Origin of the sequence: Mesorhizobium sp. M0184, from assembly GCF_040322215.1 — a bacterium.
GTDB lineage: Bacteria > Pseudomonadota > Alphaproteobacteria > Rhizobiales > Rhizobiaceae > Mesorhizobium.
Genome location: NZ_JAMYSZ010000001.1, coordinates 445998 through 503314 on the forward strand (window position 1 = coordinate 445998; position 57317 = coordinate 503314).

50 protein-coding genes and 1 riboswitch (2 of these 51 cut by a window edge) are annotated in these 57317 nt (G+C 63.3%); of the genes, 15 read left to right on the plus strand and 35 right to left on the minus strand.

Going from position 1 to position 57317, the window contains the following annotated elements:
• The 5 genes from NKJ23_RS02325 to NKJ23_RS02345 all read right to left on the minus strand — a co-directional run.
• On the minus strand, positions 1–2743 hold the 5' portion of the coding sequence (locus tag NKJ23_RS02325) for an efflux RND transporter permease subunit (RefSeq protein WP_352677902.1). 434 nt of this gene lie to the left of the window's left edge; only the first 2743 of its 3177 coding nucleotides appear in the window; its start codon is at positions 2741–2743; its stop codon lies off the left edge, out of view.
• A 2-nt stretch (positions 2744–2745) separates the two neighbouring features.
• A complete protein-coding gene (locus NKJ23_RS02330) occupies positions 2746–3957 on the minus strand; it encodes an efflux RND transporter periplasmic adaptor subunit (protein WP_352677904.1) in 1212 nt (403 codons plus the stop codon).
• Positions 3958–4336: 379 nt separating this feature from the next.
• Positions 4337–5467: a patatin-like phospholipase family protein gene (locus NKJ23_RS02335; protein WP_352572011.1), complete on the minus strand. Its 1131-nt coding sequence runs from the start codon at positions 5465–5467 to the stop codon at positions 4337–4339.
• Positions 5468–5493: 26 nt separating this feature from the next.
• On the minus strand, positions 5494–6276 hold the full coding sequence (locus tag NKJ23_RS02340; RefSeq protein ID WP_352677905.1) for a 3-hydroxybutyrate dehydrogenase: 783 nt from the start codon (positions 6274–6276) through the stop codon (positions 5494–5496).
• Between the two features lie 184 nt (positions 6277–6460).
• A complete protein-coding gene (locus NKJ23_RS02345) occupies positions 6461–7549 on the minus strand; it encodes a citrate synthase/methylcitrate synthase (RefSeq protein WP_352677907.1) in 1089 nt (362 codons plus the stop codon).
• 92 nt (positions 7550–7641) lie between these two features.
• Here NKJ23_RS02345 and NKJ23_RS02350 point away from each other — a divergent pair, with 92 nt between their 5' ends.
• The gene (locus NKJ23_RS02350) at positions 7642–8790 is read left to right on the plus strand and encodes a citrate/2-methylcitrate synthase (protein WP_352677909.1); all 1149 of its coding nucleotides are present in this window, start codon (positions 7642–7644) and stop codon (positions 8788–8790) included.
• Between the two features lie 39 nt (positions 8791–8829).
• Here the strand turns inward: NKJ23_RS02350 and NKJ23_RS02355 are convergent, their stop codons facing one another.
• On the minus strand, positions 8830–9483 hold the full coding sequence (locus NKJ23_RS02355) for a TetR/AcrR family transcriptional regulator (protein ID WP_352677911.1): 654 nt from the start codon (positions 9481–9483) through the stop codon (positions 8830–8832).
• Between the two features lie 101 nt (positions 9484–9584).
• On the opposite strand from NKJ23_RS02355, the gene NKJ23_RS02360 reads away from it, so the two are divergent.
• A complete protein-coding gene (locus NKJ23_RS02360; protein WP_352677913.1) occupies positions 9585–10031 on the plus strand; it encodes a hypothetical protein in 447 nt (148 codons plus the stop codon).
• A gap of 109 nt (positions 10032–10140) precedes the next feature.
• Here the strand turns inward: NKJ23_RS02360 and phaR are convergent, their stop codons facing one another.
• A complete protein-coding gene (gene phaR, locus NKJ23_RS02365; RefSeq protein ID WP_352677915.1) occupies positions 10141–10749 on the minus strand; it encodes a polyhydroxyalkanoate synthesis repressor PhaR in 609 nt (202 codons plus the stop codon).
• A 278-nt stretch (positions 10750–11027) separates the two neighbouring features.
• On the opposite strand from phaR, the gene NKJ23_RS02370 reads away from it, so the two are divergent.
• From NKJ23_RS02370 to NKJ23_RS02395, 6 genes are all read left to right on the plus strand, one after another.
• On the plus strand, positions 11028–12215 hold the full coding sequence (locus NKJ23_RS02370) for an acetyl-CoA C-acetyltransferase (RefSeq protein WP_352677916.1): 1188 nt from the start codon (positions 11028–11030) through the stop codon (positions 12213–12215).
• Between the two features lie 90 nt (positions 12216–12305).
• Complete coding sequence (gene phbB / locus NKJ23_RS02375; RefSeq protein WP_352621506.1) at positions 12306–13031, plus strand: acetoacetyl-CoA reductase; 726 nt, start codon at positions 12306–12308, stop codon at positions 13029–13031.
• A gap of 730 nt (positions 13032–13761) precedes the next feature.
• Positions 13762–17169, plus strand: coding sequence for a helicase-related protein (locus tag NKJ23_RS02380; protein WP_352677918.1), 3408 nt, complete (start codon positions 13762–13764; stop codon positions 17167–17169).
• Between the two features lie 12 nt (positions 17170–17181).
• Complete coding sequence (locus NKJ23_RS02385; RefSeq protein ID WP_023680553.1) at positions 17182–17568, plus strand: RNA-binding S4 domain-containing protein; 387 nt, start codon at positions 17182–17184, stop codon at positions 17566–17568.
• Between the two features lie 148 nt (positions 17569–17716).
• Positions 17717–18055, plus strand: coding sequence for a ferredoxin FdxA (fdxA, locus tag NKJ23_RS02390; RefSeq protein ID WP_023680554.1), 339 nt, complete (start codon positions 17717–17719; stop codon positions 18053–18055).
• 368 nt (positions 18056–18423) lie between these two features.
• Positions 18424–19005: a CarD family transcriptional regulator gene (locus tag NKJ23_RS02395; protein WP_006327799.1), complete on the plus strand. Its 582-nt coding sequence runs from the start codon at positions 18424–18426 to the stop codon at positions 19003–19005.
• Positions 19006–19083: 78 nt separating this feature from the next.
• Here the strand turns inward: NKJ23_RS02395 and NKJ23_RS02400 are convergent, their stop codons facing one another.
• The 3 genes from NKJ23_RS02400 to NKJ23_RS02410 all read right to left on the minus strand — a co-directional run bounded on the left by NKJ23_RS02400 (position 19084) and on the right by NKJ23_RS02410 (position 21427).
• Entirely contained in the window at positions 19084–19854 is a 771-nt protein-coding gene (locus NKJ23_RS02400; protein ID WP_352452513.1) for an amino acid ABC transporter ATP-binding protein, read from the minus strand.
• Complete coding sequence (locus tag NKJ23_RS02405; protein WP_352677920.1) at positions 19851–20531, minus strand: ABC transporter permease subunit; 681 nt, start codon at positions 20529–20531, stop codon at positions 19851–19853. Before NKJ23_RS02405 ends, NKJ23_RS02400 begins: the two co-directional genes overlap by 4 nt.
• Positions 20532–20653: 122 nt before the next feature.
• Positions 20654–21427, minus strand: a complete 774-nt coding sequence (locus tag NKJ23_RS02410; RefSeq protein ID WP_352569613.1) for an amino acid ABC transporter substrate-binding protein — start codon at positions 21425–21427, stop codon at positions 20654–20656.
• A 325-nt stretch (positions 21428–21752) separates the two neighbouring features.
• On the opposite strand from NKJ23_RS02410, the gene NKJ23_RS02415 reads away from it, so the two are divergent.
• Positions 21753–22610 carry an RNA polymerase factor sigma-32 gene (locus NKJ23_RS02415; protein ID WP_023680558.1) on the plus strand — a complete coding sequence of 286 codons (858 nt, stop codon included), beginning with the start codon at positions 21753–21755 and terminating at the stop codon, positions 22608–22610.
• A gap of 13 nt (positions 22611–22623) precedes the next feature.
• Here the strand turns inward: NKJ23_RS02415 and NKJ23_RS02420 are convergent, their stop codons facing one another.
• The 4 genes from NKJ23_RS02420 to thiB all read right to left on the minus strand — a co-directional run bounded on the left by NKJ23_RS02420 (position 22624) and on the right by thiB (position 28020).
• Entirely contained in the window at positions 22624–24093 is a 1470-nt protein-coding gene (locus NKJ23_RS02420) for a M48 family metalloprotease (protein WP_352677921.1), read from the minus strand.
• A gap of 254 nt (positions 24094–24347) precedes the next feature.
• Positions 24348–25139, minus strand: a complete 792-nt coding sequence (gene thiQ, locus NKJ23_RS02425) for a thiamine ABC transporter ATP-binding protein (protein ID WP_352452516.1) — start codon at positions 25137–25139, stop codon at positions 24348–24350.
• The gene (gene thiP, locus NKJ23_RS02430) at positions 25136–26755 is read right to left on the minus strand and encodes a thiamine/thiamine pyrophosphate ABC transporter permease (RefSeq protein WP_352677922.1); all 1620 of its coding nucleotides are present in this window, start codon (positions 26753–26755) and stop codon (positions 25136–25138) included. Before thiP ends, thiQ begins: the two co-directional genes overlap by 4 nt.
• Before the next feature lie 251 nt (positions 26756–27006).
• On the minus strand, positions 27007–28020 hold the full coding sequence (thiB, locus tag NKJ23_RS02435; RefSeq protein WP_352465718.1) for a thiamine ABC transporter substrate binding subunit: 1014 nt from the start codon (positions 28018–28020) through the stop codon (positions 27007–27009).
• A 43-nt stretch (positions 28021–28063) separates the two neighbouring features.
• Positions 28064–28178, minus strand: a riboswitch (TPP riboswitch).
• Positions 28179–28293: 115 nt separating this feature from the next.
• Here thiB and NKJ23_RS02440 point away from each other — a divergent pair.
• The 4 genes from NKJ23_RS02440 (at position 28294) to NKJ23_RS02455 (ending at position 31392) form a co-directional block, all read left to right on the plus strand.
• On the plus strand, positions 28294–28938 hold the full coding sequence (locus NKJ23_RS02440) for a thiamine diphosphokinase (protein ID WP_352677924.1): 645 nt from the start codon (positions 28294–28296) through the stop codon (positions 28936–28938).
• Positions 28939–28953: 15 nt separating this feature from the next.
• The gene (locus tag NKJ23_RS02445) at positions 28954–30774 is read left to right on the plus strand and encodes an ABC-F family ATP-binding cassette domain-containing protein (protein WP_352677926.1); all 1821 of its coding nucleotides are present in this window, start codon (positions 28954–28956) and stop codon (positions 30772–30774) included.
• A gap of 76 nt (positions 30775–30850) precedes the next feature.
• Positions 30851–31093: a type II toxin-antitoxin system CcdA family antitoxin gene (locus NKJ23_RS02450; RefSeq protein WP_254816484.1), complete on the plus strand. Its 243-nt coding sequence runs from the start codon at positions 30851–30853 to the stop codon at positions 31091–31093.
• The gene (locus tag NKJ23_RS02455; protein ID WP_352450813.1) at positions 31093–31392 is read left to right on the plus strand and encodes a CcdB family protein; all 300 of its coding nucleotides are present in this window, start codon (positions 31093–31095) and stop codon (positions 31390–31392) included. The genes NKJ23_RS02450 and NKJ23_RS02455 overlap by 1 nt, the downstream gene beginning before the upstream one ends.
• Before the next feature lie 31 nt (positions 31393–31423).
• Here the strand turns inward: NKJ23_RS02455 and NKJ23_RS02460 are convergent, their stop codons facing one another.
• Both NKJ23_RS02460 and NKJ23_RS02465 read right to left on the minus strand, forming a co-directional pair.
• Positions 31424–33094: a hypothetical protein gene (locus tag NKJ23_RS02460; RefSeq protein ID WP_352677927.1), complete on the minus strand. Its 1671-nt coding sequence runs from the start codon at positions 33092–33094 to the stop codon at positions 31424–31426.
• A 72-nt stretch (positions 33095–33166) separates the two neighbouring features.
• Positions 33167–34465, minus strand: a complete 1299-nt coding sequence (locus tag NKJ23_RS02465; protein ID WP_352677929.1) for an adenylosuccinate synthase — start codon at positions 34463–34465, stop codon at positions 33167–33169.
• A gap of 321 nt (positions 34466–34786) precedes the next feature.
• Here NKJ23_RS02465 and NKJ23_RS02470 point away from each other — a divergent pair, with 321 nt between their 5' ends.
• On the plus strand, positions 34787–35689 hold the full coding sequence (locus NKJ23_RS02470; RefSeq protein WP_023680655.1) for a DMT family transporter: 903 nt from the start codon (positions 34787–34789) through the stop codon (positions 35687–35689).
• Between the two features lie 59 nt (positions 35690–35748).
• Here the strand turns inward: NKJ23_RS02470 and serA are convergent, their stop codons facing one another.
• The 5 genes from serA to glmM all read right to left on the minus strand — a co-directional run bounded on the left by serA (position 35749) and on the right by glmM (position 42290).
• Positions 35749–37347, minus strand: a complete 1599-nt coding sequence (gene serA / locus NKJ23_RS02475; RefSeq protein WP_352569603.1) for a phosphoglycerate dehydrogenase — start codon at positions 37345–37347, stop codon at positions 35749–35751.
• 183 nt (positions 37348–37530) lie between these two features.
• Positions 37531–38706, minus strand: coding sequence for a phosphoserine transaminase (locus tag NKJ23_RS02480; RefSeq protein WP_352569602.1), 1176 nt, complete (start codon positions 38704–38706; stop codon positions 37531–37533).
• A gap of 182 nt (positions 38707–38888) precedes the next feature.
• Positions 38889–39638: an outer membrane protein gene (locus tag NKJ23_RS02485; protein ID WP_352677931.1), complete on the minus strand. Its 750-nt coding sequence runs from the start codon at positions 39636–39638 to the stop codon at positions 38889–38891.
• Positions 39639–39871: 233 nt separating this feature from the next.
• On the minus strand, positions 39872–40711 hold the full coding sequence (locus NKJ23_RS02490; RefSeq protein WP_352677933.1) for an outer membrane protein: 840 nt from the start codon (positions 40709–40711) through the stop codon (positions 39872–39874).
• Between the two features lie 226 nt (positions 40712–40937).
• Positions 40938–42290 carry a phosphoglucosamine mutase gene (gene glmM / locus NKJ23_RS02495; RefSeq protein WP_352677935.1) on the minus strand — a complete coding sequence of 451 codons (1353 nt, stop codon included), beginning with the start codon at positions 42288–42290 and terminating at the stop codon, positions 40938–40940.
• Positions 42291–43164: 874 nt separating this feature from the next.
• Between glmM and NKJ23_RS02500 the strand changes: the two genes are divergently transcribed.
• Positions 43165–43827: a hypothetical protein gene (locus NKJ23_RS02500; protein WP_352621115.1), complete on the plus strand. Its 663-nt coding sequence runs from the start codon at positions 43165–43167 to the stop codon at positions 43825–43827.
• Positions 43828–44397: 570 nt separating this feature from the next.
• Here NKJ23_RS02500 and ftsH read toward each other — a convergent pair.
• The 14 genes from ftsH to NKJ23_RS02570 all read right to left on the minus strand — a co-directional run.
• Positions 44398–46323, minus strand: coding sequence for an ATP-dependent zinc metalloprotease FtsH (gene ftsH / locus NKJ23_RS02505; protein WP_023677989.1), 1926 nt, complete (start codon positions 46321–46323; stop codon positions 44398–44400).
• A 105-nt stretch (positions 46324–46428) separates the two neighbouring features.
• The gene (tilS, locus tag NKJ23_RS02510) at positions 46429–47862 is read right to left on the minus strand and encodes a tRNA lysidine(34) synthetase TilS (RefSeq protein ID WP_352677938.1); all 1434 of its coding nucleotides are present in this window, start codon (positions 47860–47862) and stop codon (positions 46429–46431) included.
• Positions 47863–47916: 54 nt separating this feature from the next.
• Positions 47917–49026, minus strand: coding sequence for a tol-pal system protein YbgF (gene ybgF, locus NKJ23_RS02515; protein ID WP_352677940.1), 1110 nt, complete (start codon positions 49024–49026; stop codon positions 47917–47919).
• Between the two features lie 188 nt (positions 49027–49214).
• Positions 49215–49721 carry a peptidoglycan-associated lipoprotein Pal gene (gene pal / locus NKJ23_RS02520; protein ID WP_023677992.1) on the minus strand — a complete coding sequence of 169 codons (507 nt, stop codon included), beginning with the start codon at positions 49719–49721 and terminating at the stop codon, positions 49215–49217.
• Positions 49722–49944: 223 nt separating this feature from the next.
• Positions 49945–50322: a four helix bundle protein gene (locus tag NKJ23_RS02525; RefSeq protein ID WP_352450823.1), complete on the minus strand. Its 378-nt coding sequence runs from the start codon at positions 50320–50322 to the stop codon at positions 49945–49947.
• A 43-nt stretch (positions 50323–50365) separates the two neighbouring features.
• The gene (gene tolB / locus NKJ23_RS02530) at positions 50366–51637 is read right to left on the minus strand and encodes a Tol-Pal system beta propeller repeat protein TolB (protein ID WP_245274748.1); all 1272 of its coding nucleotides are present in this window, start codon (positions 51635–51637) and stop codon (positions 50366–50368) included.
• Between the two features lie 79 nt (positions 51638–51716).
• A complete protein-coding gene (gene tolA / locus NKJ23_RS02535) occupies positions 51717–52874 on the minus strand; it encodes a cell envelope integrity protein TolA (RefSeq protein ID WP_352677944.1) in 1158 nt (385 codons plus the stop codon).
• Positions 52875–52881: 7 nt separating this feature from the next.
• Positions 52882–53340, minus strand: a complete 459-nt coding sequence (tolR, locus tag NKJ23_RS02540; protein ID WP_352677947.1) for a protein TolR — start codon at positions 53338–53340, stop codon at positions 52882–52884.
• Positions 53341–53349: 9 nt separating this feature from the next.
• Entirely contained in the window at positions 53350–54060 is a 711-nt protein-coding gene (gene tolQ, locus NKJ23_RS02545; protein WP_023677997.1) for a protein TolQ, read from the minus strand.
• A gap of 296 nt (positions 54061–54356) precedes the next feature.
• Positions 54357–54827, minus strand: a complete 471-nt coding sequence (ybgC, locus tag NKJ23_RS02550; RefSeq protein WP_023677998.1) for a tol-pal system-associated acyl-CoA thioesterase — start codon at positions 54825–54827, stop codon at positions 54357–54359.
• A gap of 127 nt (positions 54828–54954) precedes the next feature.
• Complete coding sequence (gene ruvB / locus NKJ23_RS02555) at positions 54955–55995, minus strand: Holliday junction branch migration DNA helicase RuvB (protein ID WP_023677999.1); 1041 nt, start codon at positions 55993–55995, stop codon at positions 54955–54957.
• A gap of 46 nt (positions 55996–56041) precedes the next feature.
• Complete coding sequence (locus tag NKJ23_RS02560; RefSeq protein WP_023678000.1) at positions 56042–56326, minus strand: AbrB/MazE/SpoVT family DNA-binding domain-containing protein; 285 nt, start codon at positions 56324–56326, stop codon at positions 56042–56044.
• Between the two features lie 40 nt (positions 56327–56366).
• On the minus strand, positions 56367–56987 hold the full coding sequence (gene ruvA / locus NKJ23_RS02565) for a Holliday junction branch migration protein RuvA (protein WP_023678001.1): 621 nt from the start codon (positions 56985–56987) through the stop codon (positions 56367–56369).
• 13 nt (positions 56988–57000) lie between these two features.
• Positions 57001–57317: the 3' portion of a type II toxin-antitoxin system VapC family toxin gene (locus NKJ23_RS02570; RefSeq protein ID WP_023678002.1), read on the minus strand. 106 nt of this gene lie beyond the right edge of the window; only the last 317 of its 423 coding nucleotides appear in the window; the start codon falls outside the window, past its right edge — the gene reads right to left on this strand; the stop codon is at positions 57001–57003.

The following is a 57317-nucleotide window of genomic DNA, read 5'->3' on the forward strand; positions in this document are numbered from 1 at the left end:
CGATGTTGTTGTTCACCACCACCCCGGCCAGCGCGATGACACCGATGCCCGACATGACGATGCCGAATGCCTCTCCCGTCAGCAGCAGCCCGAGAAACACGCCGATCGTCGCCATGACCACGCAGGACAGCACCAGCCAGACGCTGGTGAACTTGTTGAACTGCGCCAGAAGCACGATGAAGATCAGGAAGATCGCCGCACCGAAGGCTTTGCTGAGGAAGGCACCAGCCTCCGCGCTGTCCTCATTCGAACCGGCAAGCTTCCAGCGAATGCCGCTGCCGAGGTTCATGTCGGCGACAGCTTTGGTGACCTCCTGCTGGACGGCAGCCACCTGGGCGCCGGCAGCGACGTTGGCCTGGACGACGACCGTTCGCGCACCGTCGATGCGGTTGAGGATACCGACCGTCGGCTCCGGCTTGCGCACGACGAAGTTCGAGATCGGCACCGAGCCTTGCGCGGTCTGCACCCTGAGTTCGTCGAGCGTCGACAGCGTGCGTCGATCCTCGGGCAGACGCAGTCTGATGTCGACCGCATCATCGGCGCCGGCGGGCCGGTACTCGCTGAGCTTCAGCCCGTTGGTCACCAATTGCACCACCGTCCCGACCGCGGTTGGGCTGATGCCGTACTGCGCCGCCTTGGCGCGATCGACTTCAAGCGCCCAGTCGACGCCGGGCGGCGCCAGGCCGTCGGAAATATCGATGACGCCGGGCACCTTGGCAATGCGCGCGGCGACCGCGCGGGCCTTGTCGTCAAGGCCCTTCGGATCTACGGCCGAAAGCCTGATCTGGATCGGCTTGCCGGTAGGCGGGCCGGCTTCCGGCACGCGAACCTCGACGTCGACACCGGGAATGCCGGCCATAACGCCGCGCAGTTCGTCCAGGATTGAGTTCGCCGATTTACGCTCGCGCCAGTCGACGAATTCGTACTGGATCACGCCAACCACGTCTTCCGGAACATCCTGGCCGCCGCCCTGCGTCTTGCCGACACGGGTATAGACAGACTTTACGCCCGGCCAGCCGAGCAGCCGGTTTTCCGCGGTCTTGGTGGCCGCGTCCATTTCGGCAAGCGAAAGATTGCCGCGGGCGTGGACATAGAGCAGGCCGTAGTCAGGCTCGACATTCGGGAAGAATTCGACGCCGGCACCGAATTTCGAATAGGCGTAGCCGACGCCGAACAACAGCGCCACAGTGAGGACAAGCACGGTGATGGGATAATGCACCGCCTGCTTGACCACGGCCATGTACCAGCCGTCGCGATTGTCGTCGGGGTGATGGGCCGGCGCCTTGGCGAATATCGCGCCCAGCGTCGGCGCGAAGACCAGCGCATAGAGCATCGAGGCCGAGAGCGTCACGATCAGCGTGATCGGCATGTATTTCATGAAGTCGCCGATGATGCCCGGCCAGAACAACAGCGGCGAGAAGGCGGCAATGCGCGTCATCGTCGCCGCGATGACCGGGCCGGCCATGCGCTTGGCGGCAAGCGCGAACGCTTGCTCCTTCGGCATGCCCTCGCTCATGCGGCGCTCGGCGAATTCGGTGACGATGATGGCGTCGTCGACCAGCATGCCGACCGCCAGGATGAGGCTGAACAGCACGATCATGTTGATCGTGTAGCCCATCATTGCCAGCAACAGGATGCCGATCAGGAAGGATGAGGGGATGGCCAATCCGATCAGCAGCGAGGCACGGCCAGACAGCGCGTAGAGAATGACGATGAACACCAGGATCACGGCGATCATCACGTGGTTCTGCAAATCGCCGAGCAACTGGTTCACGAAGACGGACTTGTCTTGCGTGTAGGTGACGTGCATGCCCTCCGGCATCGTCTTGATGAAGGCGTCGGACACGTCCCTGACCTTGCCAATCGTATCGATCAGGTTGGAGCCGATGCGCTTCTTCACCTCGATGGCGATCGCCGGCTTGCCGTCGAGGCGGGTGACCGTCTCGGCGTCCTTGAATGTGGAGCGGATGGTGGCAATGTCCTTGGCCTGCACCACCGCATTGGGGCCGGCGACGACCGGAAGCGCCGCCACATCCTCTGGCGTCTCGATAAGCGACGGCACCTTGACCGCGTATTTGCCCTCGGATCCCTCGATGTTGCCGGCGGCGACAAGACTGTTGGAGGCGCCGACCGCACCGATCAACTGGTCGAGCTGCAGCCCGTAGGAAGACAGCTTCATCGGATCGATGACCACTTCGACGAGGTCGTCGCGCGCGCCCTGCAATGAGCCCTCGAGCACGCCCGGCACTTCCTCGATGCGGTCGCGCAGCTCGCGCGCCGCCGCCGTCAGCACGCGCTCGGGCACCTCGCCCGACAGCGTCACGACCAGGACGGGGAACTCGGAGATGTTGACCTCGGAGACCACGGGCTCCTCAGCCGCTTGCGGCAGGTCGGCCTTGCCGTCCTGCACCTTGCTGCGTGTGTCCTGCAGCGCGGTGGCGAGGTCCGTCTGTGGCTGGAATTCAACGAGCACATAACCGCCGCCCTGGAAGGCGGCCGACCGCATCTCCTTCAGGCCCTTCAGGCTCTTCAGCTTGGCTTCCATCGGCCGCAGCAGAAGGCGCTCGGAGTCTTCCGGCGAGATGCCCTGGTAGATCAGGCTGACATACATCATCGGAATCGGAACGTCCGGTTCCGCTTCCTTCGGCGTCGACTGGTAGGCGACCGCACCCGCAAGGATGAGAAAGACCAGGACCGCAATGGTCAGCCGGGCATTGCTGATTGCAAGTTTGACGATGTCCATGATTACTGCGTCCCGGCCGTCGCTTCGCCCAACAGCTTTTGAATGGTCGCCTGGTCGGCTGCGACCGGCTTGACCACCTCGCCTTCCTTCACCAGCTCCTGGCCGGCGACGATAATGCGGGCGTCGGCCGCAATGCCGCCGAGCACCAGGCCGGTTGGCGTGTCGTCGACCAGATCGATCGGGAAGAACACGACCTTGTCATCCTTGTCGACGGCGCGGATGCCGAGGTCGCCCTTGTCGCCGAGCGTCACCACCGAGCGCGGCAGCATCACGGCGTCGGTCGGCTGGGCGCTGAGCGCGATTTCTGCCGTCATGCCGGCCGGTACGGACCCATCGGCATTGGGGATAGCGACTTCAACCCGAAAGGTACGGGTTGCCGAAGATGCATCCCGGCTGATGTAGCGCACCGTACCCTTGACGGTCTGGCCACTGACCAGGCGCACATTGGCTTCGTCACCGATCTTCAGATAGCCGAGATCGCGTTCGCTGACCTCGCCGCGGGCGATCACCGGATCGAGCTTGAGAATGGTCGCCACCTCGCCGCCCTGCATGACGGAACTGCCAAGCTCCACCGGCACCCGGTCGATGACGCCGTCGAAGGGCGCCTTCACCTCGTTGCGGTCGAGCTCGGCTTGCGCGGCGTCCAGTTGCGACTTGGCCAGCGTCAGGTTGGAACGGGCCGTATCGAGCTGCAGCTTGGGCAGATTGCCGGTTTTCATCAGCCGCAGGGCCGCAGCCAGCTCGGCCTCACGTTGCACAACAAGCTGCTTGGCGTTGTCGACCGCCGAGATCTTTTCCTCGGCGGCAAGCATCAGGATGAGGTCGCCGGTCTTGACGTGCTGACCCTGCTTGACCGGCAGCTTGTCGATGACGCCGGCGACGCGTGTCGCCAGGACGGCGCGCTTGTCGGCTTCGGTCAGTCCGGAAATGCGGATAGCGCGTGCATAGGTGCGCCGCGGCGGGGTTATGACCGCGACCGTGCGCAACGGCGCCTTGGGCTGTTCCGCCCCGGCAGTCCCCGGCTTGGCAGCCCCCTGTTTGCCAGTTTGGGGCTTGCCTGCGTCGGCTGTTTTGGGCTGCTCGACCTCTCCTGCCTTGGGCTTGTTGTCGGCGGACGCGCTGCCGACGGACGAGAACTCGCCTGTCGCCATCCAGCCGGCGAAACCGATGAGCACAACAATGGCTGCAAGCTTGTGAAACCTGAATTTCGGCATCGTCATTTTTTCCAGTGCGCGGGGTTCGGCCAGGCCGCATCTTCTACTTGGGGCGCGTCGCCGATATGGGTGCGCGCGAGGCCGTATTCAAATTGCCGTGATCGGCGAAGCGCGCTTCTACCTCAAAGTTGCGGCGCAATATAGTCAGAAAAGTTGATGGATTGTTGCTTTGTCCGCAAAGATGCGGCTGCAGCATCGGCTGTTGATCGCCAAAACAGCGGTATGGCAGCAAGTGTCAGGATGATTGGACAGATTGCGATGTCATCTGCTTTGCGGAGGAGCCAGACAAATCCAGGAAAAGTGTGAAACGGTTTTCCGTCGGAATTGCGTCAAAACAAAAAGATAGAGCGGTTCGGCGTTTCCGAAACGATGAACCCTTCTAGGCCGGACGGCGGGCGGCCTCGGGCTGCTTGCGCGCCGCAAGAAATTCCTTGACCCGCCGGCCCGGCGCCGGCCCGCGCACCGGCTTCAAGCCGTCGTCGAGTTCGCCGGACAGATCGATCGTCGGCCGCTTGCCGACGGCGTCATAATTTTCTTCCAGCCAATCACTGGCTGCGGTGCGGCCGAGGTCGCGCAGATAGGCAAGGAACGCCCATTCGGCATTGACCTTGGACGATGCCGACAGATCCTTGAACGCTTCGTCGGCATCGATGCGGTGCATGCGGATGTCGCGATATTCGCCGTGCGGCAATCGGCCGGCGGCGATCAGTTCCTTGACGAAGGCGATCGAGCGGAATTCGCGCAACAGCCCGGCGTTGAAGGTGATCTCGTCGATGCGGTTCTGGATCTCATTGGCGCTCTTCGGCGTCCCCTCGCGGACCACCGGATTGATCTGCACCAAGAGCACGTCCTCGGTGGCCGCCGTCTTGAAGAACGGGAACAGTGCCGGGTTGCCGCCATAACCGCCATCCCAATAGGGCACGCCCTTGATCTCGACGGCACGGAACAATTGCGGCAGGCAGGCCGACGCCATCACCGTGTCGAGGTCGATCTCGCCGTCCGAGAAGACCCGCAACTGGCCGGTCTCGACATTGGTAGCGGAAATGAACAGTTCCATCGACTTGCAGGCGCGCACATTGTCGAAATCGATCTCGCGTTCGACCACGTCGCGCAGCGGATTGATGGCGAGCGGATTGGCGACATAGGGCGAAAATACCCGAGACATCGTATCGAACAGGAAATAGCCGGGCGTGTTCTCGATCGACCAATTGCCCCAGGCGACGTCCCAAGGCATGCGCTGTACCGGGCTGAAGCGGCCCTTTGCCGCCACCGCACGCCAGAAATCGTCGAGCTTCCGCCGCGCGCCCTCGACACCGCCGCGGACAAAGCCGTCGGCCAGCGCCACGGCATTCATGGCGCCGGCGCTGGTGCCCGAAACCGCCGTTATGTCGAGGCGCCCGTCCTCGAGCAGCCGATCGAGCACGCCCCAGGAAAACGCCCCGTGCGAACCGCCGCCTTGCAGCGCGACATTGATCTTCTTTGGCTCTTCCGCCTTGCCATTTTTCGGCATGGCGTGGCCCTTGACCTCTGGAAGCCTCACTGAGCGGTCCAGCCGCCATCGACAGAGATGTGCGCGCCGTTGATCTGCGCCGCCGCATCCGAGCATAGGAACACCGCGGCCGCCGCAACCTGCTCGACGGTGACGAACTCCTTGGTCGGTTGCTTTTCGAGCATGACCTCACGGACCACCGTCTCGCGGTCCATCTTGTTGGCCTTCATCTGGTCGGGGATCTGCGCCTCGACCAGCGGCGTCAACACATAGCCCGGACAAATGGCATTGCAGGTGATCTTGTCGCGCGCCAGCTCCAGGGCGACAGTCTTGGTCAAGCCCATAATGCCATGCTTGGCCGAGACATAGGCCGACTTGAACGGCGAGGCGACAAGGCCGTGGGCCGAGGCGACGTTGACGATCCGGCCGCCACCGGCCTGTTTCATCAACGGGATGGCGGCTGCGATGGTGTGGAAGGCCGATGACAGGTTGATGGCGATGATCGTATCCCATTTCTCGATCGGGAAGCTTTCGACCGGCGCGACATGCTGGATGCCGGCGTTGTTGACCAGGATGTCGACCGAGCCGAATGCCTCGGCTGCCTTCGCCACCAAAGCCCGGCACTCGGCCGGCTTCGACATGTCGGCTTTGACATAGGCGGTCTTCACCTTGTGGTGCTTCGCGATTGCGTCGGCGATGGCGTGATCGTCGGCGGTGTCGGAAAAGGAATTGACGACGACGTTGCAGCCTTCGGCCGCGAGCGCGTGAGCAATGGCCAGGCCGATGCCCGAGGTGGAACCGGTGATGATGGCGGTTTTTCTGGCGGTCAAGGCGGCTTTATTCCTTTCGAGGCGGGCTCCCGTGGAACCATGCTGCACTGCAGCATATAGGCTCTCTGTCACCCAAGAACAGCGGATTTGTGGAGCAATGGCATGAAATTTTTGTCATGTAGACCGCTCTCGTCCCCTAAGAGAGGTCGTTGCCTCGTTTCGCAAAGCATACGCTGAAAGCTCGTCAGGCGACGAGGTCCGGCACCGTCCCGATATAGCGCGACTGCGGCCGGATCAGCCGTCCGCTCGTCTGCTGCTCGCGCGCATGGGCAATCCAGCCGGCGACGCGCCCGGCAGCAAAGACATTGGTGAACGCCTCTTTCGGAAAGCCCGCCGCTTCCAGCAGGAGCGCTGTGAAGAACTCGACATTGGTCTGGAGCGAGCGCGACGGCTTGGCGATGCGAAGCACTTCGAGCGCCGCTTGCTCCACGCTTTCGGCAAACGCCAGCCGGTGGCCGGCTTCGCCCTTGGCGCCGAGCTGCCGCACCACCGCTTTCAGCACGTCGGCACGCGGATCGCGCACACGGTAGATGCGATGCCCGAAGCCCATGATGCGGCGGCCGCGCGCGATCTCGTCGCGCAGCCAGCCGGCGGCGTCGCCATTCGCCTCGATCGCATCCAGCATCTCGATCACCGGACCTGGCGCGCCGCCATGCAGCGGCCCCTTGAGCGCTCCGAGCCCGGCCAGCACCGCCGAAGTAAGCCCGGCCTGCGTCGAGGCGACCACGCGCGTGGCGAAAGTCGATGCGTTGAGGCCGTGGTCGCAAACCGTCACGAGATAGGCATCGAGCGCCTTCGCCAATTTAGGCAAGGCCGCAATGCCGGTCAGCATCCGCAGCATGTCGGCGGCATGATCGGCCTTGCTATCGGGCGCAATCGGGCTTTCGCCGCGCTGCAGGCGCAGCAAGGCCGGCGTCAGCACGGCGGGTGCCGCTACCAGCCGCAGCGCGTCCGGCAATTTGCCGCCGTCCGGCAGCAGGGCAATACCGGCGCGCATCGCGCTGTAGATATCGACCGATGCGAGAAACGGCAGCAAGGGTTTGATCTGCTCGAACACTTCGCTGCGCGCCCGACCGATCGCGTTCGCCAGTTCCCTGCCGCCCGGAAGATCGTCGAAAAAGCCGTTGAACAGCAGATGAACCACCTCGGCGTATTTCCAGCGGCCTGCCAGGTCGGGCAACGAATGGCCCTGGATGGTCAGGCGGCCACCAAGACCGTCAACATCGGAGAGCACCGTTTCCGCCGCCACCACATCATCGAGCCCATTCGCCATTGGTTTTCTCCTTGACCCTTTCCGGGCGGTAGATAAGGGTTGGCGACTGGACCATCAATCTTGATCAATGGAATCAACATGACAGGGCTGACATGACGGAGTGGCTGACGCGGGACGAAGCCCTGGAGCGTCTCAGGGTGCGCGCCCAGACGCTCTATGCCTATGTCAGCCGCGGACGCATCGGCATGCGGCCGGATGGGGCCGATCCACGCCGCAGCCAGTATCGCGCCGACGACATCGCGGCGCTGGCGAGCCGCCGGGCGCGCGGCCGAAATCCCCAGGCAATCGCCGAAAGCGCGATTGCCTGGGGTGAGCCGGCGATCGCCACCACGATCTCGACCGTTTTGCACGGCCGCCTCGTCTATCGCGGCCAGGATGCGGTCACGTTCTCCGAGACTGCCACGCTGGAGCAGACGGCAAACCTGCTTTGGGCATCTGGCGCACCAGTGTCGTTCGGGTCGGCGAGCCGCCATGGCAACGGCGCAACTGGCCGGCCGGCTGCCTTCGCGGAATTGGCCGCGTTGGCGGCCAACGGCCGGCCCTCCCTTGGCCGCAGATCGGCTTCGCTCAACCACGATGCGGCCGGCGCCATCGCCGCTCTGGCCCAGGCGCTCGGCGCGGTTCGCGGAAGCGGTGCCGTGCATGAAAGGCTGGCGCAGGGCTGGTCCCTCGATGCTGCCGGCACAGACTTGATCCGCCGCTCGCTCGTGCTGTTGGCCGATCACGAACTGAACGCATCGACCTTCGCCGCGCGGGTCGCCGCGTCGACCGGTGCACCTGTTTCGGCCTGCCTGCTTGCCGGCCTCGCCACGCTCTCCGGGCCGCGCCATGGCGGCGCCGCGGAGGCGGTCATGATGCTGGCGGAGGATGCGCAGAGATTGGGCCCGGATGCAGCTGTCGGACGCTGGCTCGGTCACGACAGGCCGCTGCCCGGATTTGGCCATCCGCTTTATCCCGACGGCGATCCGCGTGCGGAACCGTTGCTGACCGCGATAGATGTCGACGATGGGCTGCTACGGCTTTGCAATGCGGCCTTTGCGGCAACGGGCATGCGCCCGAACGTCGATTTCGCTTTGGCCGCGCTGACGCGCGGTCTCCGTTTGCCGTCCGATGCGCCGTTCCGCCTGTTCGCGCTCGGCCGCGGCGTCGGCTGGGCCGCGCATGCCGTGGAGCAGGTGACAAGCAGCGGCCTGATCCGGCCGCGCGCCCGCTACCAGGGACCGCTGCCGGAGTTCAACTAGCTGGCGGCGCAATCTCGGCCTTTTTTGGGGGCTGGCGGACTAAGCTTTAGATGGAATAGTCATCCGGCTCATGAAAAGTCGGAGAGCCCGCTGCGCGGCCAGGGCTGGCGGCTCGGACGGATGCCATTCCCGGAAATGACCATCGATCGCCATGCGTGCCAACCCGTAAACGAGTGCACGCGCGGCAAGCACAAGATGATCAAAGGCGGTGTCGGGAGCAAGCCGACCCTGTTGTTGCGCTTGCGTCAGCAAGTCGATCATCGTCCGCCGAATAGCCTCATTCTGATCACGAAGGCTGTCCGACCCTTCAAAATCAATCAGGGTTCGGGAACTGATGATCTGGAAATGCGTGGGGTTGGTAATTGCCCATTCCAGATAGCCTTGTCCGATTGCTTCGAAGGCCTCAATGGGATCTGCACTGTCGATTTTCGACTGCGCCTTGGCAACAGCCTTTGTCAGCCGATCCATGGCCTGTTCGGCGACTGCGGTTAGCAGCGCTGTTTTCGATCGAAAATGCCGGAATGGTGCGCCGGGTGAAACGCCGGCACGTTTTGCGGCCTCGCGTACGGACACATGCTCGCCTCCCCGTTCCTCGATGATCTCCACGGTTGCCGTGATCAAGGCCTCGACGAGATTGCCGTGATGATATCGCTTGGCATCTCCGGCTTCGTCGGAATCAGTAGTCTTGGTCATCTCAGCCAAATAGCACGAGAGCGAAATGTAATCACTGATTATTTCCCTTGTGTTCAAGCGCTGCGTATGTAATCAATGTTTACATCGCAACGGAGGTTACCATGTTTCGCATCACCGCAACGACTGCCCTCGCTTTCTCCTTATTGTCGCTCGTATCTGCCGAGGCCGAGGATCGGCCCACCCTGGAAGTCGTCTGGCCGACGGCAGGTTCAGTTGTGGAACTGGGCAATGCTCCTGAGAAGGCGATTGGCGTTGTCGTCAGGAGCAACTTCAGGCTGCTCCCTGCGGGTGAGTGCGGGGAAATCAAGCAATGCGGCCACGTGCATATGAAGATCGATCCCAACGGAGACACCTGCAACATCCCCGGCAAGCCGTACAACAGCATGAACAGCGACTTTGGCGGTGATCTTATCAAGGCGCGTTTCGGCCATTGCCCGGATGCCGCCGGCAGACACGTGATCGGCGTGCTTCTTGCCGATGATCATCACCGGCCCATTCTAGTAGACGGCAAACCTGTTACCGCCTTGGTGACGGTGACCACGAAATAGGGGATGCCACGAAATAGAGCATGGATGACATCTTCACCTTCGAGGCGAAGATGTTTTCTGACACGGGCCTGCTGAGGGAAATTTGGGCCGGCGCTTCGCCGGCCGGCAGTCACGACATCGTGTCGAGCTTGCGCTGCATCGCGGCGATCTGGTCCTTCAGCTCCTGAAGGTCGTCTGGTTTTTCCGATGTTTCTTTCTTGGCCGGTTCGGGTGGTGCTGCTGCCGGCGCAGAGCCCGCGGGCGGGAACGGCGTGAACAGCCGCATGGCGTTCTGGAACATTTCCATGTTGCGCCGCGTCTGCTCCTCCAGCACCTTGATCGGCGTGGCGATCTTCATCATGTCCATCGGCGACTTGCCGAGGGCATCTTTCATCTGCTCGCGAAAGCGTTCCTGCTCCTTAGAGAAGGCCAGCATCGACTGCTCGAGAAAGCTCGGCACGATCATCTGCATCTGGTCGCCGTAATAGGCGATGAGCTGACGCAGGAACGGGATCGGCAGCATGTTCTGCCCGTCCTTGTTCTCCAGCTCGAAGATGATCTGGGTCAGTACCGGATGCGTGATGTCGTCACCGGTCTTGGCGTCCTGGACAGTAAAGTCCTCGCCTTTTTTGACCATTTCAGCGAGATCCTCGAGCGTCACATAGGTGCTGGTGCCCGTATTGTAGAGACGGCGATTGGCATATTTCTTGATAACAATAGGTTCGTCTTTTGCGGCCATCTGCATCCTCCCCGGACACCGGCCAGCTTAAGTAAGCCGCCGGTAACGATTGCGCCTTTTTAAAGGATATGCGCAAAAGCGTCATGAATCCAAGCAGTTTGTGCAGTGCGGGAACATTTTATGCTGCGCAGCACGGACGGGCCGCCGTTGCAGCGACGGGCGGCATGCTTGCGGCAGTGGGACGCCATGCCCATTTCGGGTTTGACTCGGGTTGTGGAAAGGGCAAGAAAAGTCTCCGACGGCACCCGAAATCGTTCCCCGAAAGCCTGGAGAAGAACATGTCCGCTTCCAACGCCATCGTTGTCGCCAGTGCAGCGCGCACGCCCGTCGGCTCCTTCAACGGCGCCTTCGCCAACACGCCAGCCCATGAATTGGGTGCCGTCGCCGTCAGGGAAGCGCTTGTCCGTGCCGGCGTCGACGGCAAGGAGGTGGACGAGGTCATCCTCGGCCAGATCCTGACCGCGGCTCAAGGGCAGAACCCGGCGCGGCAGGCGGCAATGGCTGCCGGCGTACCGCAGGAGGCGACCTCCTGGGGCCTGAACCAGCTCTGCGGCTCGGGCCTGCGCGCCATCGCGCTCGGCATGCAGCAGATCGCCCAGGGCGACGCGAGGATCATCGTTGCCGGCGGCCAGGAATCGATGTCGATGGCTCCGCATGCGCAACATCTGCGCGGTGGCGTCAAGATGGGCGACTTCAAGCTGATCGACACCATGATCAAGGACGGCCTGACCGATGCCTTCTACGGCTATCATATGGGCAACACCGCGGAGAACGTCGCCCGCCAGTTCCAGATCACCCGCGACGACCAGGACCAGTTCGCACTGGCTTCCCAGAACAAGGCCGAGGCCGCGCAGAAAGCCGGAAAATTCAATGACGAGATCGTTGCCTTTACAGTCAAGGGCAGGAAAGGTGACACCGTAGTCGACCAGGATGAATACATCCGCCACGGCGCGACAATCGATGCCATGACCAAGCTCAAGCCGGCGTTCGACAAGGAAGGCACGGTGACGGCAGCCAATGCCTCCGGCATCAACGACGGCGCCGCCGCCGTGGTGCTGATGACCGAAGCGGAAGCCGCAAGGCGCGGCATCACACCTCTGGTGCGTATCGTTTCCTGGGCGACCGCCGGTGTCGACCCGCAGATCATGGGGACGGGACCGATCCCCTCCTCGCGCAAGGCGCTGGCCAAGGCCGGCTGGTCGGTTGGCGACCTCGATCTGGTCGAAGCCAACGAGGCCTTTGCCGCACAGGCCTGCGCCGTCAACAAGGACATGGGCTGGGATTCGGCCATCGTCAACGTCAATGGCGGCGCCATCGCCATCGGCCATCCGGTCGGCGCCTCGGGCGCCCGCATCTTCAACACGCTGGTCTACGAAATGCGCCGCAGAGGTGCCAGGAAAGGTCTTGCCACGCTGTGCATCGGCGGCGGCATGGGTGTTGCCATGTGCGTGGAAGCAATGGGATGAATGGCAAATTGTGAATGGTGAATGGAAGGAGGGCTTACGCAATAACCATTCCCCATTCACCATTCACCATTCACTCTGGGAGGGAAACGCATGACAAAGGTTGCAATCGTCACAGGCGGGTCGCGCGGCATCGGCGCGGCGATATCGGTCGCCTTGAAAAGCGCCGGCTATTCGGTCGCCGCAAACTACGCCGGCAATGAAGAAGCGGCGGCAAAGTTCAAGGCCGCGACCGGCATCCCGGTCTATAAATGGTCCGTCGCCGATTACGAGGCCTGCGCCGCCGGCATCAAACAGATCGAAGCCGATCTCGGTCCCGTCTCGGTGCTGGTCAACAATGCCGGCATCACTCGCGACGCGATGTTCCACAAGATGACGCGCGAGCAATGGAAAGAGGTCCTCGACACCAACCTTTCCGGCGTCTTCAACATGACGCATCCATTGTGGGGCGGCATGCGCGACCGCAAGTTCGGTCGCATCATCACCATCTCCTCGATCAACGGCCAGAAAGGCCAGGCCGGCCAGGTCAATTATTCGGCCTCGAAGGCCGGCGATATCGGCTTCACCAAGGCACTGGCCCAGGAAGGCGCGCGCGCCGGCATCACCGTCAACGTCATTTGCCCCGGCTACATCGCCACCGAGATGGTCAAGGCAATGGACGAGAAGGTCCTCAACGAGCGCGTCATCCCGCACATCCCGGTCGGCCGTCTCGGCGAGCCGGAGGAAATCGCGCGCTGCGTCGTCTTCCTCGCTTCCGACGATGCCGGTTTCATCACCGGCTCGACCATATCAGCCAATGGCGGCCAGTACATCGCCTGATCGTTTATCTTTACGTTGAGACAGATACGCGCTTGGACGAACGGGCCTGCAAAACGGCCCGTTTCTATAGCGGTCTTCCCGTTGCCAGATCTCGATGCAGCACGCTGCCCCAATCCGGCACGCAAAGGTTAACGGCAAACTCGCAGCCTGTGCAAAAGCCGTCCGGCAGCCTGTGGGTTTTCGGTGGAAAAGCTGTTCACGACACAACATGTTGCAGTGAACAAACCAAGAAACTTCGGCTATCGCTGATTCGTCGCCGATTCGTTCCGGCTTTGAGCGGAACGTTAACGGCGAGAGCTGAAAACACCCTCGAAATGATTAAAGCGCGTTAGGAAACATCAATAATTTCATAATGTTGTGCGAAGCAGATTGGCCAGCCACGACCATTCACCGGCAAAGGTTAACCGCAGTGCTCGCTTGGATGCCACTTGCATAAATCGGGCCAGTTTCCGTGATTCAGCATGTGGTGAGGTACGCCGACAGAAAACCCAGATGTAGCCGTGAACAAACCCTGAATCAGCGCGAGTCAGTGATTCGTCGCTGATTCGTTCCAGACTCGTTCCAACTGTTAATTGGGAACAGATTTTCTGGCTTCGAACCAACCAATCGGCCTCCCTCGGCACATTCCGCTTTCGCTTCGCGCCCGAAATCCCTATGTGTCGCCTGTCATACGCGGCCAATATGGGCGCGCTTCCGACAATGCGAGGCAGAGAGCCTTATTTCCAGGCCGATGAACATCCATCCGAAACACACTGAACCGCTGATCCTGTCGGGTCGAGACGTGACGGCCGTGCTCGGCCCGACCAACACCGGCAAGACCCATCTCGCCATCGAACGCATGGTGGCGCACGAAAGCGGCGTCATCGGCCTGCCGCTCAGGCTGCTTGCCCGCGAGGTCTATACGCGCGTCTGCGAGAAGGTCGGCGCCCATAAGGTGGCGCTCATCACCGGCGAGGAAAAGATCCAGCCGGCGGGCGCGAAATACTCGGTCTGCACCGTGGAAGCGATGCCGCGCGAGACCGACGCCGCCTTCGTTGCCATCGACGAGGTCCAGCTCGCCGGCGATCTCGAACGCGGCCACATCTTCACCGATCGCATCCTGCATCTGCGCGGCCGCCAGGAGACGCTGCTGCTGGGCGCGGCCACCATGCACGGCATCCTGCAGCGCCTGCTGCGGGGCGTGTCGGTGGTGACGCGACCACGCCTGTCGCATCTTGCCTATGCCGGCTCGAAGAAGCTGACCCGCCTGCCGCGGCGCACCGCGATCGTCGCCTTCTCGGCCGACGAGGTCTATGCCATCGCCGAGCTGATCCGCCGCCAGCAGGGCGGTGCTGCCGTCGTGCTCGGCGCACTCAGCCCGCGCACCCGCAACGCCCAGGTGGCGCTGTTCCAGTCGGGCGACGTCGACTACCTCGTCGCCACCGACGCCATCGGCATGGGCCTCAACCTGGACCTCGACCACGTCGCCTTCGCCCAGAATCGCAAATTCGACGGCTACCAGTACCGCAACCTGACGGCGGCCGAGCTCGGCCAGATTGCCGGCCGCGCCGGCCGGCATCTGCGCGACGGCACCTTCGGCGTCACCGGCCAGGTCGATCCGCTGGATGATGAACTGGTCAACAAGATCGAGGCGCATGATTTCGATCCGGTGAAAGTGCTGCAGTGGCGTACCGCGCATTTCGATTTCGCCAGCCTCGATGCGCTGAAGCGCTCGATCGAGACCAACGCCCCGGTAGAAGGCCTGACGCGCGCACTGCCGGCAGTAGACGCGCAGGCGCTCGAGCATCTGTCGCGCGACGAGGACATCCGGGCACTCACCACCGATGCCAGGCGCGTGGCGCTGCTGTGGGAAGCCTGCGCGCTGCCCGACTACAGGAAGATCGCGCCGGCCCAGCATGCCGACTTGATCGCCTCCATCTACATGGACCTTGCCAGGCATGGCCATGTCGACGAGAACTACATGGCCGAGCAGGTGCGCCGTGCCGACACAACCGAAGGCGACATCGACACGCTGTCGCACAGGATTGCCCAGATCCGCACATGGACCTTCGTCTCCAACCGGCCCGGCTGGCTGGCCGATCGGGCACACTGGCAGGAAAAGACGCGCGAAATCGAAGACAGATTGTCGGATGCGCTGCATGAGCGGTTGACGAAACGTTTTGTAGACCGCAGGACTTCCGTCCTCATGCGGCGCCTTAGAGAAAACACGATGCCTGAAGCCGAAATCAGCCCAACCGGAACCGTCCTCGTCGAAGGCCATCACGTCGGCGAGTTGCAGGGTTTCCGCTTCACCGCCGACCAGAGCGCCGGCGGCGAGGATGCCAAGGCGGTGCGGGCGGCGGCGCAGAAGGCGCTTGCCGCCGAGTTCGAAGCGCGGGCCGAGCGTTTCGGCGCCTCTGCCAATGGCGACATTGCGCTGGGTTCGGATGGCACGCTGCGCTGGATCGGCGCCCCGATCGGCACGTTGGTTGCCGGCGAAGACGCTTTGAAGCCGCGTCTCGTTCTGCTCGCCGACGAGCAACTCGCCGGCCCGGCACGCGACAAGGTTGCGGCGCGCGCCGAGCGCTTCGTCAACTTCCAGATCGAATCCTTGCTGAAGCCGCTGGTCGATCTCAAGAATGCCGAGCAGATCACCGGCATCGGCCGCGGCATTGCTTTCCAGCTTGTCGAGCATCTCGGCCTCATCAACCGTCGCGACATCGCCGACGAGATGAAGTCGCTCGACCAGGAAGGCCGCGCGGCGCTTCGCCGTCTCGGCGTGCGCTTCGGCGCCTACCATGTCTTCGTGCCGGCGCTGATCAAACCGGCGCCGGCCGGGCTGATAACGCTGCTGTGGGCGCTGAGAAACGACGGCAAGGACAAGCCCGGCTTCGGCGATGTCGTTCACGCACTGGCCTCCGGCCGCACCTCGGTGGTCATCGATCCGACCTTCGACAAGACCTTCTACAAGCTTGCCGGCTACCGCAATCTTGGCCGGCGTGCTGTACGCGTCGATATTCTCGAACGGCTGGCCGACCTGATCCGGCCGGCGACCAACTGGAAGCCGGGCCTCGGCCCTCGCCCCGACGGCGCCTATGACGGCCAGTCCTTCATGGTGACGCCGCCGATGATGTCGATTCTCGGCGCCACCGCCGACGACATGGAAGAAATCCTGAAGGGACTCGGCTATCGCGCCGATGCCAAACCGGCGGCCGAGGTCAAGGCGCGGCTCGACGCACAGGACAATGCCGCGCGTGAAGCTGCCGCTGCAAAGCAGGCGGCGGAAGAGGCTGCGCGAGTCGAGCAGGCGAGGATGGCGGAAGCAGCTGCCGCGGCAGAGCCGCCGGCGGAGGCTTCGGAACCTGTGTCGGATGCGGCTCCTGTTGCGGAGGCGGCGGCCGAAGCTGTGAGCGAAGCGACGGCAGAGCCTGTCGCGGAAGCTCCAGCCCCTGAAGCTGCGGCAGAAGTCACGCAAGAGACCCGGCCCGCCGCGGAGGCGACTGCTGAAGCGCCTGCGGAACCAGCGGCCGAGCCAAGGGCGGAACTTGGGGCGGAAACTGAGGCTGCGGCATCGGCAGAACCGCCGGTTTCCGACACTACGGAAGCATCGCCGGCCGAACCTGCAGCGACGGCGGAAGCCGTCGCCGGCGAAGCTGCTCCAGAAGCGGAGGAGCCAAAACCTGTCCTGTTATGGCGGCAGGGTCGTTTCGACCAGCGCCCGCGTCATCGCCAGCATGACAACCGCCCCCGGGACAATCATCGGGACAATCGCGCGCGCAATGGTCAAGCTGCGCCGGGCGGCCGCAGCGATGCGCCGGCAGATGCCGGCGGGCAACCGACGCCGGGCGACCGGCCCGCCCGTCAGGGGCGCCACGACCAGCGCGACGGCGCCGGCAAGCCACGCTTCGACCGCAGCAAGTTCAAGCCCAGGCCGCAAGGCGAGGCGGCAGAACAGCGCGCCGGCAAGCCGCAAGCCGAACGCCCGGACCGGCGCGAAAACCGGCCCGACTGGAAGGCTGGCCGGCAGGACGGCAAAGGCGGCGCCCAAGGCGCAAAACCCGCCTTCCAGCCAAAGCCGCGTGAGGAACGCCCGGTCCGCTTCGACCCGGACTCGCCCTTCGCCAAGCTCGCCGCGTTGCGCGACCAGCTGAAGAAGTAAGCTGCTCGTCCGATGGTCACTGATGCCCGCCAGCGCATCGACAAGTGGCTGTTCTTCTCGCGCGCGGTAAAATCGCGCACGCTGGCAGCCAAGCTGGTCGTCGCCGGACGCGTCCGCATCAATCGCGACAAAGCAGCGCAGGCCTCCGATACGGTCCGGCCGGGCGACGTTTTGACCATCACGCTGGAGCGGCGGATCTTCGTCTGGAAAGTCCTTGGCACCGGCGTACGGCGTGGCCCGGCCGAAGAGGCCCGCCTGCTCTACGAGGACATGTCGCCGCCCCCCGCGCCCAAGGGCGAGGCGCTTCCGGATGCGGTGCCGCCGTTGCGCGAGGCCGGCAGCGGTCGCCCGACCAAGAAGGAACGCCGCCAGACCGACCACCTGCTCGGCGACGATTGAGCAAGGTCGAACGCCCGCTTTGCCGGCCTTCCGGAATTCCATTCCGGAAACCGCGGCACCGCTGGCAGGGGCCGCCCTTGCCACCAGCGGACAAAGGCGTTACCTCACCAAAAAAGCCCAACAAAATGGGACGTCCCGGAGCCGACCAATGACCTATGTCGTGACCGACAATTGCATAAAATGCAAATACATGGACTGCATCGAGGTCTGTCCGGTCGACTGCTTCTACGAAGGTGAGAACATGCTCGTCATCCACCCGGACGAGTGTATCGATTGCGGTGTCTGCGAACCGGAATGCCCGGCCGACGCGATCAAGCCCGACACTGAGTCGGGCCTCGACAAATGGCTGCAGATCAACACCGAATATGCCGACAAATGGCCCAACATCACCGCCAAGAAGGAGCCGCCGGCCGACGCTAAAAATTTCGATGGCGAAACTGGCAAGTTCGAGAAATATTTCTCCGCGGAGCCCGGCGAAGGCGACTGACGAGCCTGCCGGCTGCGGCGGCCTGACGCCGCGTAACAGACGTGATACATTAACTGCCTTGACAGGCGGCGACGGCGCGCGGCCTTCGCGCGTGCAGCAAAACCTTGATTCTTCCGACTTTTTGTGTTATATGAGCCAAACATGCCGGTGACACAACGTCGATTTATGGCGCAAACGCCCCAAATCACTGAAAGGTGAATTTCTCAATCCGGACCAGAGCGATCTGGGGCAGGCGGTCGCAATGTTGCGATTTGCCGGTCCTGGCCTTTCCGGTGAGTTCATCGTTGTGTGGCTAAGGACCGGTCACCCCGGTCGCACGAGTTCGGGCCGGCACGATGCCGGTACCACAACAAGGAGTTCAGGGCGTAATGGCAACGATCACCCCGCAGAAGAAGTCCACCGCAGCGCGCCACGGTTTCAAGACCGGCGAGTACATCGTCTATCCGGCGCATGGTGTCGGCCAGATCGTCTCGATCGATGAGCAGGAAGTCGCGGGCCACAAGCTGGAGCTGTTCGTCATCGACTTCCAGAAGGACAAGATGCGCCTCAAGGTGCCGGTCGCCAAGGCGACCTCGATCGGCATGCGCAAGCTGTCGGAAGAGGATTATGTCGAGCGCGCGCTGAAGGTCGTGCAGGGCCGCGCCCGCGTCAAGCGCACCATGTGGTCACGCCGCGCCCAGGAATATGATGCCAAGATCAACTCCGGCGATCTGATCTCGATCTCGGAAGTGGTGCGCGACCTTTACCGCGCCGATAACCAGCCGGAGCAGTCCTATTCCGAGCGCCAGCTCTACGAGGCGGCGCTTGACCGCATGGCCCGCGAGATCGCGGCCGTCAACCGCATGTCGGAGACCGAAGCGGTGCGCCTCATCGAGGTGAACCTCAATAAGGGCCCCAAGCGCGGCGCTAAGGCCGACAACGAGGAAGCCGAGCAGGAAGAAGCCGCCTGAGCTTTTTTGCTTTCGAATTCAGAAAAACCCGGCCTTGCGCCGGGTTTTTTTGTCTTAGCTGACCGGCGACGGGCATATCTAACCTTCGCCGCCCTCCCTTTCCGCCTCGTGCTTCAGCGTGGCGATGAACCGCTTGGTCCGCTGGCGTTCCGGGTTGCTGAACAGCACCGCGGCCGGGCCTTGTTCGACGATGTTGCCGGCATCGAGGAACACCACTTCCCGCGCGATCTTCGAGGCGAGCCGCAGATCATGCGTCGCCATCACCATGGTCGTGCCCTCGCTGGCGAGCTTGCCGAGCACGTCGACCACCTCCTGCGCCAGTTCCGGATCGAGTGCCGAGGTCGGCTCGTCGCAGAGCAGGACCTTCGGCGAAGGCGCCAGAGCCCGGGCAATCGCCACGCGCTGCTGCTGGCCACCTGACAGCGTCGCCGGCCAGGCATCGGCCTTGTGCGCCATGCCGACCTTTTCGAGCAGGGCCAGCGCCCGTTCGCGCGCCCTCTCCTTGGGCCATTTCAGCACCGTCACCAGCCCCTCCATGATGTTCTCGATCGCAGTGCGATGCGGAAACAACTGGAAATTCTGGAACACCATGCCGGTCTGCAGCCGCAGTCGCTGGATATCCCTGGTCGAGACCCTGCCGCCGGGGTGGAATTCGAGTGCATCGTCGCCGATCCGTACCGTGCCTGAAGTCGGCAGCTCGAGCAGGTTGATGCAGCGCAAAAGCGTGCTCTTCCCTCCGCCCGACGGCCCGACAAGCGCCGTAACGCTGCCTTCTTCGATGGTGACGGTCACGCCCTTCAGCACCAAATTGTCGCCGAAACGCTTTTCGATGTTGGTGAGGCCGATCACGAGCGCGCCTCCAGGAAGCCGCCATAGCGGTTCAGCCTTGTTTCCAGCCGGGCCTGCAAGGCCGACAGCACGGAGCTCATGATCAGATAGAGGGCCGCTGCCTCGACATAGAGGATCAGCGGCTCATAGGTGGTGGCGACGATGCGCTGCGCTGCCTGGAACATCTCCGGCACGGTGATGGCGGCGGCGAGCGAAGTGTCCTTGACCAGCGAGATGAAGGTGTTGGACAGCGGCGGCACGGCGACGCGCCCCGCCTGTGGAAGAATGGTGCGCCGCATTGCCTGGGCCCAGGTCATGCCGATCGAATAGGCCGCTTCCCACTGGCCCTTCGGCACCGAACCAATGACGGCGCGGATGATTTCCGACGAATATGCGCCGATGTTCAAGGTGAAGCCGATCAGTGCTGCCGGAAAGGCGTCGAGCAGGATGCCGACCGATGGCAGGCCGTAGAAGATAAGGAACAGTTGCACGAGAAGCGGCGTGCCGCGGAATATCCAGACGTAGAAGCGGACCACGGCGACCAGCGGCTTGGGACCGAACAGCCGGACAAGCGCCACAACCAGGCCTAGGACAAGACCGAATGCAAACGACAGCAGCGTCAACGGCACGGTGAAGATCAGTGCAGCCCACAGCAGCGTAGGCAGGGATTCCAGCATCAATTGCAGCCAGTGCGGCACGAAGGCTCCTCCTTGCCAGATTGCCGTCGCTCATATCACGCGAAAGCGGCGGGCCGTCAAAAGACAGCTCGCCGCGATACGAACGACGGGGGCCGGCATTCGGCCCACACGAGAAAGCCGTTTTACTTCGAAACGTCCTGGCCGAAATAGGTGTCGGCGATTTTCTTGTAGGTGCCGTCGGCCTTGATGTCGGCCAGCGCCTTATTGATGGCGGCCACCAGTTCCGGATCGCCCTTGCGTACGATGACGCCGGAATAGTCGGCGTTTTCTTCCTGCGCGGCAATCTTCACATTGGCGTCGGGCTTGTGCTTCTTGAAGTCGAGGAAGGACAGGCTGTCGTTGATGGTGGCGTCGGCGCGGCCGGTAAGAAGCAGCTGGATCGACTGGTCGAAGCCGTCGGTGCCGACGAGTTCGGCGCCGTTGGTTTCAGCCAGCTTGCCGAAGTTCGAAGTCAACGACTGCGCCGCCTTCTTGCCCTTGAGATCGGCGAAACCCTTGATGTCGGTGTTGTCGCCGCGCACGATCAGCACTGCCTTGGAGGCGATGTAAGGATCGGAGAAATCATATTTGGCCTTGCGCGCCTCTGTGATGCCGACCTCGTTGATGACGGCATCGTAGCGGTTGGCGTCGAGACCGGCGATCAGCCCGTCCCATTTGCCTTCGAGGAACTGGGCCTTGACGCCGAGGCGCTCGGCGATGGCCCGCGCGATCTCGACGTCGAAGCCGACCAGCGCGCCGGAAGCATCATGATAGGTGAAGGGCGCATAGGTTCCTTCCGTGCCGACCTTGAAGACGCCGGCCTGCTTGATCTGGTCGAGATTGGCGCCGGCATGACTGGCGGCGATGGCCAGAACCTGCAGCGTTCCGGCGATGATGAGCGATTTGAGCCATTTCATTTTTCTGTGATCCCGTCCTTGGCCGGTGTCCGGCGTCATTGCGAGTGCCGGAAAATGACAGATGCGCGATGCCAGAATAAGAAACTAAATTTCAAAAATCTCGCGCCCTTGAAATCCAATTCTCAACCAGCATCTCCCTGCGCCATCCGGCTGAGTCAAGGCCGGTGGCGAATCGCCTGGAACAGCGCAATCGACATGACAGTCCGGGGGAACATTCCCCCGCATGGCACGTTCTTCGCTGTTGTAGGGCGCGGCGCCGCCATTTCAACCATCGGCGCCAACTCACGATTCGATCGCACCGCAACGCCTGGAGCAGGAGCGCGGCATGATGGAAGACAGTGCAGGACGGACCATGGTTCGCGCGGCGATGAAAGCCCCTTATCTGGAACGTGACGAAGAGCATCTCCTGGCGCTGCGCTGGAAGGAAAACAATGACCAGCACGCGCTGCACCGCATCACCGTCGCGCATATGCGGTTGGTCATTTCCATGGCGTCGCGGTTTCGCCACTACGGCCTTCCGCTGGGCGACCTGATCCAGGAAGGCCATGTCGGGCTGCTGGAGGCAGCGGCCCGTTTCGAGCCCGAGCGCGAGGTGCGGTTCTCGACCTACGCGACTTGGTGGATTCGCGCCTCGATGCAGGACTATATCCTGCGCAACTGGTCGATCGTGCGCGGCGGCACTAGCTCGGCGCAAAAGGCGCTGTTCTTCAACCTGCGGCGTCTGCGCGCCCGCTTGGCAAACGGCGCCGAGCAGATGTCGAATGCCACGCTCTACCGCGAAGTGTCGGCGGCTCTCGGGGTATCGGAGGCCGATGTGGCGATGATGGATTCCCGCCTTTCGGCGCCGGACAGCTCGCTCAACACGCCGCTAGCCGACGATGCGGGCGCAACCGAGCGGATGGAGTTCCTGGTTTCGGATGACCCGCTGCCCGATGAGGTCGTCGGCGATACGATCGACGTCGAACGCCGCTCGGTGTGGCTGAAGACGGCACTCGGCGCTCTCAATGCGCGCGAGCTCAGGATTATCGAGGAACGCCGGCTGAGCGACGAGGGCGCGACGCTCGAAGCGCTCGGCGAGACGCTCGGCATCTCCAAGGAACGTGTCCGGCAGATTGAGGCGCGCGCCATGGAAAAGCTCAAGGCGGCGCTGGTAAAGCAGAATCCGGAATTTCTCGCAGCCTGAATCGCGTCGGCTGCTATTTGTCGGTGACGATCTTGACCTTGTCGCCGGCCGAAACCGCGGCACCCGGCGACAGCGCGTTGAGCACCCTGAACAAATCCAGCTTGCGGTCGACGCCGACCATCTGTGCGGCCAGGGAGCCCATTGTCTGGCCGGGCTGCACCGTGACGATGCGGATACGCAGTGGCTTCAGTGCTGCCTTCTCGGCAGCACTCAGGATGCGGAACGAGCCGCTGACCGAGCGCGCCACCGTGCTCAGCGAGGTGCTGGCCGAAGGTGCCGCGGTCAGCAAGCGGTAGACCTGGCCGCCGGCGCGGATCACCGCAATATCGAATTGCCAGCCATCGGCGCCGGCATGCGCGGTTGCCGCTTCGTTGCCGTTGATCGTCTCCTGGCGCACGCTGCTGTCGTCGAGGCCGGCAACCCAACCGCTGCGGATGTAGTCGGTCAGCGAGCGGTTCTTGTCGATCGAAACGCCGTCGAAGCGGATCGCCATGTCGTCCGGGCCGGTCGCCGTCACCGCCGCCGCCGAATTGTCGATGACGAAGCCGTTGGGCACCGAGAACGACACGCCGAGGCCAGGGTGCAGGAAGGTTTCGCCGCGCACATAGCCTTCCTCCGGCGTGTCGCCGTAAAGCAGCCCGTCTACGCCGGCAAGAAATGAATCGCGGTCGCGCGACCCGACACCGGGCGCGCCGAACTGGCGGGCGTGGCGCTGCGCGAGGTCTATACGCTGCGGCGTGTTGGGGTGCGTCGCCAGGAAGTCGAGGCTGGCGTCGGTAGCGCCGCTGATTGAGCGGAAATCGGTATAGGCCGACATCGACTGCAGGAAGCGGCCGGCGGCGTAGGGATCGAAACCGGCTTCGCCGATCGACTTGATGCCGATGGCGTCGGCCTCCAGCTCCTGATTGCGCGAGAACTGGGCCAGCCTCAGCTTGCCGCGGATCAGCGCCGCCTTGGCCGTCGGGTTGTCGCCGAGCACATCCGAAACGACCTTGGTCGCCAACCCCTCCTCGGCTTCCAGCTGCTGGCGCTGCAGGCCGTGGTTGGCCGTAACGTGGCCCATCTCATGCGCGATGACGGCGGCAAGCTCGGCGGAATCGTTGGCCAGCGCCAGCAGCCCGCGGGTGATGTAGAGATAGCCGCCCGGCAGCGCGAAGGCATTGACGTTGGGCGAGTTGAGGATGGTGATGCGGTAGGTCTGGGTTGGGTTGGCCGACACCACGGTCAGTCTGCCGACGATCTTGGCCACCATGCGCTCGAGCTTGGGGTCGGAATACTCGCCGCCATAGGTGGCGAGGATGCGCGGGTGCTGCGCCTTCGCCAGTTGAGCGAGCTTGCCGTTGGCGGCGACATTGTCGACCGTGATCGGCTTGTCTGAGGGCTGAAAGCCTGATTCCTGCACGTCGGGAGGCGTGAACATCTGGCAGCTTGCCAGCGCCACGGCGAGACCGGCCAGCGCCAGAAAGCGCGCCAGCGGTTTCACCCTCCGATTGTCGATGCCGGTCGGCAGATCGGCTTCCTTTCAAGTCCTGGCACGTGACCGCGAAAATCGGGCGCGATTTCCGGAAAGCATCACGCGCAAAATCAAGTGCTACGGCGTCCTTCGTGCGTCCGACAGATACGAGGCAGCAAGGGCAAATCACGGTCTAGGCCGGACCAGCTCCTGGCGGACCTAGCCACACTACCTCGACCATGGCAAGCAAGCGCCGCTTCGCCTTCCGCCGGTTTGACCATAAATTATGTCCGCTTCCGGGCAACATCTCGTGATCCAACCGCAAACGGACCCGAGCCGATATAGCGTCGGAATGCCTCCGGTCCAGCCCCGACGAAAAAATCGGCCGCGGTGCCCGTCGCGGCAACCGTGCCACCATCCAGGAAAACCATGTTTTGGCCGATACGGCGCGCATCGTCCGGCTGGTGCGTGACGAATAGCACCGTCATGCGCTGCTCCGAATGGACGTCGGCCACCAGGTCGAGCATGTCGTCGCGCAGTGCCGGTCCGAGCGAAGCGAACGGCTCGTCGAGCAACAACACCGGCCGGTCGCGCACCAGGACCCGGGCGAGCGCGACGCGCTGCCGCTCGCCGCCGGAGAGTTCGCGCGGCAGCCGGCTTTCCTTGCCGGCAAGGCCGACGCGCTTCAGCGCTGCGGCGATTGCGGCGCGGTCAGCCTCGCTCAGCCTGAGCGAAGGCGAGCGGCCGAGCCCGACATTCTGCTCGACGGAAAGATGGGCAAACAGGTTGTTTTCCTGGAACACCATCGATACCGGCCGCGCTGATGGCGGCGCAGTGCTGACGTCGGCGCCGCCGATCAGCACGCGGCCTGACCGCGGCGTCTCGAAGCCGGCCACCAGATTGAGCAGCGTCGACTTTCCCGAACCGCTCGGCCCCATAATGGCGGTGATTTCCGACGCCGGGAAATCGACATCGAATATAAGCGGCGTTTCACCATAGCTGAACGAGACATTATCGAGTCGTACGGCCGCGCCTTTTTCCACCGAAATGGACCGTTCCGGGCTGGTCGGCATCATGATTTCTCGCCCCTTCCCAGCCAGTCCGCGGCCAACACCAGCGCCAGGCAGACAAGGCCGAGCAGCAGCGCCAGGCCGGCGGCATCCTCGGTGCGGTAACTGCCCATGCGCGCCAGCAGCAGATAGGGCAAGGTCTGCACGGAATCGCTGCCGAACAGCGCAATGACGCCGAGATCGCCGAGCGACAGCGCCATGGCGAAAGCGAAGCCGGTGGCGAGCGGCCGCCGCAGCGACGGCCAGTCGACCAGCCGCAACCGGTTCCAGCCCGAGATACCAAGCTGTGCGCAGAGCCGTTCGTGGCGTTCGCTCGCCGCGTCATAGGCAGGGCGGATGGCGCGGATGGCGAACGGCATCGCCATCACCGCATTGACCGCAACCACCATGACAGGGGCAATCGCAAAGACATCGCCGACGGTGCGCAAGAGCAGGAACCAGCCGGCGCCGATGACGATGGGCGGCACCACCAGGACGAACCCCGCACCGGTGTCGGCCAGATGTTCGAGCAGTGTCCGCCGGCCCTGCCGCCGGGTGAGCGCCAGCGCCCGGCGCGCCATGACCAGCGACAGCGACAACGCCACAGAGAGCAGCGCCGATAGGAGGGAGAGCACGGCACTGGTCGCCGTCGCTTGCCGCACCGCGCTCTCGCCGGCCAGGCGGCCGAGATCGGCGCCAAGCCCGGCTGCCAACGTGGCCGCCATCGGCCCGGCGACAAACAGCAGTGCGAGCCCGATCGCCAATGCGTTCAGCACGGTCTCGGCCGCACCGGCTGAAAAATACCGGCGCGGCGCCACCGGCAGATTGGCATCCCCGACCATATTGGCGCCGAGCCGCGTCAAGGCCAGCACGACGACGAAGGTCAGGGCAATCTGCAGCAGGGTCAGCGTCACCGCCCGCGCCGGGTCGAAGTCAAAACGCAGCGCCTGGTATATGGCAACCTCGAGCGTCGTCGCGCTGGGTCCGCCGCCGAGCGTAAGCACGATGGTGAAGGAGGTGATGCACAGCATGAAAACGAGCCCGGCAACGCCGGGCAAGACCGCACGCAGCGGTGGCCATTCGATCAGCCGGAAGGCCGGCGCAGCACCCATGCCAAGCTGGCTCGCCAGCCGCCATTGGTCGGCCGGCACGGTCTGCAACGCCTCCAGGAACAGCCGCGTCGCTAGCGGCAGGTTGAAGAAGACATGGGCGACGAGTATGCCCGACAGGCCATAGATGCCGGGCCAGCTCTGGCCGCCTAGCGCGCCCAGCGTGCCGGCAAAATAGCCGGCGCGGCCATAGAGCGCCAAGACACCGAGTGCGGCAACAATGGCCGGCAGCGCCAGCGGCACGGCGAAAAGCTGCAGGATGAAGCCTCGCCCGAAAAGCTGTGGATGCCGCGACAGTGCACGCGCGACAAACAGCGCCGGTGCGACGGAGAGCAGGGTCGACAGCAGAGCCTGCCAGAGCGTGAAACGGACGACGCGCAAGAGATAGGAATCGAAAGCGGCGGCGGCGCCGGACAGGTCGCGTGTGGCTTCGACGACGAGCCCGGCGAATGCACCGCCGATCAGCAGCGCGATGGCGGCGAGCGCGACGATGCCGGCAGTGACGCGGGGATCGGCCGGATGACGCGTACGCATGTCGCGCTACCCGACGCTACGACAGGTGTTGATCGAAGGAAACACCTGACAATGGCCGAGCCCACCCCCCTCTGGCCTGCCGGCCATCTCCCCCTCAAGGGGGGGGATTGCGCACTCAGCCGCCTTCGCCAATCTCACAAGTGGCAGGACGAGGAGAGGCGACAAAGCTGCCGACCTCCCCCCTTGAGGGGGAGATGGCCGGCAGGCCAGAGGGGGGTGGCTTGGCGCAAACATCCGACGAGGCTTGAGCCCTACTTGCTCATCGCCGCAAGCCACTCATCGACCCAGGCCTTGCGGTTGGCCGCGACGTCTTCCGGGCTGAACAGCAAGGTCTTGGTCGGCTTGACCAGCTTGTCGAACGCCGGGTTGAGCGGCTTGTCGGTTTTGCCGGCCGGGAACATCCAGTTGGTTTCGGGAATGACATCCTGGAATTTCGGTCCGGTCATGAAGGCAATGAACTTTTCTGCCAGCGGGTTCTTCGCACCCTTGGTGGTGATCCCCGCAACCTCGATCTGCAGATATTCGCCCTCCTCGAAGGACGCCGCCTGGTAGCGCTCGGTGTTTTCGGCGACCATGTGGTAGGCCGGCGAGGTGGTGTAGGACAGCACCATCGGCGCCTCGCCCTTGGTGAACAGGCCGTAGGCCTCGCTCCAGCCCGGCGTTACCGTCAGCACCTTCGCCTTGAGTTTGGCCCAGGCTTCCGGCGCCTTGTCGCCATAGACCGACTTGACCCACAGCAGCAGGCCAAGGCCCGGCGTCGAGGTGCGCGGATCCTGGATGACGATCTTCTCTCCGGCATCGCCCTCGACCAATTCCCTGAGGCTCTTCGGCGGGCTCTTCAGTTTTTCGGTATCGTAGACGACGGCGAAATAGCCATAGTCGAACGGAACGAAAATATCGTCGCTCCAGCCGCCCGGCACACTGACGCCCGACACGGCGCCGTGCGGCGAAAACAGGCCGGTTGCCTTGGCGTCGGCGGTTAAGTTGGTATCGAGGCCAAGTACGATATCGGCCTTGGTCGCGGCGCCTTCCAGCTTCACACGGTTGAGCAGCGCCACGCCGTCGGCGACCGAGACGAATTCGACGACGCAACTGCATTCGGCCTCGAAGGCCTTCTTCACCGCCGGTCCCGGACCCCAATCGGCGGTGAAGCTTTCATAGGTATAGACCGTCAGTCTATCCTGTGCCGATGCCTGCCCTGGCAGCGCGAGCGCGGATGCCGCAAGCAGGACAATTGAGACAAGAGAGTGGAAAAAACTGCGCATCGGCGCCTCCTTCGTTCGCGTTGAAAGGAATTGAGGCGTCGGGCTGTCCGAAACGTCTAATCCCTCCGCCGGTACAAACCGGATCAGGTTCAGCGGGTTGGCAGTCTTGCCTCTCAGCCGGTCCGCGAAGATCGCGTCCGGCACCCCGTTAGAGCGTTGCGACACATAGGCCCGGCCGAAGTGCTGCGCAAGCGGAAGTTTGCCGGGCATCCAAAGCCCAGCCTTCCGTTTCATCTTCCGTTTCCGGGGCAGGGCTGGTAAGGGCCACGAGATATGAGCACATTCACCATCCTGCTTGGCGGCGATCTCATCCGCACGCCGCTGCTCGACCGCCAGGTCGAAGGCTCGCGCGTCATCGCCGCCGATGCCGGCATCGGCCATGCCCGCATGCTGGGCCTGAGGCCGGAACTCTGGGTCGGCGATTTCGATTCGGTGCCTGCCGAGTTGCCGGAGGATCTGGCCGCCGTGCCACGGCAGGTGTTTCCCGCCGAAAAAGACAAGACCGACGGTGAACTCGCTATCGCCGCCGCACTCGAACGTGGTGCGACCAGCCTTGTGCTCGCAGGCGCCTTCGGCGGCAAACGTACCGACCACATCTTCCTGCATCTGGCGCTGAGCGTCCGGCTGGCGGAAGGCGGGACGGAAGTGCTTTTGACCAGCGGCGCACAGGAAGGCATTCCTTTGCTGCCTGGAAAGACTGGCTTCGACTATGTCGACGGCACGCTGTTTTCGGTGCTCGGCTTTTCGGATCTCGCCGGCCTGACAGTCACCGGCGCCAAATGGCCGCTCGACCATGTCGAGGTTGCGTTCGGCTCGTCGCTAACCATTTCCAACGAGGTCAAGGGCCGGCTCGAAATCGCGCTGGCCAGCGGCCGCGCGCTGCTGCTCGCGCATCCCTACCCTCTTCCGGAAAGCTGAGCCCAGAAAGCCGACATGGCGCCGCCGCTTCTCAATCTCGACGGGATAAAGCTGACATTTGGCGGCACGCCGCTGCTCGACGGTGCCGCCCTGACGGCCTCAGTTGGTGACAAGATCGCCCTGGTCGGCCGCAACGGCTCTGGCAAGTCGACGCTCCTCAAGATCGCCGCCGGGCTGATCGAACCGCAGGACGGCGAAGTCTTCCGCCAGCCTTCGGCGACCGTGCGCTACTTGCCGCAAATGCCCGACATGGACGGCTTTGCGACTGTCCGCGCCTATGTCGAGGCGGGGCTCGGGCCGGCCGACGATCCCTACCGCGCCACCTATCTGATGGAGCATCTCGGCCTGACCGGCGAGGAACGGCCGAACGACCTCTCCGGCGGCGAGGCGCGGCGCGCCGCCCTCGCCCGCGTCATGGCGCCGGAGCCCGACATTCTCCTCCTCGATGAGCCGACCAATCATCTTGACCTTTCGGTCATCGAATGGCTGGAGGAGGAGCTTGCCCGCACCTCCTCGGCATTGATCGTCATCTCGCATGACCGCCGTTTTCTCGAGCGCGTGTCACGCGCCACAATCTGGCTCGACCGCGGCCAGACCCGCCGTCTCGACAAGGGCTTTGGCTATTTCGAGGAATGGCGCGACACGGTGCTGGAGGAGGAAGAGCGCGAGCAGCACAAGCTCGGTCGCCAGATCGTGCGCGAGGAGCACTGGCTGCGCTATGGCGTGACAGCGCGGCGCAAGCGCAACATGCGCCGGCTCGGTGAGTTGCAGACCATGCGCCAGCGCTTTCGTGGTCATCGCGGCGCCGAGGGTGCGGCGACGATGACAGCCAGCGACGCCGCCGAATCCGGCAAGCTGGTGATCGAAGCCAAGAACATCGAGAAGAGCTTTGGCGATCTGACCGTGGTCAAGGGATTTTCGACCCGCATCCAGCGCGGCGATCGCGTCGGTCTGGTCGGGCCGAACGGCGCCGGCAAGACGACGCTGTTGAAGATGCTGACCGGCGAATTGAAGCCGGACGCGGGCACGGTGCGGCTCGGCACAAATCTGGAGATCGCCACGCTCGACCAGAAGCGCGAAGCCGTCGACCCGCAGGAGACATTGGCGCAGTATCTCACCGACGGGCGCGGCGAGAACCTCGTCATCAATGGCGAGCAGCGCCACGTCGTCTCTTACATGAAAGACTTCCTGTTCAAGCCGGAACAGGCGCGCACGCCGGTGCGCGAGCTTTCGGGCGGCGAGCGGGCGCGGCTGATCCTCGCCCGCGTTTTGGCGCGGCCGGCAAACCTGCTTGTGCTCGACGAGCCGACCAACGACCTCGACATGGAGACGCTGGAGCTGCTGCAGGAATTGGTCGCCGGCTTTGCCGGCACGGTGATCCTGGTCAGCCACGATCGCGATTTCCTCGACCGCACCGTGACCAGCATCATCGCACCGGATGGTGACGGTCGCTGGATCGAATATGCCGGCGGCTATTCCGACATGCTTGGGCAGCGCGGCGGCACCAGGCTGGACGACCGCAGGGCGCGGCCAAAAGCACAAGCCGGTGAAGCGACGGCGGCAAGCAGGAACGAAGCGGCCGCACCGAAGGGCCCGGCCAAGAAACTGTCGTTCAAGCAGAAATTCGCGCTGGAAACCTTACCCAAGAAGATCGAGGCGGTGTCGGCCTCGATCTCGCGGCTGGAGAACAACATCGCCGATCCGGCCTATTACGAGCGCGACCCGGCCTCGTTCCAGAAGACGATTGCCGCGCTCGACAAGGAGCGCGTCACACTGGCAGCGCTCGAGGAGGAATGGCTGGAACTGGAAATGCTGCGCGAGGAGATGGAGGGGTAATTCGCGAGTTCAAGCACCTTGTCATTGCGACTAGAGAGGAATGCGCATATGTTATGCGCATACTGTGGAGGTGATCATGCGCAAGATAGCTGTGAATGCGGTTCGCCAGCCGGCAAATCTGTCGATCGACTCAAAGCTCATGAAGGAAGCCAAGGGGCTCGATGTGAATGTCTCGCGCGCCGCTGAAGCCGGCATCGCCGAGGCCGTGGCCGCCGAAAAGACGCGGCTGTGGAAGCTTGAGAACCGCGCGACGATAGATGCGTGGAACGAATATGTCGAAAAACACGGTATTCCGCTGGCAGAACATCGGCAATTCTGATGGCGCGCTACGACGTCTTTGCGGGTAGCATCGAAGGCGGCTATCTCCTCGACGTCCAGGCCGATCTGCTCGACCATTTCAAGACCCGGGTGGTCGTCCCGCTTCTGCCGGCTGCGATGGCGCCATCACCAATGCGAAAGCTCCATCCGATTTTCGAGATCAATGGTCGGAAATTGGTCATGGCCACCCATTTGATCGCCACGGTTGCGGCGACGGAACTGGGCGAGAGCCGACTGAATCTGACGAGGCATCACGACGAGATCGTGGCCGCGCTCGATATGCTGTTCCAGGGCTTCTGAGCCAGAGAGGCGTTGGGCTGGTGAGCCGACCTCACCCCGCCGTCTTTGTCTGCCAGGCCTTTAGCGCCTCGTCGAACACCTTCTCGCCTGGAATGCCCTTTTCCATGGTGAGCAGCGCCCGCCGCCCGGTCTTGTAGACGACCGGCACGTCGATCCAGTCCTGACCTCTGAGCAAGGTCAGATTGGCGTCTTCATCCGCCTTGGTATCGTTGAGCGCAACCAGGAAGAAACCGTCGGCGATCTTGGCCGGGATGCCGATCAGCGGGCTTCCGGCATCCTGCTCGGAGCCCTTCATGGCGACACGCAGGATGTTGTCGACGCCGCCGCCCTCGAAGCCGTCAGGCGTCAGGAAGATCATCTCGATAATATGGCTGGCCGGCAGCGTCTGGTCGGTGTTGCGACGGATCGTCATGCGCAACTGGATATCCTTGCCTGGAATGGTCGCCTCGGCGCGGATCGCCGGCTCGGGCGGCAGGTCGCCGCCGGGCGATTCCTGCACCAGCGACCAGACGATGTTGCCGGGCTCGGCCGAGCCTTGAGCGGTGCTGGTGCGCTCCTCGTAGAAGATCGCCTTCTGGCCGACGGCCAACGTGGCTTGCGGCGGAACTGCCGTTGGTGCCGCTGCCGGTGCGGGCGGCGGGGCGGCCGCTGCAGGCGCTGCTGCCCCGTTGGCGGGCGGCGTCGCGGGAGTTGGTGCAGCGGACCCATCGACTGCTGGAGCATTGGCCGTGGCTTGCTTGTCGGCGGGTGCGGCCGGTGCCGGCGCGGCGGGTGCCGGGGTGGTCGGCGCTTGTGCGGCCGATGGCGGCGTGGTCAGTGCGGCGACGGATTCGCCTTCGCCGATGCCCGCCTGCCCGGCCGCGGGGCCGGCATCGACTTCGTGGCCCTCGGGCGTCAGGCGCTGCGTGAACTTCGCGCCCTCGCCGGCCTCCGTCGGAGGCGTGGCGGCCGGTACGGCCGCATCGGCCTCCGGCTTGGCCGGGGCTGGTTTTACCAGCGGTTCGGTGGCGACGGCTTTGGTCGAGTCGAGGCTGAGCATGCTGCCGAACGCATCCTTGTTCAGCCAGATGCCATAGCCACCACCGGCAATGACGAGCAAGGCAATGGCGGCGACGATCAGACCGCCATAGCTGCGCCTGCGCTCGGCAGGATGGAGCCGCTGGAACCTGTCCTCCGCGGGGCCGCCGTCGTTGGAAAAGTCGTCGCCCCGAAAAACGCCGTCTTGGCCGTCAGCCGTCGGAAGATCCATATCGGACGGCGGCGGACCAGCGCGCTCCTGAGAAAGAGCGACGGGCTGCGGCTTTTGCCAGTTCGGCGCCGCCTTGGCGGGCGTGGGCTGCCAGGCCGGCCCGGTCTTTGCCGGCTCGGTCTTGGCCGGCTGCCATGCCGACTCCGTCTTTGCTGGCTGTCGGATATGGCTGGACTGGTTCTTGTTGCGGTCGATGGAGGAGAAGATGTCCTCCAGTTCCGCCAGCGGGTCGGGTGGCGGCGCAGGCTTGGCATAGTCCCGCTCGACTTTGGCGATGGCGTCTTCCAGTGCACGCATCTGCCGGTCGACATCGGAAGGCGTCATCGTGGCCTTCTCTGCGAGTTGTTTCGCGATTGACGAACGGGCCCTGTCATAGACCCTGGCGCGCACTTCCGCCGACGGCTCACCGAGTTTATCGAGCGCCTTTTTCAGAATAGGAACAAAATCTACCATACGTCAGTCGACCTGCATTTGTTTCTGGGCCGGCCCCCGCAAATCAGCCGCAATGCCCGGAAGGCTGAGAAACTAGTCTTGAAACGGATCGGTCACAAGTATCGTGTCGTCCCGTTCAGGGCTGGTGGAAAGGAGTGCGACCGGCGCGCCGATCAGCTCTTCGATGTAGCGGACGTACTTCACCGCCTGGGCCGGCAGGTCGTTCCAGCTGCGCGCGCCGGCAGTGGTGCCTTTCCACCCCTCCAGCGTCTCATAGACCGGTTCGACGCGGGCCTGCGCACCCTGGCTGGCCGGCAGGTAATCGATCGCCTCGCCGTCGAGTCGGTAGCCGGTACAGACCTTGATCTCGTCCAGCCCATCGAGCACATCGAGCTTGGTCAGCGCAATGCCCTTGATGCCGTTGACCGCGACGGCCTGGCGGACCAGCACGGCATCGAACCAGCCGCAGCGCCGCTTGCGGCCGGTGACGACGCCGAATTCATGGCCGCGCGTGCCCAGGAACTCGCCGATCTCGTTCTTCTGTTCGGTTGGAAACGGGCCTTCGCCGACGCGCGTCGTATAGGCCTTGGTGATGCCGAGCACATAGCCGATAGCGCCCGGCCCGACACCCGACCCGGCGGCGGCCTGACCGGCAACCGTATTGGACGAGGTGACGAACGGATAGGTGCCGTGGTCGATGTCGAGCAACGTGCCTTGCGCGCCCTCGAACAGGATGCGCTCGCCGGCGCGGCGCTTGTCGTCGAGGATTTTCCAGACGCGGTCCAAATAGGGCAGGATCTCGTCGGCCACCGAGATCAGCTCGCTCATGATCGCCTCATGCGTGACCTCGGCATGGCCGAGCCCGCGCCGCAGCGCATTGTGGTGCGTCAGCAACCTGTCGATCTTCAAGGGCAGCGTTTCCAAATCCGCCAAATCCATCACCCTGACCGCGCGCCGGCCCACCTTGTCTTCATAGGCGGGACCGATGCCGCGACGGGTCGTGCCGATCTTCGTTCCGGAATTGGAAGCGGCGTCCTCGCGAAATCCGTCCAGCTCCCGGTGCAAGGACAGGATAAGCGCGGTGTTTTCGGCTATTTTCAGGCGGTCTGGCGTCACCTCGACGCCTTGCGCCTTCAATTTCGCAACCTCCGCGACGAAAGCGTGCGGATCGAAGACGACGCCGTTGCCGATGATGGAAAGCTTGCCTTGCCGCACCACGCCGGACGGCAGCAGCGACAGCTTGTAGACCTTGCCGTCGACGACCAGCGTGTGGCCGGCATTGTGGCCGCCCTGGAAGCGCACGACAACATCGGCGCGCTCCGACAGCCAGTCTACGATCTTGCCTTTGCCCTCATCGCCCCATTGCGAGCCGACGACCACCACATTGGCCATATTTCTTTTCCCTTGAGACGCCGCACGAGCAGCTTGAAACAATTCGAAACGATAGGCCTCTATCGCATCGGCCCCCAAAATCGGAATCGATTTTCGGAAAAGCACGACGCGAGATTAAAGCCTTCCGACGCGTACTTTGTAGCGTCCAATTGCACGCACGTCGCTCTATAGCGTCAAGACCCGGCGAGCGCGACCACTCTTTGCCGCCCAAAACGCTCCGAGGCACAACAATTTTCGCCTTTGACATCATTTACTTGGGCTGGCGGTCGCAATAGGCCCACACCGACCGTCAAATTCCCTCTGCCTGGCCGGGAGTTCACGATGCATCGAGCCGCCTATCTGTTCCTGCTGTTCACCACCTTGCTGTGGGGCGGCAACTCCGTGGCGGGAAAGCTGGCGGTCGGTCATATCTCGCCGATGACGCTGGTCTTCCTGCGTTGGCTGCTGGCGGTTCTGATCCTGCTGCCGATCGGCTGGGGAACGCTACGCCAAGACTGGCCGGTGGTGCGCAGGCACTGGTTGCTGCTTGGCGGGCTCGGCGCTTGCGGCTTCGCCTTTTTCAATGCGATCTTCTACACGGCGCTCAACTACACGACGGCGATCAACGTCTCGATCGAGCAGGCGGCGATACCGATCGTGATCATCATCGCCAATTTCGTGCTGTTTCGCCTGCGGGTGAACCGGGTGCAGATAGCTGGCGTCGTGCTGACCATCATTGGCGTCGCGGTGACGGCGAGCCATGGCGACCTCCGCCAGCTTCTCAAGCTGGATCTCAACTTTGGCGACGCGATCATGTTGGTCGCCGTGCTTTGCTACTCCTTCTATTCGGTAGGGTTGCGGCTGAAGCCGGTCATCCGCTGGCAGAGCCTGATGCTGGCGCTGTCGGTTGCCGCACTCGTCACATCGCTGCCTTTCTTCCTGTGGGAGATTGCCGCCGGCAAGGTCATTGTCCCCGATGCCCGCGGCTGGGCGGTCGCGTTCTATACCGCCATCGGTGCTTCGGTCATCGCGCAGATCTTCTATATCAGGGGCAACGAGCTGATCGGCGCCAACCGGGCCGGCCTGTTCATCAATCTGGTGCCGATCTTCGGTACGCTGCTATCGGTGCTGATTGTCGGTGAGACATTCCAGCTCTATCAGGCGCTGGCTCTCGCGCTGGTGCTCGGTGGCATCAGCCTCGCCGAATACAGCGGACGGAAGATGGCGGCATCCGCTGCTGAATGAAGTCGCTTGCCGCGACGTTCCGCCGCCCCGCGTGCTGCTGCACACGGGGCGACCGAATTTCAGGCTATCCCCACATCGAAATGCAGCCGCTTGGCGGAGTCGATCGATTTGTGCGAGCGCACCTGCGCCAACACGTTTTCCGGGAACGGCGCATCGAGATAGAGCAATGCGATGGCATCGCCGCCCGGCCGGTTGCGGCCGAGCTGGAAGTTGGCGATGTTGACGCCGTTCTCGCCGCACACCGTGCCGAGCAGGCCGATGATGCCGGGCGCGTCGGCATTGGTCGTGTAGAGCATGTGCTGGCCGACCTCTGCGTCGAGATTGATGCCCTTGATCTGGATGAAGCGCGGCTTGCCGTCCGAGAAACAGGTGCCGGCGATCGAGCGCGTCCTGTGCTCGGTCTTGACCGTCAGCTTGATATAGCCGTCGAACACGCCCGACTTGTCACGCTTGACCTCGGCGACGATAATGCCGCGCTCCTTCACCATGATCGGCGCCGACACCATGTTGACGTCGGAGACCTGCGGCCGGATCAGCCCGGCAAGGGTGGCACTGATCAGCGCGCGCGTGTTCATCGTCGCGGTCGAGCCGTCGAACAGTATCTCGACCTCCTTGATCGGATCCTCGGTGACCTGTCCGACAAAGGCGCCGAGCACTTCGGCAAGCTTGACGAAAGGTTTCAGCCGCGGCGCCTCTTCGGCGGTGATCGACGGCATGTTGATGGCGTTGGAAACGGCGCCCTTGATCAAATAGTCGGACATCTGCTCGGCGACATGCAGGGCGACATTCTCCTGCGCTTCGGTGGTCGACGCGCCGAGATGCGGCGTCGCCACGACATTCTCCATGCCGAACAGTGCGTTGTTGTCCGCCGGTTCGACCTCGAACACGTCGATGCCGGCGCCGGCCACCTTGCCGCTCTTCAGCGCCGCGATCAGGTCGGCCTCGACGATCAGCCCGCCACGGGCGCAGTTGATGATACGCACGCCGGTCTTCATCTTGGCGATCGCCGCGGCGTCGATGATGTTGCGCGTCTTGTCGGTAAGCGGCGTGTGCAGCGTGATGAAGTCGGCGCGGGCGAACAGCTCGTCGAGCTCGACCTTTTCGACGCCGAGCTCCTCGGCGCGGCTGTCCGACAGGAATGGATCGAAGGCGATGACATGCATCTTCAGGCCGACGCCGCGCGCAGCGACGATCGAACCGATATTGCCGCAGCCGATGATGCCCAGCGTCTTGCCGGTGATCTCGACACCCATGAAGCGGTTCTTTTCCCATTTGCCGGCGTGGGTCGAGGCGTTGGCCTCCGGTATCTGGCGGGCCAGCGCGAAGATCATGGCGACGGCATGCTCGGCGGTGGTGATCGAATTGCCGAAGGGCGTGTTCATCACGATGATGCCCTTGCGGCTCGCCGCCGGGATGTCGACATTGTCGACGCCGATGCCGGCGCGGCCCACGACCTTCAGCCTGGTCGCGGCATTGATCAGCTTCTCCGTGACCTTTGTCGCCGAGCGGATGGCCAGCCCATCATACTGGCCGATCACTTCGAGCAGTTTTTCCTTGTCCTTGCCGAGATCCGGCAAATAGTCGACCTCGATGCCGCGATCCCTGAAGATCTGCACGGCGGTGGTGGAAAGTTTGTCTGAGACGAGAACGCGGGGCATTGGCTTGGTCCTTTGCGATTGGCGTCCCTCCCCCTTGAGGGGAGGGTCGGCGCGAAGCGCCGGGGTGGGGTCGTTGCGGCCGGATGCGGCCAAATCTTTTTCTTTCTGGATGGCGGATCGTTGAGCGGGTGGAGGCGACCCCACCCGGCCCTTCGGGCCGCCCTCCCCTCGAGGGGGAGGGAGTCAGGCCGCCGCTTTGAGCGACGCCTTTTGCGCGGCAAAGGCCCAGTCGAGCCAGGGCAGCAACGCTTCGAGATCGGAGGTCTCGACTGTCGCGCCGCACCAGATGCGCAGGCCGGGCGGTGCATCGCGGTAGGCGCCGATGTCATAGGCGACGCCTTCCTTGTCGAGCACCGAGACAATTGCCTTGGCGAACGCAGCCTGTCCGTCGGCGTCGAGTGCAGCGACTTGCCGGTCGGTGAAGGAAAGGCAGACCGACGTGTTCGAACGCGTCGCCGGGTGTACGGCAAGATGGCCGAGCCAGGAAGATTTCCCGACAAAGCGATCGAGAACAGCGGCATTGGCATCCGCTCTGGTGACCAGCGCGTCGAGGCCGCCGATCGACTTCGCCCAACGCAGCGCGTCGAGATAGTCCTCGACGCACAGCATCGACGGCGTGTTGATCGTCTCGCCCTTGAAGATGCCTTCGATCAGCTTGCCGCCCGAGGTGAGACGGAAGATCTTCGGCAGTGGCCAGGCCGGCTTGTAGCTTTCCAGGCGTTCGACGGCGCGCGGGCTGAGGATCAGCATGCCGTGCGCGCCCTCACCGCCCAAGACCTTCTGCCAGGAGAAGGTGACGACGTCGAGTTTCCTGAAATCGAGCTGTTGCGCAAAGGCCGCCGAAGTGGCGTCGCAGATGGTCAGGCCCTTGCGTGTGGCCGGGATGAAGTCGCCGTTCGGCACGCGCACGCCCGACGTCGTGCCGTTCCAGGTGAAGACCACGTCGCGGTCGAAGTCGATTTTGGTCAGGTCCGGCAGTGCGCCGTAGTCAGCCTCTAACCTGCGCACATCGGCGAGCCTCAGCTGCTTGACCACATCGGTGACCCAGCCGGAGCCGAAGCTCTCCCAGGCCACCATGTCGACGCCGCGCTCGCCGAGCAGCGACCACAGCGCCATTTCGACCGCGCCGGTATCCGAGGCCGGCACGATGCCGATGCGGTAATCCGCCGGAACCTGGAGGATTTCCCGCGTCAGCTCGATCGCTTGTTCGAGCTTGGTCTTGCCGATCTTGGCACGGTGCGAGCGCCCGAGCGCGGCATTTTTGAGCGCCTCGACCGACCAGCCGGGGCGTTTTGCACAGGGACCTGAGGAAAAATTGGGATTTGCCGGACGGAATCCGGGCTTCGTATGCGTCGTCATCGTGGTCTATCCTTCCAGATAGTGGCCCCTCGTTGGGGAGGGGTGGCCCACGGACGGCGATATGCGTTCAGGCTTTCGGCGTCAAGGGGAAAGTTTTTGTCCCTGCCGGGATATTGCCGGCGGCGAAACCCAAACGGCGGGCCTACGACCCGCCATTGTCAACGCCTCGGCTTCGATCGAGCCTACCAGAGATCGTAGCGTAGTCCGACTTTGACTTGATGATTGTTGATTCCTTTGCGGATCGGAAAGGAAGTCAGGCTCTCGGCAGTCACATATTCGGCGTCTGGCGCGGAAAAATACTGATAGCCCAGATCGACTGAGACGTTCTTGGACACTTGGTAGGCAAGGCCGGCATTCAGCGTGTAGGCGAAGGAGTATTGGGTCTTGTTGTCACGCAGGACGAAATCGTCGGTGGGGTCGGCGTTGTCGGTGAAGTAGCTCGCCGAGAGGCGACGCTTGCTCTGCACGATACCGACACCAGCGCCGAGATAAGGTGTGATTCCGACATAGGTGCCAAGATCGACATAGCCATTGAGTATGCCTGAGAAGGCATAGTTCTTCAGGGTCGCCGATGCCACGGTCGTTCCGTCGTTATAGCCGACGTCGATCTTGTTGCCGGGAAGATAGCCCACATTGAGATCGGCGCGCAGATAGTCGTTGAAATGGTAGCCGAAGCCGATGCTGGCGAAGATGGGATCTTCCTTTTCGTCGAAGCTCGCGGGTGTAAAGGCGAAATGCTCATCCTTGAAGCTCTTCTGCACCAGATAGGAGACATCGCCACGCAGATACCATCCCGAGCCAACCTCGACCGGTACATAGTCGGGCGCCTGGTCGACATAGACCGGCGGTTCGTAATCGGCGCCAAGCGCCGGCGTCAGCGGCACCAGGACGACTGCTGCAAGCGCCAGTGCTACAGGCGATTTGAATGTCATGGTCCTCGGCTCCCGAACTTGGCGCATTCGCGATCGCGCGCCGTTTCAGACAGCATTGTTAACCATAGTGGTTAAGTGCGGGTTAAGGATAACAAGGCGTTAGCAATTGATTTGATCCATTTTTCGCTCCTCGAGCTGGACGGTGTTACAGCGCAACGCAGCATCTTTAGGCAGCCAAACGAAACCGCCCGGCATCAGCCGGGCGGTCGACGAATTCCTCGATTTCGAAGCGACTACTTCGTGTAGACCGGCTCGGGTTCCGGGACGTAAGGCTCCGGCGGCGCGCAGTCCGACCTGCCGAACTGGTAGCGCAGGCCGCCGCGCACTTCGTGCACGTTGATGCCGCGGTCATAGCCCGGGCCGACATTGCTATCCGAAGCGTAGTCGAACATCTTGCCGCCATTGATGTGGCTGAAGCGGTAGCCGACGTCGAGTTTGACGCGGTCGGTCAGGCAGTAGGAGGCGCCCGCCATGGCAGCGTAGGCAAAACGCCAGCCTTTGCCGCCGTGATGCTCGAACTCGCCGTCATCGTCGACGTTGTGGAGTGTATCCCACTTAACCCAGGCGCCGCCGATGCCGGCACCGACATAAGGCGTGACGCCATGCCAGGTGCCGATGTCGACATAGGCGTTGGCCAAGAGCAGCAGCGCCGAATAGGACGAGGTGTCGACGGATGTGCAAGGGGTTTGTAATACGCCGCAGAAGCCGTTGGTCGAGCCGCGGAATTTGGACTTGCTCATCCAGTCCAAGGTGAGATCGGTGCGGAAATGCTCGTCGATCTGGTAACCAACACCGCCGCCGGCCGAGAAGGCGCCATCCAGCTTGCCTGTATCGAACTTGCCGGGACTCTGGGGCGCCACACCGTAGGTGATGTAGTCGCCACCACGAAACTTCGACCAGTGATAGTCGATGTCGCCACGGATATACCAGCCGCCGAATTCGGCCGGCTGCTCGTAGGCAACCGGTGGCGGCGCCTCCTCGACGACGGGCGGCTCGACGAAATCGGCGGCGAATGCCGGCCCGGCGCCGGCAAACAGCGCGGCCAGGAGAGCCATTCTTGCTGTGTTGAACATGCTTATCACCCCTGAGAACCCTCGAACCGCGAACGCGCCCGAAATGTGATTGACCTCAGTTGTGGATAATGAATCGGAAAGGTTAAAAGGCGTTTAACCGTATTGATTAACCACGAATCTCTAAAAGTGGAGCAATCTGGCGGCCGTTGCTGCAGGCGGAGCTGGCCGCGACCCAATAAAAAAGCCCGCCGGCAAGGCGGGCTTTTGAACCGATGTTGGAGGGAGATCAGGCGGCGCTGCGCGTTTCCGAAATGACCTCGACGATGTCGTTGACGACGGACTCGACAAGCTGCGGGTCGTCGCCCTCCGCCATGACGCGGATGAGCGGCTCCGTGCCGGATGGCCGGATGACCAGGCGCCCGGCCTTGCCGAGGCGATTGCGCGCATCTTCGATCGCCGCCTTGACCGGCGCCTCCTCCAGCGGCTTGCCGCCAGAAATATGCACATTCTTCAAAAGCTGCGGCACCGGCTCGAATTTCTTCGACAGTTCGCTGACCGGCCGGTTATGCCGCTTGATGCAGGCGAGCACCTGGAGCGCCGAGACGAGCCCGTCGCCGGTAGTCGAGAAATCGGACAGCACGATGTGGCCCGACTGTTCGCCGCCGACATTGAGCCCATGGGCACGCATGTGCTCGACGACATAGCGGTCACCGACCTTGGTGCGATGCAACTGCAGGCTCATGTCGCCGAGGAAGCGTTCGAGGCCGAGATTGGACATAACCGTCGAGACGACGCCGCCGCCGGCCAGCCGTCCGCTCTGGTGCCAGGATTCGGCGATCAGTGCCATGATCTGGTCGCCATCGACGATCGCGCCGTTTTCATCGACGATGACGACGCGGTCGGCATCGCCGTCGAGCGCAATGCCGATATCGGCGCGCACCTCGTGCACCTTCTTTTGCAGGCCGGCCGGATGAGTCGAGCCGCATTCCTTGTTGATGTTGAAGCCGTTGGGCTCGACATTGATGGCAACGACCTCGGCGCCGAGTTCCCACAGCGCGTCGGGCGCCACCTTGTAGGCGGCGCCATTGGCGCAATCGACGACGATGCGCAGGCCCGACAGCGACATCGAGCGCGGCAGCGTGCGCTTGGCGAATTCGATATAGCGGTCATGCACGCCATCGACGCGTTTGGCGCGGCCGAGCCCATCGGAATCGGCGAGCGCCAGTTCGATATCCTTGTCGAGCATCCCCTCGATACGCTCCTCGATCTCATCGGACAGCTTGTAGCCATCGGGACCGAACAGCTTGATGCCGTTGTCGTAATAGGGGTTGTGCGAGGCAGAGATCATCACCCCGATATCGGCGCGCAGCGAGCGCACCAGCATGGCAACAGCCGGCGTCGGGATCGGGCCGAGCAGGAAGACATCCATGCCGGCGGCGCACAGGCCGGATACCATCGCGTTCTCGATCATGTAGCCGGAAAGCCTGGTATCCTTGCCGAGCACGACGCGGTGGCGGTGGCTGCCGCGCTGGAAGGAGAGGCCGGCGGCCATGCCGACCCGCATGGCGACCTCCGCCGTCATTGGAAACTTGTTGGCTCGCCCACGAATGCCGTCCGTACCGAAATAATGTCCTGCCATGTTCGCCAGCTTCCCGATGGTTCTTTCCGAGCATCTCATGCCATAAAATGGCCCAAGCCCCGTCATCACATTGTATGATTATGGACGACCAATCCTTAGAAAATTATTGTTTTGTGTGTTTTGCGTCACGCTAGTGTGTTGATTTTCAAGTTCCGAGCCCTTGTTGCGGCAGCAGCATCAGAAACGTTAACTCAAACCTCATCTGGATCCTTTGGTCTGTGGCAGTGTGGCCTTGAACCCGAATCCGCATCGTGCTGCTCCAGACAGCGGCAGGCTCAGGTCCGCCGCACCCGCCGATTTGACTGGCAGTCATGCGACGCAGTCTCCTCACTGAGAACCAGCCATATGCGCGCGCTCCGTGCAATGCACCCGGACGAACTTGGCGGGGAGACGGTCCCGGCAACGAATTCATCACCTTAAAGAAAAGAATGCACTTCTAAATTTGTCTCTACGCTACTTAGCATCTGGCGCAACCAGCCGTTGAGCGCTATTGCTGCAGTGGGACATATCATGAACCGCCGTAGGGAGAACAAGCATGCTCATCCACCGACTTGCCACTTTGACGGGTCTTGCCGTCGCGACCTTATTCCTGGCCGCGCCTGCCAATGCGCTGACCATGGCCGAGTGCAGCACCAAGTATAACGCGGCCAAGGATGCGGGAACGCTTGGCGGGCAGAACTGGAACCAGTTCCGCAAGGCCCAATGCGGCACCGATGCCACCGCCGCTACAACCGAACCCGCGCCAGCCAAAGCCACGGCCAAGGCCGCCGACACGACCAAGGCAGCCGCCGCCGACGATGCGGCGCCGGGCCTGACGGCGAAGGAGTGCAGCACCAAATACCAGGCCGCCAAGGCTGCCGGCACGCTCAACGGCATGAAGTGGAACGACTTCCGCAAGACCCAGTGCGCCGCCGGCGCGACGGCAGCCGCACAACCCGCCGCCACGACCAAAGCAGCGGCGGCCAGCAGCGATGACGCGGCGCCTGGGCTGACGGCCAAGGAATGCAGCACCAAATACCAGGCCGCCAAGGCTGCCGGCACGCTCAACGGCATGAAATGGAACGACTTCCGCAAGAGTGAATGCGCCGCCGGCGCAACTGCAGCCGCACAGCCTGCCGCGGCACCTGCCAAGGCGACGACAGCCGCCGCGACCGATACCGGCAAAGGCCTCAGCATGGCGGATTGCAGCGCCAAATATCAGGCTGCCAAGGCCGGCAACACGCTGAATGGCATGAAGTGGAACGACTTCCGCAAGAGCCAATGCGGCGCCGGCGCAGCCGACGACGACACCCTGCCGGCTCCCGACGCCAAGTACACCGGCGATCCGCAACCGCCGACCATCACCGCCCCCCAGGGCGTGAAATTCCCGACGGCGATCTCCAAGAAGTATGCAACCGAGACCCCGGCCAAGGGCCGCATGCACACCTGCCTCGACCTCTACTACGCCAACAAGGACGCCAACACGCTGGGCGGCCTCAGGTGGATCCAGAAAGGCGGCGGCTTCTACAGCCTCTGCAACGCCAAGCTGAAGAGCTGACCGGCGCCACCATCCGACGACATGAGCCCGCGAGCCGCAAGGTTCGCGGGCTTTTTTGTTGCTGCCGAACACGTGCGAGGAGCGCCATCCGCGCGCAAGCGGCGCCGCTGCCAATCTCCCCCTCGTGCGTCCTCGTGCGGGGGAGATGTCCGGAAGAACAGAGAGGGGCGATGGTCGGCAGCACGCGCCACGTCGGGTCGAAGGAGCCTGAAATAAAAAACCCGCCTCCGTGGGCGGGTCGGCGGCGCCAATTGGCACCACACTCAAACTAGTAGCATACCTGCCGGCACAAAGCCAGAACAAAATGTGGCGCCGCCGGCAAAAAAAATGCGAGCTTCATTCTCCGGCGCGCTTTGTCGATCTTCCCGAAATCGTCAACGAGGACGATAGAAGGCCCCATTCCTTCGCGCCCCTCTCTGTCCTGCCGACATCTCCCCCACGAGGCGGGAGATTGGCCGTCATCGTCACTTTCGCCAATTTCCAGCGATGCAGGAAGGGTCGCATTCCCCAAGAGAAAACGCCGCGGTTAGAGCCGCGGCGTTTCGAAGTCGATCTGTCCTGGGCCGGAGCCTAGCTTGATGGCTGGGGTTCCATGCCGCCTTCGGGCTCGGGGCCCTTCTTGCGGCGGCCGGACTTCGGCACGGCCGAGCCGCGGCTCGGCGGCGTGTCGTCGCCAAGGTCGCGCGCGGGCTTATTGCCGGCGATCAGCTGCTTGATCTCCTCGCCGGACAGCGTCTCGTATTCGAGCAGGCCCTGCGCCAGCGCGATCCATTCCTTCTTTTTCTTGGTCAGGATGGACCTTGCCGTCGAATAGGCCTCGTCGATCAGCCGGCGCACTTCGGCGTCGATGATCTGCGCCGTCTCTTCCGAGATGTTCTGCGTGCGCGCCACCGAATGGCCGAGGAACACCTCCTCCTGGTTGTCGCCATAGGCGACATGGCCGAGCTTGTCGGAGAAGCCCCAGCGCGTCACCATGGCGCGCGCCAGCTTGGTCGCCTGCTCGATATCGGAGGAGGCGCCGGAGGTGATGTTCTCTTTGCCGAACTTGAACTCCTCGGCGACACGACCGCCCATCATGATGGCGAGGCGCGAGATCATGTATTTGTAGCTCATCGAATAGCGGTCGCCTTCCGGCAGCTGCATGACCATGCCGAGTGCCCGGCCGCGCGGGATGATGGTCGCCTTGTGCAGCGGATCGGCCGACGGCACGTTGAGCGCCAGGATGGCATGGCCGGCCTCATGATAGGCGGTCAGCTCCTTCTCGGCCTGCGTCATCGCCGACGAGCGGCGCTCGGCGCCCATCATGATCTTGTCCTTGGCGTCCTCGAATTCGGCCATGGTGACGAGGCGCTTGTTGCGCCGCGCCGCCATCAGGGCGGATTCGTTGACCAGGTTCATCAGATCGGCGCCGGAAAAGCCCGGCGTGCCGCGGGCGATCACCTTGAGGTCGACATTGGGCGCCAGCGGCACGTTGCGCACATGCACTTTCAGGATCTTCTCGCGGCCGACGATGTCGGGGTTCGGCACCACCACCTGGCGGTCGAAGCGGCCCGGCCTCAGCAGCGCCGGATCGAGCACGTCTGGCCGGTTGGTGGCGGCGATCAGGATGATGCTTTCGTTGGATTCGAAGCCATCCATCTCGACCAGCAGCTGGTTCAGCGTCTGCTCGCGTTCATCATTGCCGCCGCCGAGGCCGGCGCCGCGATGGCGGCCGACCGCGTCGATTTCGTCGATGAAGATGATGCAAGGCGCGTTCTTCTTGGCCTGGTCGAACATGTCGCGGACGCGGCTTGCGCCGACGCCGACGAACATCTCGACGAAGTCCGAGCCCGAAATGGTGAAGAACGGCACGTTGGCTTCACCCGCGACCGAGCGGGCGAGCAGCGTCTTGCCGGTTCCGGGAGGACCGACGAGCAGCACGCCGCGTGGGATCTTGCCGCCGAGCCGCTGGAATTTCTGCGGGTCGCGCAGGAACTCGACGATCTCTTCCAGATCTTCCTTGGCTTCGTCGACGCCGGCGACGTCCTGGAAGGTGACGCGGCCATGTGCTTCGGTCAAAAGCTTGGCCTTCGACTTGCCGAAGCCCATGGCGCGGCCGGAACCGGACTGCATCTGGCGCATGAAGAATATCCAGACGCCGAGGATGAGGATCATCGGCAGCCAGGAGATCAGGGTGCCGAACAGCGAATTGGAGCCGTCGGATTCAGGACGCGCATTGATGGTGACGTTCTTGTCCTGCAGCCGCGAAACCAGCGACGGGTCCCCAGGCGAATAGGTCTGGAAGCCGTTGGAACTGTCCGTGTAGTTGCCGGAGATACGGGCGCCGGCGATGGTCACCGACTTGATCCGTCCCGCCGCGACTTCCTGCAGGAACTGCGAATAGGGAACATCGCTCGAGGCTCCACGCGTCTGCGGCGTCTGGAAAAGATTGAAGAGAGCGATGAGCAGGACCGCTATGATCGCCCAGAGCGCGAGGTTGCGATAATTCGGATTCATCAATTGTCCCGTTGGCGCCGCTGGGCGGACACGCGTCGTGAGAGGAAACTTGGCCCTAACATAGGGAGAGCGTCTCCCATTGCCAAGCATAACAGCAGGTCTCGGTTAAGCTTTCGCCCGTGGTAGGCCGGCACTGTGGCCGCCGAATGGCACCGCTGGAACGGGCGCCGCGCCAAGCAACGCGGCGACGGCATCGGCCGGCGCCAGATCGAAGGACGGCAGGAAACGGGCGAAGGGCGCGACTGCCGGATATGCGGCGACAGCCGCCGGCATCGGGCCTTCCCCGGGCAAACCCGGGCCTTCCCCGAGCAAACCAAGGCATTCGCCATCCTGCCATAGCGCCGGCTCGGCGGCCAAGGCGGCACGTACAAGGCTTGCCGGCGTGCCATGCCCTTCAATTGCCCGCTTTGCGGCAAGAGCCGCCCCGAGCGGTGCTACCAACAGCGGCGCGATCAACAATGCACCTGAACTGTCGCCCAATGTGATCCGTCTGCGGCAGTCCCAAAGGGCATTGCCGGAAAGCGCAACAGCGGGCGGCAGATCCCGCAATTCGCGGTGCAGAAAGATGCCGGTACGCCGGGCATCGATCACGGTCCGCGACAATGTGGCACAAAGCGGCCCGGTGCGGAACCGGCCGAAAAGGGCTTCGCTGCGGGCCTGGTCGGGAAGGAAGGCGGTGCCGCCGGTCGCCGCCAGCAGGATGCGCAGCGCATAAATGGCCGCCCGGCTGTCGGCGGCCGTCGCAAAATCCCGATCGAGGCGGACGAGGCCGGCGGCCGGCCTGGAGGCCAAGCTGCGGATCAGCATGGCCGCGCGATGACCCAGCTGCTCACGCTCGGCCGCCGCCTTTCTGGCCAGCGGTATCGCTTCAGCCACGCGAGGCGCACCATCGCCTTCGGCAAGTGCTGCGCGGACGCGCGGCCGCTCGAAAGCGGTGTCGGCATTGGTCGGATCTTCGATCCAGGCGACCTGTTCGCGTCGCAGGAATTCGCGCAGCTCAGCACGCCTTATGCCGAGCAGCGGCCGCACGATCCAGTGCCGCCACTCGTAAAGGGTTGCCGGCGCCATGCCGGCAAGGCCCCGCCCTTCCTCGCGCGGCCTCTCCTCACCTGGCCCGTCGTCACGTGCTTGCCGCATCAGCACGGTCTCGGCCTGGTCGTCGGCGGTGTGACCGGTCAGGATCAGGCCGATGCCTGCCGCGTCGGCGGCCTCGGCGAGCAGCCGGTATCGGGCTTCGCGCGCGGCGGCGGGCAGGCCGGTCGATGGTTTGTGCCCCGACCAGGCGAGGACGCGATGGGCAATGCCGCGCGCCGCGCACAGCCTGGCCACGGCTTGCGCTTCCGCTGCCGCTTGCGGCCGCAATTGATGATCGATCGTTACCGCCAGCAATTTCGTTCCCGGAGCATTACGGTCGAAATGGGCTTTGAGGAGGAGGAGAAGGGCGGTCGAGTCGCTGCCGCCGGACACGGCCGCAACAGCGCCGTTGGAAAAGTCGATCCGCGAAAAATCCGAAAGGTCAGGCTCGGTGTCGAGCGTCATGCATGTCGTCCAAAAGTGGACCCGGTTTTGGGGCTACGACATGCGACAGAAAAACTAGCACGCCGCGAGCGCCCTTTCCTGCTTGACCCGCTCCTTGAGCGCGCCGGAAATATCGGGGTAGCGCTTGCCGATCTCGCTGAAGGTGGCACAGGCCACGTCGCGCTGCTTCAGCCCGACAAGTGAAACGCCGAGCTTCAGCAGCATGTCTGGCGCTTTCTTGGCCTTGGGATAGTCCTTGCTGGCAGCGAGGAAAGTCTCGGCCGCATCGCGGTATTTCTGCTGGCCGAGCAGCGATTCACCAAGCCAGTAATGCGCGTCCGCCGCTTTGGCGTCCTTGGGAAAACGGGCGATATGGTCGCGGAAGCCCTGTTCGGCGGTGCTGTAGTCGCCCGACAGGATGAACTGGTAAGAATTGCGGTAAAGCTCTTCCGGATCGTTGGTCGACGGGAGTGCCGCGACCACCGTATCATCGGATTTACCGGCCTTGTTGCCGGCTGCGCTGGCGCCGTTGGCTGGGGCCGTATTCTGCTGCGGCGCATTCGCTTGGGCATTGCCGTCGGCTTCGACGACATTGCCGTTTTTGTCGACGGTGATGGTGCCGAACGTCTTGGGCGGCGCGCCGGGGATCAGCTTGCCGGGATCGCCGTTGGGCGATTCGACGATGACGTCCTCGACGCTCTTGTCGCCGTCTGCGGCCTTGCCCGCATCGGCCGGAGCCGGCGTCCCCGGCGCCTCCGCCACGTTACTGTCGCCGTTGGGGCTGTCGCTGCTAGGCGCCGCCTCGGACTTCTTCTGCTCGGCCGGCTGCTGCGCGCCTTGCGGACCGCCTTCCAACTGCTGGAAGCGGAATTCGTTGTCTTCCTGCTGCTTGCGGATCTGCTCCTGCATCTGCAGGACCTGGAAATTGAGTTCCTCGATCTTGCCATTCATCTGCCGGAGCTGTTCCTCCAGCGCCGGAGTGCCGGTGCCATCCTGTTGCGCGAATTGAACCTGATCCGGCTTTTTCTTTTCGCCGAAAATGCCGGGCAGTTTGATCGTCGGCAGGTGGAAGGAAAAACCGCTTTCCGATGACGGCCCGGTGCCGTTTGCCCCGTCAGCAAGTGCCGCGATACTTGATACGAGCAGCAGCGCAAGCGTGCCGCTCAAGACCGATCTGAAATGCATGTGCCTCTCGCCGTGAAACCATTGTTGCGCGCCTCTCATTCGAAGTAGACCAGTCAACTGGGGACTAGCCAGACGCTCTCGGCTCTTAACAGGACGTGAGACTTCGGCCAAATTTTGTTTGGAGCGAGCAGATATGAAAAAGGCGGCCTTTTGGCCGCCTTTCACACCAAGTGTTGCATTTATGCCGATCAAGAACCGGCGCCGCCCAGCGTGGTTACGGCGCGGCGGTTCTGCGACCAGCAGGAGATGTCGTCGCAAACCGCGACCGGACGCTCCTTGCCGTAGGAAATGGTCTTCAGGCGCTGCGCCGAAACACCCTTGGCGACCAGGAAGTCGCGTGTGGCGGCAGCACGGCGGGCGCCGAGCGCCAGATTGTATTCGCGCGTCCCGCGCTCGTCGGCATGGCCTTCGATGACGATGGCATACTGCTTGTACTGGTTCAGCCACTGCGCCTGGCGCGACAGCGTCGTCTGCGCATCGGCGCGGATCGAGGACGAATCGGTATCGAAGAAGATGCGGTCGCCGATATTGACGGTAAAGTCCTGGGCCGACCCTGGCGTTGCCGCGCCGGCGCCGTTGAGGCCAAGATCGGCGGCGCTGTTCGGCGTCTTCTTCGAGGCGCAACCGGTGATCGCGAGCATAGCGACCAGCGCGATCATGACCGGGTTTGTGGTAAGTGCTGCGATACGGCCCATGCCGCCTCTCCTTCGCAATTCGAGTGATTTCATTGATCGTCCAGTAACCACGTTTGGGTTAACCGACGCTCAAGAAACACGGTTAAAATTTGGTTTTCGGCTGCCGTCCGCAACCGTTCTGCCGAGGGGCGACAATGAGCGCGGACCGTAGGCGGAAATGCGGCCAAAACATGAAAAAGAGGGAATTGAGGAACTGAAGAACTGAGGAATTGAAGAAAAGGAATTACGTCAGCTTCTCTCTGAGGCTCACGAGCATCCCATGGATTTGGGCATAAGATTGCCGCCAGGCGTCGAGTTGGGACTGCGTGATGTATTCAAGATCGAACGCGTAACATATCCACGTCTCCACTTCGCTGCATGACCCCACCGCCATCGAAACGAAGCGAGCGAATTCGGCTTTGGAATGGCTCTGCTTGGCAAATCCCTCAGCTAAATTGGCGCAGATTGCCTTACTCGAGCGACGCAATTGATCGGCTAGCGCGTATTGCTCAATTTTCGGAAAAGCAAGCGTGGCTCTATGCACCTCAAGAGAAACCGCGTAGGCGCGTTTGTAGACCTCCAGGTCCCTCGCGCGCTCAACGTAGCGCCCCGGCTTCTCCATCTCCTCAGTTCTTCAGTTCTTCAATTCCTCAGTTCTTCTTCCATCACTCCAGCAGCGGCGACCAGGCCGGATCCGAGGCGAAGTTCGCCGTCGGGATCGACTGTTCGTTGCGGCCGGTGAGATCGACCGAAACAAGTTTTGGTCCGCCATTGGAATCGCGGAAGAACATCAGCACCCGGCCGTTGGGCGCCCAGGTCGGCCCTTCCTGCTGAAAGCCGGTGGACAGGATGCGCTCACCCGAACCGTCGGTGCGCATGACGCCGATCTGGAATTCGCCGCCGGTCTGCTTGGTGAAGGCGATGAGATCGCCGCGCGGCGACCACACCGGCGTCGAATAGACGCCGTCGCCAAACGAGATGCGGGTCTGGCCCGAGCCGTCGGCGCCCATCACATAGATCTGCGCGCGGCCGCCGCGATCCGAGGTGAACACCACCTTGCTGCCGTCAGGCGAATAGGAGGGTGAGGTATCGATGGCGGTCGAGTTGGTGAGCCTGGTCGTCGAGCGGCTTCTCAGATCCATGGCGAAGATGTTGGAATTGCCGTCATCGCGCAGCAGGCTCATGATTACCTTCTGGCCGTCCGGCGAAAAGCGCGGCGCAAACGTCATGCCGGGGAAATTGCCGACCAGCTCGCGCTGCCCCGTCTCGATCTGCAGCAGGTACACCCGCGGCTGGCCGCTTTCATAGGACATGTAGGTGATTTCCTGCCGGTTCGGCGAAAAGCGCGGCGTCAGCACGATCGATTTACCGTTCGAGAGATAGCGGACGTTGGCGCCGTCCTGGTCCATGATGGCAAGCCGCTTCTTGCGCGCATTCTTGGCACCGGATTCGTCGATGAAGACGACGCGCGTGTCGAAATAGCCCTTCTCGCCGGTCAGCCGCTCGTAGATCGCGTCGGCGATGATATGGGCGACGCGCCTGGTATTGGCGTCGTTGGCGAAGAACTGCTCGCCCGACATCTGCTGGCCGGCAAACGTGTCCCACAACCGGTACTGGGCGCGAATGCGGCCGTCAGCCTCCTTGCCGACACTGCCGGTGACCAGCGCCTGCGCATTGATCACCTTCCAGTCTTCGAAGCGCGGCGTGGCATCCGGGTTCGAGATCTTTTCAATGAAAGCGCTTTTGTCGATCGGCGCGAACAGGCCGGAGCGTTTCAGGTCGGCACTGACGATGCCGGAAATCTCGGCGCCGAGCGCATCGCCGCCCTGGAAGTCCGTGATGGCGATCGGCAACGGCTCGACATTGCCCTTATTGACGTTGAGCTCAACGAGCGCCCGCGCCGGCAGGGTGACAGCAACAGTCATACCCAGCGCCATCGCTGCGATCGTCAGGAGCGGCTTGAGGATGGATTTCATGTCTTCTCGCTTCTCTTCGCTGATTCTGTGGGAGCCGGGCCTAAAGACCGAGCATCTCCCTGGGGTCAAAAGTGACCCGAACGTCGGACCAGATTTCTTGCTTGCCCGCCGGAACCTGCAAGCCGGCCACATCGCATTTCTGAACCGCGCGCACTGCACTTTCGTCAAACGGGCGGTTTCCGCTCGACTTTTCAACGCTCGGCCGGCCATCCAGCTTGCCGGAGGCGTCCAGATTAAACCGGACCACGACGACGAAATTCTCCGAACCCTCGAGCCCTGCCGGAAGCGTCCAGCAACCACCAAGCTGGGCCTCCAATGCCCCCTGCTCCGATTTCGAAAGCTTCTGGCCCTGGTCCTTCTCGCCGCCGAGCGATGCCTGCTGGGTCGAGCGCTTGGCGCCGCCGCCGGACGGCTTCCGCTTGTCGAGCAGCGCCGAAATCTCGTCGGCATTGAATTGCTTGTCGTCCGATTTCGGCCTGGACGAGGCTTCCTTGACCGGCTTGTCGGTGTCCTTGCGCTCCGGCGCCTTCGCGCTTTCAGCCTGGGCCGGCTGCGGCTTTGGCCGAGCCTCGGGCGCCGGCGCCGAGTCCGGAAGCTGCGCCTCCTCGGTCGGCGGTTGCTTGGCAATCGCCTCGGCGACGGCATCCGGCTTGACCTCGGGCTGCGGATCGATCGCGGCAGTCTTGTCCTGCGGCGGCGTGGGCGTCGGCTCCTTGGCCGGCGTCGGCTTGGGCTCGGTCTGCTTGACAGGTTCGGGCTTGACCTCTTCCTTCGGCTGCGGCACCGGCGCCACCTCCGTAGCGGGAATAGGCTTCGGCTTTTCCTTCGGCTTCGGCACGTCCTCAGGCTTGGGCTTTTCGACCGGCGTCGGCGCGGGTGGCGGAGCCGCCGTCATGTCGACCGGCTGGGGCTTGGGCTCAGGTGTCGGCGGCTTGTCGGTATCGACGCTGTTATCGCCGACTTTCTGGGCATCGGGAACGACGTCGGGACGCTGTGTCGGCAGCGGCGCCGGCTTGTCATGCATCACAGACTTCTTGTCGCCTTGCAGGACCTGTGCCGTCGCTTCCATCGGCACGATCTCGACCGACACCGATTCCGCATCGGACGCAGGCATCGCGGGCGGCGCCGACAGCGTGAACAGCCCGAAGGCAATCGCCACCGTATGCAAGATCACCGATGTGGTGAGGCCGGTCCTCATCTTGCGTCTACTGATCCTGTTCCTGCAGTGAAACCAGGCCGATATTCTTGTAGCCAGCAGCCGAGACGCGGGCCATCACCTTCATGGCAGTGCCATAGTCGGTGGACTTGTCACCCCTGATGAAAATGCGCTCGTCATAGCCGGTCTTCGAGATCGACTGCAGCTTTGCCACCAGCTCCTCGATCGGGATCTCGGTTTCCTGGAGGTAGATCTGACCGGCCGAGTTGATGGACACGGTTATAGGCTGCGTATCGGCGTTCATCGCTTTGGCCTGCGTGTCCGGCAGGTCGACCGGCACGCCGACCGTCAGCAACGGTGCCGCGACCATGAAGATGATCAGCAGCACCAGCATCACGTCGACCATCGGCGTGACGTTGATCTCCGAGATCAACGCGTGGTGGCGGCCGCGCCGCCTGTGGCCTCGACCACCGCGCCCTCCGCCACCCGCGCCTACAGACATTCCCATGATCGTTCCTCAAGCCTTCTGCGCGACTTTTTCATCGATTTGGCGCGAGAGTATGGCGGAGAACTCATCCGCGAACCCTTCCATGCGCACCGCGATCTTGCTCGCGTCGGACGACAGCTTGTTGTAGGCGATGACGGCCGGGATTGCGGCGAGCAGGCCGATGGCCGTCGCCAGCAGCGCTTCGGCGATGCCGGGCGCGACCACCGATAGGCTGGTGTTCTTCGAGGCGGCGATCGCCTGGAACGAGGTCATGATGCCGATAACCGTGCCAAACAGGCCGATGAAGGGCGCCGCCGAGCCGGTGGTGGCGAGAAAGCCGAGCCGCCCTTCAAGCTTTTCCATCTCGCGGGTCAGCGCCAGATCCATCGCTTTGTCGATGCGGGTCTGCAGGCCGAGTGGCGATTTCGCGCCTTTCTCGAAGCTCTTCTTCCATTCGCGCATGGCGGCGACGAAGATCGCGCTCATGCCGGTCGTCTTGCGGTCGGCGAGCGTGCGGTAAAGCTCTTCCAGCGACTGCCCCGACCAGAACACCTGTTCGAAGCGGTTGAGCGCCAGCCGCATGCGGGCATAGGCGACGAGCTTGTCGACGATGATCGCCCAGGTCCAGATCGAGGCACCAAGCAGCCCGATCATGACCAGCTTGACCACCCAACCGGCCTGCATGAACAAGGCCCAAATCGATAAATGCGCGCCCGGTTCGGCGAGAGCGATGTTTTCCATGTTACGTCCTTAAAGATTTTCCGGGCGTGGCTGGCGGCTGGCCCATGGGCATCCCTTGTGGTCCGTTCGCGTTAGGCTTGCGGAATAACCCCAAATGCACCGTTGGCGGCCTTTTCGGGGCAAATATTGGTGAAAGGAAGGCGCTTGGATTCTCCCAATCTTAACCAATCCCTTCATGGACCGTTATGGTTAAGGATGGGTTAGGACGTACAGCGCGGCGCATTGCCGCGCCCTGATAGGCCGCCTCGCGATTCTGGCCTGGACCGGGAGCTCCGGGATCGTCCGCCTCTGAACCTTTATTTGCGCGTTCTGGGCATGAAGGCTGCGATCCAGTCCTTGGGAAAGCGCCGCGGCCGCCCGTTCTCGCCGACGATCGCCGCTTCGACACGCGCCTCGACCAGCACTTCGCTGCCGCGCTTCAATTGCTGCGCCATGACGATGCGGGCGCCGGAAATCTCGTCGGTGCGCGTATCGATGGTCAGGATGTCATCCATGCGGGCCGAACCGCGGAAATCGATCTCCATGCGCCGCACCACCCAGACTATTTTCTCGCCATGCTTGCCGTCGGCAAGCTCGGTGTGGTGGACGCCGGCCAGCCGCAGATAGTCGGACCGGCCGCGCTCGAAGAATTCGAGATAGCGCGCGTGGTAGACGACGCCGGAAAAATCGGTGTCTGCATAATAGACCCGCGCCATCAGTCGATGGCCGAATTCCGTCAGCGCGCCGGAAAGTCCGGCGGACAATGCCGATTCACCGTGATCGTCCATTGCGCTGTCCTTTTGGCCCGACAGGCCCTGTTTCAAGCAACACCTGTTTTGCGCATAGACCGGCGATGATCAAGACCTGGAGGGCTGGGCCGGGGAACTGCCAGCACCGAGCCATAAGTAGCGGAACTTAGGGTTCTTCCTGGAACAGGCTGATCTGCTGCTGCGCCAGGTCCTTTGGCGCGTCGAGGCCGAGATGCCGCCAGGCATTGGCCGCCAGCACGCGGCCGCGCGGGGTACGCATGATGAAGCCTTGCTGGATCAGAAAGGGTTCGATGATGTCCTCGATGGCATCGCGTGGCTCGGAAAGCCCGGCCGCGATGGTCTCGATGCCGACCGGCCCGCCGCCGAAATTCCGTGCGATCATCGACAGATAACGGCGGTCGAGCGCGTCGAGGCCGAGCCCGTCGACCTCCAGCCGCGTCAGCGCCTCGTCGGCGACCTTGCGGTCGACATGGCCGTCGCCGGCAACGCTGGCGAAGTCGCGCACCCGGCGCAACAGCCGGCCGGCGATGCGCGGCGTGCCGCGCGCCCTCCGGGCGATCTCCAAAGCACCGTCGTCGCCGAGCGGCATGGCAAGGATGCGGGCGCCACGCCGCACGATCTGCTCGAGTTCCTCGACCGAGTAGAAATTGAGCCGCACCGGAATGCCGAAGCGGTCGCGCAGCGGGTTGGTCAACAGGCCGAGCCGGGTGGTGGCGGCGACAAGCGTGAAGCGGGCCAGGTCGATCTTGACCGAGCGCGCCGCCGGCCCCTCGCCGATGATCAGGTCGAGCTGGAAATCCTCCATCGCCGGATAGAGGATTTCCTCGACCGCCGGGTTGAGCCGGTGGATCTCATCGATGAACAGCACGTCGCGGTCTTCGAGGTTGGTGAGCAGCGCCGCCAGATCACCGGCCTTGGCGATGACCGGACCCGAGGTCGAGCGGAAATTCACGCCGAGCTCGCGCGCCATGATTTGCGCCAGCGTCGTCTTGCCGAGGCCGGGCGGGCCGACGAACAGCACATGGTCGAGCGCTTCGCTGCGCCCCTTGGCGGCCTCGATGAACACTTTGAGATTGGCCCGCACCGCCGCCTGGCCGACGAAGTCGCCAAGCGTCTGCGGCCGCAAGGTCTGCTCGGCGTCCTCGCCGCGTCTGTCGGGAGCAATGAGGCGTGGCGAAAGGCTCATGCGCATACCGCCCGAAAGAAAAAGTTTGTATCGATACCGATCAACGTCACCCGGCACCCTCTCGTTCGTCGCCGTGCTCCTCGCCAACAACATGGCGGCCCACTGCATCTCTTACCACCGCGTCGATCTGTTCCAGCGCAGCAGGCCCGTCAGGTGGATCGCCTAGAAATCCAGCGAGGTCGGCAAATTCGAGATTGCGCGGCGTTCCTATCAGGAGACCATCCACGACCGTCCACGCAACAGTATCGCCTGACTTGAGCGACAACTCGTTCCGGACTTTCTTTGGAATCGTAAGCTGCCCCCTGGAGGTCAAGCTTGCATATCCGACCATGCTCTTGTTCCTAGTCGGAATTTATTTGTCGGGCAACGTCTCACCGTGCCAGCTCCTTCAGCCCGAAGCGGATCAGCTTCGACGCGTCCGCCTCCTCGCCTGCCGTCTTCAGCGCCGCCGCCACCGCATTGGCGGCGGTGTCGCGCGAATAGCCGAGATTGACCAGCGCCGAGACGGCGTCGGTGATCGGCGCCGAGGCGACGCCCTCGCCGAGCTCCTGCTTCAGGCCGATGGTGCCGGAGGCAGTGCCCGCATAGGCCGGCGCCTTGTTCTTCAATTCGGTGACGATGCGCTCCGCCACCTTCTTGCCGACGCCCGGCGCACGGCTGACCATGGCGATATCGCGCAACGCAATCGCATTGGCGAGATCGGCCGGCGCCAGCGTCGACAGGATGGCCAGCGCCACCTTGGCGCCGACGCCTTGCACATTGTTCATCAACAGCCGGAACCATTCGCGCTCCAGCACCGACTGGAACCCATAGAGCCGCAGCATGTCCTCGCGCACATAGGTCTCGATGAACAGCACGACCGCCTCGCCCGGCCGCGGCAATGCCGCCAGCGTGCGCGCCGAGCAGTAGGCGACATAGCCGACGCCATGCACGTCGACGATGCAGAAATCCTCGTCGATCTCATCCAGCGTGCCTTTTAGCTTGCCGATCATTTGAGCGTGCCGATCATGCCGGGTGGGTTTCCGGAGAGATGATATCGAGGTCCGGGAAATAGCCGCGATAGCGCGCGGCATTGCGCGTCAGCAGGCGATGCCCGGCGACAACCGCATGGGCTCCAATAAAGAAATCCGGCAGCGTTCGTTCGCGAATGCCGCCGGCGCGGCGATAGCGGGAATGCGTGACACCGGCGAGGAAGGCTGCTTCCCACGGCAGGAATTCGCGATCCATCTTGAGCATGTCGGCTGCTTGACGAAGAGCCTGTTCGGTCGCAATCAACGGCGCGAGTTCGGACCAGACGATTGCATTGATAACAAGTGCGCCGT

What these genes read in the sequence shown, in the direction of transcription:
- NKJ23_RS02330 (WP_352677904.1), bottom strand. Translation starts at nt 3,957, where the DNA reads ATGCCGAAATTCAGGTTTCACAAGCTTGCAGCCATTGTTGTGCTCATC.
- NKJ23_RS02335 (WP_352572011.1), bottom strand. Translation starts at nt 5,467, where the DNA reads ATGCCGAAAAATGGCAAGGCGGAAGAGCCAAAGAAGATCAATGTCGCG.
- NKJ23_RS02345 (WP_352677907.1), bottom strand. Translation starts at nt 7,549, where the DNA reads ATGGCGAATGGGCTCGATGATGTGGTGGCGGCGGAAACGGTGCTCTCC.
- NKJ23_RS02350 (WP_352677909.1), top strand. Translation starts at nt 7,642, where the DNA reads ATGACGGAGTGGCTGACGCGGGACGAAGCCCTGGAGCGTCTCAGGGTG.
- NKJ23_RS02355 (WP_352677911.1), bottom strand. Translation starts at nt 9,483, where the DNA reads ATGACCAAGACTACTGATTCCGACGAAGCCGGAGATGCCAAGCGATAT.
- NKJ23_RS02360 (WP_352677913.1), top strand. Translation starts at nt 9,585, where the DNA reads ATGTTTCGCATCACCGCAACGACTGCCCTCGCTTTCTCCTTATTGTCG.
- phaR (WP_352677915.1), bottom strand. Translation starts at nt 10,749, where the DNA reads ATGGCCGCAAAAGACGAACCTATTGTTATCAAGAAATATGCCAATCGC.
- NKJ23_RS02370 (WP_352677916.1), top strand. Translation starts at nt 11,028, where the DNA reads ATGTCCGCTTCCAACGCCATCGTTGTCGCCAGTGCAGCGCGCACGCCC.
- phbB (WP_352621506.1), top strand. Translation starts at nt 12,306, where the DNA reads ATGACAAAGGTTGCAATCGTCACAGGCGGGTCGCGCGGCATCGGCGCG.
- NKJ23_RS02380 (WP_352677918.1), top strand. Translation starts at nt 13,762, where the DNA reads ATGAACATCCATCCGAAACACACTGAACCGCTGATCCTGTCGGGTCGA.
- NKJ23_RS02385 (WP_023680553.1), top strand. Translation starts at nt 17,182, where the DNA reads ATGGTCACTGATGCCCGCCAGCGCATCGACAAGTGGCTGTTCTTCTCG.
- fdxA (WP_023680554.1), top strand. Translation starts at nt 17,717, where the DNA reads ATGACCTATGTCGTGACCGACAATTGCATAAAATGCAAATACATGGAC.
- NKJ23_RS02395 (WP_006327799.1), top strand. Translation starts at nt 18,424, where the DNA reads ATGGCAACGATCACCCCGCAGAAGAAGTCCACCGCAGCGCGCCACGGT.
- NKJ23_RS02410 (WP_352569613.1), bottom strand. Translation starts at nt 21,427, where the DNA reads ATGAAATGGCTCAAATCGCTCATCATCGCCGGAACGCTGCAGGTTCTG.
- NKJ23_RS02415 (WP_023680558.1), top strand. Translation starts at nt 21,753, where the DNA reads ATGATGGAAGACAGTGCAGGACGGACCATGGTTCGCGCGGCGATGAAA.
- thiQ (WP_352452516.1), bottom strand. Translation starts at nt 25,139, where the DNA reads ATGATGCCGACCAGCCCGGAACGGTCCATTTCGGTGGAAAAAGGCGCG.
- thiP (WP_352677922.1), bottom strand. Translation starts at nt 26,755, where the DNA reads ATGCGTACGCGTCATCCGGCCGATCCCCGCGTCACTGCCGGCATCGTC.
- thiB (WP_352465718.1), bottom strand. Translation starts at nt 28,020, where the DNA reads ATGCGCAGTTTTTTCCACTCTCTTGTCTCAATTGTCCTGCTTGCGGCA.
- NKJ23_RS02440 (WP_352677924.1), top strand. Translation starts at nt 28,294, where the DNA reads ATGAGCACATTCACCATCCTGCTTGGCGGCGATCTCATCCGCACGCCG.
- NKJ23_RS02445 (WP_352677926.1), top strand. Translation starts at nt 28,954, where the DNA reads ATGGCGCCGCCGCTTCTCAATCTCGACGGGATAAAGCTGACATTTGGC.
- NKJ23_RS02450 (WP_254816484.1), top strand. Translation starts at nt 30,851, where the DNA reads ATGCGCAAGATAGCTGTGAATGCGGTTCGCCAGCCGGCAAATCTGTCG.
- NKJ23_RS02455 (WP_352450813.1), top strand. Translation starts at nt 31,093, where the DNA reads ATGGCGCGCTACGACGTCTTTGCGGGTAGCATCGAAGGCGGCTATCTC.
- NKJ23_RS02460 (WP_352677927.1), bottom strand. Translation starts at nt 33,094, where the DNA reads ATGGTAGATTTTGTTCCTATTCTGAAAAAGGCGCTCGATAAACTCGGT.
- NKJ23_RS02465 (WP_352677929.1), bottom strand. Translation starts at nt 34,465, where the DNA reads ATGGCCAATGTGGTGGTCGTCGGCTCGCAATGGGGCGATGAGGGCAAA.
- NKJ23_RS02470 (WP_023680655.1), top strand. Translation starts at nt 34,787, where the DNA reads ATGCATCGAGCCGCCTATCTGTTCCTGCTGTTCACCACCTTGCTGTGG.
- serA (WP_352569603.1), bottom strand. Translation starts at nt 37,347, where the DNA reads ATGCCCCGCGTTCTCGTCTCAGACAAACTTTCCACCACCGCCGTGCAG.
- NKJ23_RS02480 (WP_352569602.1), bottom strand. Translation starts at nt 38,706, where the DNA reads ATGACGACGCATACGAAGCCCGGATTCCGTCCGGCAAATCCCAATTTT.
- NKJ23_RS02485 (WP_352677931.1), bottom strand. Translation starts at nt 39,638, where the DNA reads ATGACATTCAAATCGCCTGTAGCACTGGCGCTTGCAGCAGTCGTCCTG.
- NKJ23_RS02490 (WP_352677933.1), bottom strand. Translation starts at nt 40,711, where the DNA reads ATGTTCAACACAGCAAGAATGGCTCTCCTGGCCGCGCTGTTTGCCGGC.
- glmM (WP_352677935.1), bottom strand. Translation starts at nt 42,290, where the DNA reads ATGGCAGGACATTATTTCGGTACGGACGGCATTCGTGGGCGAGCCAAC.
- NKJ23_RS02500 (WP_352621115.1), top strand. Translation starts at nt 43,165, where the DNA reads ATGAAGTGGAACGACTTCCGCAAGACCCAGTGCGCCGCCGGCGCGACG.
- ftsH (WP_023677989.1), bottom strand. Translation starts at nt 46,323, where the DNA reads ATGAATCCGAATTATCGCAACCTCGCGCTCTGGGCGATCATAGCGGTC.
- tilS (WP_352677938.1), bottom strand. Translation starts at nt 47,862, where the DNA reads ATGACGCTCGACACCGAGCCTGACCTTTCGGATTTTTCGCGGATCGAC.
- ybgF (WP_352677940.1), bottom strand. Translation starts at nt 49,026, where the DNA reads ATGCATTTCAGATCGGTCTTGAGCGGCACGCTTGCGCTGCTGCTCGTA.
- pal (WP_023677992.1), bottom strand. Translation starts at nt 49,721, where the DNA reads ATGGGCCGTATCGCAGCACTTACCACAAACCCGGTCATGATCGCGCTG.
- NKJ23_RS02525 (WP_352450823.1), bottom strand. Translation starts at nt 50,322, where the DNA reads ATGGAGAAGCCGGGGCGCTACGTTGAGCGCGCGAGGGACCTGGAGGTC.
- tolB (WP_245274748.1), bottom strand. Translation starts at nt 51,637, where the DNA reads ATGGCGCTGGGTATGACTGTTGCTGTCACCCTGCCGGCGCGGGCGCTC.
- tolA (WP_352677944.1), bottom strand. Translation starts at nt 52,874, where the DNA reads ATGAGGACCGGCCTCACCACATCGGTGATCTTGCATACGGTGGCGATT.
- tolR (WP_352677947.1), bottom strand. Translation starts at nt 53,340, where the DNA reads ATGGGAATGTCTGTAGGCGCGGGTGGCGGAGGGCGCGGTGGTCGAGGC.
- tolQ (WP_023677997.1), bottom strand. Translation starts at nt 54,060, where the DNA reads ATGGAAAACATCGCTCTCGCCGAACCGGGCGCGCATTTATCGATTTGG.
- ybgC (WP_023677998.1), bottom strand. Translation starts at nt 54,827, where the DNA reads ATGGACGATCACGGTGAATCGGCATTGTCCGCCGGACTTTCCGGCGCG.
- ruvB (WP_023677999.1), bottom strand. Translation starts at nt 55,995, where the DNA reads ATGAGCCTTTCGCCACGCCTCATTGCTCCCGACAGACGCGGCGAGGAC.
- NKJ23_RS02560 (WP_023678000.1), bottom strand. Translation starts at nt 56,326, where the DNA reads ATGGTCGGATATGCAAGCTTGACCTCCAGGGGGCAGCTTACGATTCCA.
- ruvA (WP_023678001.1), bottom strand. Translation starts at nt 56,987, where the DNA reads ATGATCGGCAAGCTAAAAGGCACGCTGGATGAGATCGACGAGGATTTC.